This is a genomic window from Rhizobium album (genome assembly GCF_003122325.1).
In the GTDB taxonomy this organism is placed as follows: domain Bacteria; phylum Pseudomonadota; class Alphaproteobacteria; order Rhizobiales; family Rhizobiaceae; genus Metarhizobium; species Metarhizobium album.
This window is the reverse complement of the sequence record NZ_QFBC01000001.1, coordinates 620837-677237: the sequence shown is the minus strand read 5'-3', so window position 1 is coordinate 677237 and position 56401 is coordinate 620837. Positions and strand designations below refer to the sequence as shown.

Below are 56401 nucleotides of genomic sequence, written 5' to 3'. Positions count from 1 at the left end.
AATTTCAGCGACCGGGCAAACAGGTTCATCGTTCCCGCCGGAATGACGCCGAGCGCGATGCCGTTGCGCCAGGCGATCGCCGCGGCCGCCGAGATCGTGCCGTCGCCGCCGCCGGCAATAAAACCGTCGAGATCGCCGCGCTCCGCGGCCTTTTCCATCACCTCGACGATGTCCTTGCCGGACACGACCACACATCCGAAATCGTGCCCCGCCTGCCGGAAGATGTTTTCCGCCATCTCTTCGTAGGCAGCCATGTCGGTTGTCTTGAAGGTCCCGCCATCCCGGTTGAGAATCGCCATCAGCTTCATGTTCGACGTCGGCCTCCGCTGGGAATAAGTGCGCGCTGTAAACGATCCGCTGAACAAATAGTTGCTCGCTTCGATGATTCACAGGAGACCGGCGGGAAAATTTGATGCCATCGACTTATGGTGATGGTGCGGTTTGCACACAGTGTGAAGAAAATCATATTGCAGTGCAAAATTTCGCCCTCGACGGAGGGCGCCGATTATAGGATATATGGGCAGAATTGCTTTGTCAGACTTACTTCTCGATCCCGGCGCCATCGCCCGGTCGATATCGTTGTGCGGCCTCCCAACGCACACCGGTCGGCCTGAACGGATCCCTTGAGGCCAACATGACCGAATTTGCTGCCGCCGAGCGTTCTTCGCCGGAAACCTACATCGATTCATCCGCGTCCGTCGCGCCCGCACAATTGCCCCGTCTTGCCATCATCCTGATCGAACTGGCGCTGGCCGTCGGCGGCTTCGGGATCGGCACCGGCGAGTTTGCGATCATGGGTCTCCTGCCCGATGTCGCCACGACCTTCTCGGTGACGACGCCGCAGGCGGGCTATGTCATCAGCGCCTATGCGCTCGGCGTCGTGGTCGGCGCGCCGGTGATTGCCGTGGCGGCTGCGCGCATGTCGCGGCGCAACCTGCTCCTGATGCTGATGTCGATCTTCGCCATCGGCAACATCCTCAGCGCCATCGCCCCGAACTTCGAATCCTTCACGCTGCTGCGCTTCATCACCGGCCTGCCGCACGGCGCCTATTTCGGCGTCGCCGCCCTCGTTGCGGCCTCGATGGCACCGCTGCACAAGCGGGCGAGTGCCGTCGGGCGCGTCATGCTCGGCTTGACCACGGCAACGCTGATCGGCACGCCGATCGCGACCTTCTTCGGCCAGGCACTGAGCTGGCGCGTTGCCTTCCTCGCCGTCGGCGCCATCGGCGTGCTCACGGTCGCGCTGATCTTCATCTACCTGCCGAAGGACAAGGTTTCCGAAGGCGCCAGCTTTACGCGCGAACTCGGCGCCTTCCGCCGCACGCAGGTCTGGCTGACGCTCGGCATCGCCGCCGTGGGTTACGGCGGCATGTTCGCCGTCTTCAGCTACATCGCCTCGACGGCAACGCAGGTGGCGATGATGCCCGAGAGCATGGTGTCAGTCATCATGGCGCTGTTCGGCGTAGGCATGATCACCGGCAATCTGGTGGGCGGCAAGCTCGGCGAATATTCGCTGATGGGCACGATCGGCGGCTCGATCCTCTACAATATCGTCGTCTTGACGGTGTTCTCACTGACGGCCAGCAACCCGTTCATGCTGTGCCTGTGCGTCTATCTGGTCGGTTGCGGTTTTGCCGCTGGCCCGGCCATCCAGACACGGCTGATGGACGTCGCCGCCGATGCCCAGACGCTTGCCGCGGCGTCCAACCATTCCGCCTTCAACATCGCCAATGCGCTCGGCGCCTGGCTCGGCGGCCTCGTCATCACCTGGGGCTACGGCTTTGCCGCGACCGGCTATGTCGGCGCCTTGCTGTCCGTTGCAGGACTTGGCGTGTTTGCCGTATCCTATCTGCTGGACCGCGGGGCCAGACGCGCCTGACAATCCCGGTTTGTACGATATCGGCCTTGTTCCCGCGGGAACCGGGCCGATGCCGGGCTCTGGTAGAAATGGTGTCGGCACGATCATCCGGCTCCTCCCGAGCCGGGCATCGTGCCTCTCGATTTCGCAACCGGAGAATGAAATGCCGTCCTTTATCGAAACGATCGTTACATCCCGCGCGTTCGGCTATCTCGCCCGAACGGTGCTGACCTTCATCTTCTGGTCGAGCGGGATCGCAAAAATTCTCGATTTCAACGCCGCGACGGCCGAGATGGCGCATTTCGGCCTGACCCCGCCCGCAGCAGTCGCAATCGCCGTCATCTTCGTGCAGCTGATCGGCTCGGCGCTCGTCATCGCCAACCGCTGGACATGGATCGGCGCCGGCATGCTGGCGGTCTTCACCGCCCTGACCATCCCGATCGCCCATACATTCTGGACGATGGAAGAGCCGCTCAGGACGCTGGAATTCTACTTTGTCATGGAACACATCACGGTGATCGGCGCGTTGATGGTCGTCACCTGGAAGTCGGCTCGCTGACTGCTGGACAACGCAATACGCCGCCTGGTTTTGCCGGGCGGCGTCTTCGCATTGTATGTTGCTCTTGCGGATATCTGGCGCGTTTCGTTTCCGGTCGATGCGCGCCCTTACAGCCGTCAGGCCTGTAGCACGACGACCCGGCCGCCGACCTTGACGCGTTCGTAGAGGTCGATCACATCGTGATTGAGCATGCGCACGCAGCCGCTCGAGACAGCCATGCCGATCGACCAAGGCTGATTGGTGCCATGGATGCGGAACATGGTGTCGTTGCCGCCCTGATAGAGATAGATGGCGCGGGCGCCGAGAGGGTTGTTAAGTCCGGGCTCCATGCCGCCGGCAAAACGGCGGTTGCGCGGATCGCGGCGCATCATGTTGCCGGTCGGCGTCCAGGTCGGCCATTCGCCCTTGCGGCCGATATATGCGCTGCCGCGCAGCGCATATCCGTTGCGGCCGACACCGATGCCGTAGCGCATCGCCCTGCCGTCGCCGAGCACGTAATAGAGGCGGCGCGCCGGCGTATCGACCACCACCGTTCCGGCGGGATAACCGGCATCATAGGCGACTTCCTGGCGGCGCAGTTCCGGCTTGACCTTGTCGAGCGGCATCGCCTTCAGCGGGAATTGTTCATCCGGCCGGGAACCGTAGTTGCTGGCGTGGTTCGTACCGTTCGTGGTGCAACCCGCAAGAAATGCGGAGAAACCGAGCAACAGGCCGCGGCGGGAGATCGACATCTGGGCTTTCCTTAAATTCCGGTTGATATGCCGCAACTTAAGGAAAGTATGGTTAACAATGGTTTAAGCCTGAGCCATCGGATTAACCTGTGGCGCTTTTTCAAGGCATTCGAGCCCTGCCCGGCAGCAGTCACCCGTCCGCGCCGCCCCTTTGGAGAACGGCGCGAAGGCGGCGTCACATGTTCGGATAGACCGGCCCTTCACCACCCTGCGGCGGCACCCAGTTGATGTTCTGGTTGGGGTCCTTGATGTCGCAGGTCTTGCAGTGGACGCAGTTCTGCGCATTGATGACGTAAACGTCCTTGCCGTCCTTCTCCACCCATTCGTAGACCCCGGCGGGACAGTAACGCGTCGAGGGACCGGCATAGATGTCGTGTTCGGACGTCTTCTGCAGGTCCGGATTCTTGACCTGCAAATGGATCGGCTGGTCTTCCTCGTGGTTGGTGTTCGACAGGAACACCGAAGACAAACGGTCGAAGGTCAACACGCCGTCCGGCTTCGGATAGTCGATCTTCTTGTGCTTCGAAGCCGGCTCCAGCGACGCCGCATCGGTCTTGCCGTGCTTCAGCGTGCCGAAGAAGGAAAAGCCGAACAGCTGGTTCGTCCACATGTCGAGGCCGCCCAGCGCAATGCCGATGCCGGTGCCGAACTTCGACCACAGCGGCTTGACGTTGCGCACCCGCTTCAGGTCGGTGCCGATCGCCGTTGCGCGCCATTCGTTCTCGATCTCGACGGGCTCGTCATTGGCGCGGCCGCTCGCAATCGCCTCGGCGATCTTGTCGGCGGCGAGCATGCCCGAGAGAACTGCATTGTGGCTGCCCTTGATGCGCGGCACGTTGACGAAACCGGCCGAGCAGCCGATGAGCGCGCCGCCCGGGAAGGAGAGCTTCGGAACCGACTGGTAGCCGCCTTCGGTAATGGCGCGGGCGCCGTAGGAAAGCCGCTTGCCGCCCTCGAACGTATCGCGGATCGCCGGATGCGTCTTGAAGCGCTGGAACTCCTCGAACGGATAGAGGTAGGGATTCTTGTAATTGAGGTGCAGCACGAAACCGACCGCAACGAGATTGTCTTCCAGGTGATACAGGAACGAACCGCCGCCGGTCTTCATGTCGAGCGGCCAGCCGAAGGAGTGCTGCACCAGGCCCGGCTTGTGATGCTCGGGCTTCACCTGCCAGAGTTCCTTGATTCCGATGCCGAATTTTTGCGGCTCGCGATCCTTTTGGAGATCGTATTTGGCGATCAGCTGCTTGGCGATCGAACCGCGCACACCCTCGCCGATCAGCACGTATTTGCCGAGAAGCGCCATGCCGCGGGTATAGTTCGGGCCGGGTTCGCCATTGCGCTCGATGCCCATGTCGCCGGTGGCGACGCCGATCACCGCGCCTTCATCATTGTAGAGCACCTCCGATGCGGCAAAGCCCGGATAGATCTCGACGCCGAGTGCTTCCGCATGGGCGCCGAGCCACCGACAGACGTTTCCGAGCGAGACGATGTAGTTGCCGTGGTTGTTCATCAGCGGCGGCATGGCGAAGTTCGGCAGGCGAATGGAGCCGGCCGGACCGAGGAAGAGGAAATGGTCGGCCGTCACTTCGGTCTTGAACGGATGGTCGGCCTCTTCACGCCAACCGGGCAGCAGCTTGTCGACGCCGATCGGATCGACGACGGCGCCGGACAGGATATGGGCGCCGACTTCCGATCCCTTTTCCAGGACGACGACGGAAAGATCGGGATTGATCTGCTTCAGACGGATCGCCGCCGAGAGGCCCGCCGGCCCGGCACCGACGATGACGACGTCGAACTCCATCGACTCGCGTTCCGGAAGCTCAAACGTCTCGCTCATCAAACTCTCTCCATCTGCCGGGCGTCCCCACGCCCGTTTCTTTATCTCTTGTCAAAACACAGCGCGTTTGTCGAGCATCGATACGATACCTGCGGTCCAATTGTACATCTGCATAACAATTTTTCTTCGCAATGCACAACGAACCCTTGCATGAAAGACCGGCTTGCCTTTCCCGCCCCAGGAGGGATACCGGTATCGGCACGGGACTTCGCGTCCGGACGCGACATGATTACCCTCAGAAAGACGACGATGACATCCTATACACCAACACAACTCTTCGAAACCCTGCGGTCTTTCGACACGGAGATCGGGCTCGTCGGTCCGGACGAACTGGCCAATCGGGATCCCGGTGAACATCCGCAGAATTTTGAGGCTGGGGTTATGGCGTTTCCGGCGACGACGGAAGCGGTTGCGAGGCTGGTCTCCTGGTGCGGCCGCGAAAACGTGGCGATCGTGCCGCAAGGCGGCCGCACGGGGCTTGTCGGCGGCAATATCAGCCGGCCGGGGGAATTGATCATCTCGACGGCGCGGCTTTCGGCCATCGACATGCTGGACCCTGCCGAACGCACCGCCGTGGCGCAGGCCGGCGTAACCTTGCAGGCGCTGCAGGAGGCTGCGGGACGGCATGGGCTGACCACCGGCGTCGACCTGCCGTCGCGCGGCACCGCGACGATCGGTGGCATGGTCTCGACCAATGCCGGCGGCATCCTTGCCTTCCGCAACGGCGTCATGCGCCACCAGGTGCTGGGGCTCGAGGCCGTCATGCCGAACGGCGAGATCTTTCGCGACCTGACGCGGGTGGTGAAGGTCAGCGCCGGGCCGGACCTCAAGCATCTGTTCATCGGCGGCGAAGGCGCCTTCGGCATCGTGACGCGCGTGGCCCTCAAGCTCGAAAGCCGGCGCGCGGCGCGGGCGACGGCTCTGATCGGCGTTGCGAACGCCGAAGCGGCACTTTCCGTGATCGGCCATTTCCGCGACCTGCCGTTTGCGCTGCTGGAGGGTGCCGAACTGATGTGGCAGCGCTTCATCCGCGACAGCGCCGAAACCTTCGGTTTAGACCTCGGCTGGCTGGAGCCGGAGACCGCCGCCGTCCTGTTGATCGAGGTTTCCGCCGAGAGCGTGGCCGTGGCGACCGAGGCGCTCGAAAGCGGACTGGAGGAACTCTGGGGACCGGCCGGTCTGACGGGCGGCATCGTCGCGCAATCGCTCGACCAGGCCCGCCGTTTCTGGCAACTGCGCGAGGAATCGCATTTCATCTACCGTTTCCACCCCGGCGCCCCGTCCTTCGACGTCTCGGTTCCGCCGCGTCATCTCGACGATTATGTCGCCGGCTTGCGGGCGCGACTGAAAACGATCGATCCGGCCTACGACGCCTACGTCTACGGCCATATCGCCGACGGCAACCTGCATCTGTCGATCGCCAATGTCGATACATCGGCAGCCGACCACCTCTTGCCCATCGAAGACGCGGTCTACACAGGCGTAACGGAGACAGGCGGCAGCTTTTCGGCGGAGCATGGCGTCGGCATCGAAAAACGCCATGCCTACCAGACCTTCTGCCATCCGGAAAAACAGGCGCTGGCGCGGCAGCTCAAGGCGCTGCTCGACCCAAAAGGCCTGTTCAATCCGGGCAAGGTTCCTTTCTGACACTTCCAGCGACAGAGGATTTCACCATGAATCTCGGCATCCAGGGCAAACGCGCCGTCGTGCTTGCCTCCTCCCGCGGCCTCGGACGCGGCATCGCCATGGCGCTTGCGCGCGAAGGCGCCCATGTCCTGCTCTGCGGCCGCAACGGCGACCGCCTGGCGGCAAACTGCAAGGAGATCAACCAGTTGGGCCAAGGCAAGGCAGACTGGGTCTGGGCCGATCTCGGTGACACGGAATTCGTGCCGACCATGGAGAAGGCCATCGCAGACAAGCTCGGTGGCGTCGATATCCTGGTCAACAACAGCGGCGGGCCGACGCCCGGCACCACCGAAGACATGAGCGAAGACAAGCTCATCACCTATTTTCATTCGATGGTGCTGCAGATCATCAACCTGACCAACCGGTTGCTGCCGGGCATGAAGGAACAAGGCTGGGGCCGCATCCTCACCGTCGCTTCCTCCGGTGTGATCGAGCCGATCGGCGGGCTGGCGCTCTCCAACACCCTGCGGCCGGCGCTGGCAGGTTGGTCGAAAACATTGTCGACCGAGGTTGCCGGTTACGGTATCACGTCGAACCTGCTCCTGCCGGGCAGCATTCATACCGACCGTCTGGACGAGTTGGACAATGCCGTTGCGAAAAGAACCGGCCGCAGCCTCGAGGACATTCGCAGGTCCTCCGCAAAAGAGATTCCGGCCGGTCGGTATGGCCGTGTCGAGGAATTCGCCGCGGTCGCCGCTTTCCTCTGCAGCGAACCGGCAAGCTACGTCACCGGCAGCATGGTCCGTTGCGACGGGGGCGCAGCGCATTCACTCTGACAACACATGAAAAATCCTGTGCGGAACGAAACCGCGCAGGATTGCTTTTGCGTAGACCTACTTGCGGCGATAGACGAGAACCATGTCATGGCCGCCCAGAAGCCGCAGGCTGTCGTCTTCCATCCAGTTGGCGCTGGTCGGTCCGTTCTTGGCGTCCGGCTTGCCGTCCTTGTCGACGCAGTTCTGGATCTTGATGGCGCCCTGATCGTCGGCTTCCCAACCACACTTGGCCAGGAAAACATCCGGCGATGCCATGAACTGGATAGTGTCCTCGGTGAAATCGACGGTCGATGCCGCGAGCATCTCGACCATCTGCTTCACTTTTTCATCGTCCTTGCCGTTCTCGACGAGAACAGCCAGCGTGGCATCCTTGTCCATCGCCCAATTCCCAACGGGCGATTCCTGAGCCATGGCAACGGACGACAGAAAGCAGGCAGCAGCAGCGATAGCAACAAGCTTCATAACGGTACTCCCAGTATGTGGCTGACGATGCCGCACTTATAATACCGCCATGACAAATAGGGAGACCGTTACTGGATAGGCTTAAAAATAGTTTGGCGTCGATACTTGGGGAGAAAGGACAATCGTTGGACTAAAACGTCTCGGAGATCCGCGGAAGCGCCTTGAGAAACTCGTCGCGGGCCTCCCTGCCGGCATACTCTTCGGTATCTTTCGCATTGACCTCAAGCCGGGCGAAGATCACGCGGCGCTCGTCCCGCATCGCCCAGCCGACGAACCAGCCGATCGGGCGGCTCCTGTCGATCTTGCCGCTTTTGGTCTTCATCCAGCCGCTACCGGTCTTGCCCTGCACATCCCAATCCGCGGCCGCAAAATGCGGCAGGATTGCCTGCGTCATGTCCATCGCATGTTCGGAGACCGGCAGTTCGCCCCTGAGGAAACGCCGCAGGAATGCCACCTGCTCTTCCGGAGAAATTTTTAGCGACGACATCAGCCAGGCATGCGTCAGGCCATTCTTCTTGCCCGCATCGCCGCTGACATCGCGGTTGCCGTAGTTGAAACGCTGCACGTAGTCACCGAACTTGCTTTCGCCGAGACGCCGCGTCAATTCCTGGGAATACCAGACGATCGAATCCTTCTCCCATATGGTCGGATTGGTCGCCTTCTGCTCGCGCTTCGATCCGGCGAATTCGGGCTTGTAGTCCCATAGCGGATTTTGTGCATCGATGAGCACGCCTGCATCGTAACCCATGATGGCCAAAGGCAATTTGAAGCTGGACATCGGGCTGAACGCCTTGTCGCAAATGCCTTCACGATGGAGGACGTCGCCGCTCACCTCGTCGACGATCAATGTGCACTCGATCCTGCCCGGCTCCTTCGCCGCCAGATCGGCTATATTCAGGGCTGACCCGGCAAGGAACAAAGCGGCAAAGAGGCGGAATTTTCTGGTCATGGCGATCTCCGTTCGGTTGGATGACCGGTTTCTAGCGTCTCTTGCCGCGACACGACAAACGATGATATTTTCGGCGAGACATGAATTTAATTTGGGCATTGTCATGGTTCGACCATATTTGCCGCTCAACGCGCTGCGCGCTTTCGAGGCATCGGCGCGGCATCTGAGTTTTACCCGCGCCGCCATCGAGCTTTGCGTCACGCAAGCGGCCGTCAGCCACCAGGTGAAGCTCCTGGAACAACGGCTCGGCACCTTGCTTTTCCGCCGGTTGCCGCGCGGGTTGATGATCACGGACGAAGGCATGGCACTGCTGCCGACGCTGCAGGAGTCCTTCAACCGGATGGCCGACATGCTCGATCGCTTCGAGGGCGGCCACCTGCGCGATGTCCTGACGGTCGGCGCCGTGGGCACGCTGGCAGTCGGCTGGCTGCTGCCGCGGCTTGCCGATTTCCGCGAAAAATACCCGTTCATCGACATCCGGCTTTCGACCAACAACAACCGCGTCGACATCGCCGCCGAAGGACTGGATTATGCCATCCGGTTCGGCAGCGGCGCATGGCACGATACCGATGCGGAGGCCCTGTTCGAAGCGCCGCTTTCGGTGTTGTGCATCCCGGCGCTCGCCGCCCAGTTGCGAACGCCCGAAGACCTGACCCGCCAGACGCTGCTGCGCTCCTATCGTGCCGACGAGTGGCCGAGCTGGTTCGAAGCCGCCCGCATCGAGCCGCCGGCGATCCGCGGCCTGGTTTTCGACTCTTCCGTCATCATGATGGAGGCGGCCTTGCAGGGCGCAGGCGTGGCATTGGCCCCGCCCTTGATGTTTTCCCGGCACCTGGCCGCCGGATGGGTAGAGCAGCCCTTCCCCATATACGTCTCGAAGGGCCGCTACTGGCTCACCCGGCTCAAATCCCGGCATGTGAGCACGGCGATGGAGGCGTTCCGCAGCTGGATCGCCGCCATGGCCGAGCAGACACGCGGGAGCGGCAACGCATTGCCCGGCTGAACAAAGGCAACGCTTGCCATCGCCGCCTCTTCATGCCAAAGACGCCCCCCTCCTCACCCCGGCCCGGCTCATATCCGGCCGGCGCCTCCGGGCCACCACCAACGAAAATGACAGTTTGAAAGGGCGCAGACATGGCTGGCGCACTGGGTCTCGATTTTGGAACGACCAACACAGTTCTGGCGCTTGGCGACGGCGGCTCCGGCACCCGTTCCATGACCTTCACCAGCAGCGCCGGCGTCAGCGACAGCATGCGCACCGCCCTGTCCTTTCTCAAGGACAAGGCGACTGTCGTGAAGACGGAAGCCGGGCGGGCGGCGATCCAGCAATTCATCGACAATCCCGGCGACTGTCGTTTCCTGCAATCGATCAAGACCTTTGCCGCCAGCGCCCTGTTCCAGGGCACGCTCGTCTTCGCCAAACGCTATAGTTTCGAAGACCTGATGGAGGTGTTCCTGCAGCGGCTGAAATCCTATGCCGGGACGGAATGGCGCAGCGATGTCTCCCGCCTCGTCGTCGGCCGCCCGGTGAGTTTTGCCGGCGCCAACCCGGACGAGGCCTTGGCCATGACCCGTTACAACAACGCATTGGTGAGGCTTGGCCTCCCCGAAATCCACTACGTCTACGAACCGGTGGCCGCCGCCTTCTATTTCGCGCAAAACCTCAAGGCCGACGCCACCGTACTGGTCGCCGATTTCGGCGGCGGCACGACGGACTATTCGCTGATCCGCTTCGAAACGCATGCAGGCCGCCTGACCGCCACGCCGGTCGGCCATTCCGGCGTCGGCGTTGCCGGCGACCAGTTCGATTCGCGCATCGTCGACAACATCGTCGCGCCGCGCATCGGCAAGGGCAGCCATTTCAAGAGTTTCGACAAGGTTCTGGAGGTGCCGAGCGGCTATTACGCCAATTTCAGCCGCTGGAACCAGCTTTCGGTGTTCAAGACATCGAAGGAATTCGCCGATCTTAAAAAGCTGGTGCGCTCCAGCCTGGAACCGGAAAAGCTCGAAACCTTCATCGACCTGATCGAGCACGACGAGGGATATCCGCTCTATCAGGGCGTTTCGGCGACCAAGATGGCGCTGTCGCAAAACGAAGAAGCAGAGTTCAATTTCCCGCCGCTCGGCCGGGACGGCAATTCCACGGTGCGGCGGGCCGACTTCGAAAACTGGATCGCCGCCGATCTGGCGCGCATCGAGCAAGCGCTGGACGAGGTGCTGGCCAAGACCGATACCCGGGCCGGCGAGATCGACAAGGTCTTCCTCACCGGCGGCACATCCTTCGTGCCGGCCGTCCGGCGGCTGTTCACCGAACGCTTCGAAGCCAGCCGCATCGAAAGCGGTGGCGAGTTGCTGTCGATCGCCCATGGCCTGGCGCTGATCGGCGAGCGCAGCGATATCGCGCAGTGGACGGCCTGACCGGAGGCGCCCGTCAGCGCATCCCGGCCTTTCCCGGCGGGTCGGGATGCGGTAAACACGGATGATGATCGCTGCCCAAGACCTGACCGCCGCCGAGCTTGCCGCCCTGCTGCATTTCCATGCCGATGCCGGTGTCGACTGGATGCTGGAAGAGCAGGCCGTCGATCGTTTTCAGGAATTCGCGGCTGCCCGGCAAGCGCGCCAAGCGCATGCCCCTGTGTCGCAGACGCCGTCACAGGCCTCCTCCACCAACAGGATGGAGGGCCGCACGACCGCCGCAAGTCGCGACAAAGCGGCCCAGCCTGTCGCCCGGGAGCGCCCGCTCTCGGCCCCGCCGGCTATCCCCGACGACCAGGCCATTGCCCAGGCACGGTTTGCGGCGGAAAGCGCCCAATCGCTGGAAGAGCTGCGCACGGCCCTGGAAAATTTCAACGGCTGCAATCTCAAGAGCACGGCGCGCAGCACGATTTTCGCCAGGGGCGACGCGTCGAACGGCCTTGCCATCGTCGGGCCGATGCCGAATGCCGACGACGATCGCGACGGCGAACCTTTTGCCGGCCGCGCCGGCCAGCTTCTCGATCGCATGCTGGCATCGATCGGGCTGAACAGGGACAAGGTGTTTCTCACCAATATCCTGCCGTGGCGCCCCCCCGGCAACCGCATGCCTTCCCAGCCGGAGATGGACATCTGCCGGCCGTTCATCGAGCAGCAACTTGCGCTAGCCAAGCCTCGCGCCGTGCTTCTGCTCGGCAATTTCAGCGCCCGGTTCTTCTTCGGCGGCAGCGAGACGATCCATGCCGTGCGCGGTCAATGGCGAGAGATTTCAATCGGTTCGCTCATCGTTCCGGCAATTGCCAGCCTGCATCCACAGGAACTGCTGACAGCACCGATCAACAAGCGGCTCGCATGGGCGGATCTTCAGGCATTCCGGGGACGCGCCGGCGAACTGCTTAAATAAATATCAACATTAAAAATATATGAAAAAAGCCATGCAATTCCTGCATGACAGCCGCCCGCTTCGGTGCGTTGCAGAATCATGTTGCATTGCAATATATTACCCATGTCTTGGGAGGAAATTCAGACTAGGAACCAAGGCAATGACTCCGCGTTTTCGTCCCATTCATTCCGGCTTCGAGACTCTTCGTCTCGCCGGTACCTTCGGTCGCTCCAGCCGCGACTACCATCATTTCGGTTCTGCCACGAACGAGCAGCTGACCGCCACGGGCTATCGCCACGTGACGCGACAGACGGCCATTTTCGCAGATTTTCGCGAACGCTGATCGACAGACAGTTTCGCTCGCAGGTGTAACGCATGCCCCGGTCTTTCCCATTCCAGCTTTTGCATGCGGTTTCCGAAAGCTGCGCCTATATCGCGTCCGCGGTTCGTGCCGCCGAAGAATTCGAGCGCTGCTGCCAGGTTTCGGGGGAAATCGCGGGCAAGCAGCGCAAAGATGGCTGCAACGACCCGTCGATGGCTGCCGTTCCGCTTTGAACCTTCAGATCAAACCGCAGGCCTGGAACAGGCTCGTGGCATTTTCCGGCACGGAACTGTTTTCTTCTTCGGCAAACTGCGGTTCGATGGCGGTTCGTGCGGCTTTGAACGCCTGATCGATGGCGGCAAACTTGATTGCCTGCCAGGCGGAATACTCCGTCAGGAAGTCGCTGGAAAACCACATATCCCCGCCACGCCTGGCATCGTACCAGCCGATGCATCCATCGGAAGCCGCCTTCTTCAGCAAGCGCTGCAGATGCGTGCGCGACATCATGAATTTTTCGGCCAGCACGCGCGCATCCACCCGCCCGATATTCATCCGGCCATCGATCTGCCTGGACATGTCGATGCGCGAGACGAGTTCATCCATCACCAGCCCGCCGGCTTCCGTCCACAGGAACATCGCCACACGCTGGGGCGGCTCGCACCATGCCTTATTCTCCAGGCACGTCCGCACGGCGCACCGATGCGTCGGATCGGCGAGGTCACGATCCGCCGCCATCGTCTGCGCCCTGCTCCCGCCATCGAGCTGATCGAGAGCGGCGAGATTGGCCAGCAGCCAGTGAAACATGCCGGCGCGCGCGACGTCTGCAGGTTCCAGCCGGCGGGAACGGCGTCCCTCGTCTTCGGGATAGTAGCGCAGGAAGCGGTAGCTCAGCATTTCCTCGACAAAGGCGAGCACCGTATTGCGGCTGGCGCAGCCGGTCTGAAGGACAAAATCCTTCAAGCGCGCCGACGTCAGGCCGGATCCGGGCTGCGCCGGATCGGCCTCCAGAAACAGCATATAGGCCGCCTGTCCCATCAACCACCGCTGATGGGACACAAGCGTGCGGCAAAGCCTGGGGTTTTCACGATGGAAATCCCCCAGATTGACCGCCAGATGTATAAGCGCGCGGATGAAGTCCGGATTGCGCTTGAGGTCGTCGGATGTAAAAGCCATGCCTTGCCTATGAAAGGGTATTCAGCCGGCTCAAGGCCAACATTCAGGTATTTTACGTCGAAAGCCGTCATGTCCTTTATGGGATCGAAATATACCCTTGGAAATCAAAGGGCAACAGGGGTAAGCCATGCAGCGCCGTTCGCAGTGCTCCCTGTCACATTCGGCACGGCAAGCCTCACAGGGGAGAGACCGAAAGGAAGACCATGCTCGGCAGCCTGATTTCGATCGCCAGCCTGATGTTGTCGACCCTGCTGATGATGATCGGCTTCGGGCTGATGAACTACATGCTTCCCATCCGCGCCATTGCGGAAGGCTGGTCGACGCTCACCATTTCCGTCATCGCCACCGGCTACACGCTCGGCTTCACCCTGTCATGCGTCATTACGCCGATGCTGGTGCGCCGGGTCGGCCATGTGCGTGTCTTCGGCGCGTTGATCACGCTATTGACCGTCGCCATCCTGCTGTGCGCCCTGGTGGTCGAATGGCGTGCCTGGGTGCTCTTTCGCGCCCTTGCCGGCTTTGCCATGGCCGGCAGCTACCTCATCATCGAGAGCTGGCTGAACGAACGCGTCACCAATGACAACCGTGGTACGCTGTTCTCCGTCTACATGATCACCTGCCTCGTCGGATCGATCGGCGGCCAATATCTGGTGCCGCTCGGCGATCCCAAGACGACGGAACTGTTCATCCTGTGCGGCGTGATCTTTTCGCTGGCGCTGCTGCCGACGGCATTGTCCACCGCCCAATCGCCCGCGCCGATCGCCGGGGCAAGCTTCAACCTGACGAAACTCTACAGGCTTTCGCCGATCGCCTTCGTCGGTGCGGTGGTAGCCGGTGCGCTTGCCGGCACCTGGGGCAGCCTCGGCGGCGTCTACGGCCAGAATATCGGCCTCAGCACGGCGGAAGGCGCCACGCTTCTCGCAGCAGTGCTGGCGGGCGGCGCGCTGTCGCAGATGCCGATCGGGCGGATATCCGATCGGGTCGACCGCCGGCTGGTGATGATCGTTTGCGGCGCCATCGGCGTCGTCGCCTGCATCATCATGACGTTCGTCGACGTCACGCATCTCTATCCGCTCTATGTCGCCGCGTTTTTTGTCGGCACCGTTCTTTATCCGATCTATGCGCTGAATTCGGCCCATGCCAACGACCGCGCCGCGCCGCACGAATATGTCATGATCTCGAGCGGGATCATGATCCTCTATGGGTTGGGCACGGTGACCGGACCGGTGATGGGCGGAACGCTGATGGAATATGGCGGGCCGAAGGGCCTGCTGTGGTTTCTGGCCGTGGGTTTTGCCGTCTATAGCGGATACGCTGCCTGGCGCATGAACCGAAGGGGTGCCGACATGGAAGGCAAGACCGATTTCCAATCGAAAGCGCTGCCGATGCAGGGGACGGAGGGTGCCGCGTCGGTAGCCTCTACTGTTGAAGACAACAGCTAAGTCACCCAAAAATGAATGGTCCGCTGCCATCGACAGATTTTTCCTGACAATATATCCAAAAAACAAGGAAACGTATCAGGCGGAAACGGCGTGCAAGAGGACGAGAGCCAGACGATGACCGTGCCTGCGGAAAACCGCAACGGCGGCAACGTGATCTTCCCGGTCATCGTTCAGAACATGCGCGACGGCGTGATCGCGGTCGATGGCACCGGGACGATCATCACCATGAACGGGCCGGCACGCGCCATTCTCTCGCTCGGCGAAACGGACTTCGTCGGTGAAAATTTCGCGGAAGCTCTGCTGCATCGCAGCGATCTTGGCGACGTCATCGATGCCATGCTCGATGCCATCTACGCCCCGAACAACGTTCTTACCCGCGACCTCGTCATCAGGGATGAAACCGGCAGCGAACGTCATTTGACCATTCGCACGAGCATGATGCAGGAAAGCGGTAGCGAAAGCGCCCTGGGTGTCGTGGCCATCATCAGCGACGTCTCGGAAAAGGTGCAGGCCCTGCGCGAGCGCGCCGAATTCGGCCATCTCGCGGTGCTGTTCCTGTCGATGCTCGGCCTCGCCAATATCCTGACGCTGATCGTCGATCAATATCTGGATGTGGACGTCTATTCGCCGGCATTCGCCTGGGCCTATCTGATCATCGTCGCCGGGCCGGTCTTCGTGACGGCCTATTGGCTCCGGCTTCCGGCCGCCTCGATCGGGCTGACGCTCAACAACTGGCGGCAGGCCGTTCGGGAAGGCGTGATTGTTTCGATCCTGGCGCTCGGCGCCCTCGTCGGCTTGTCGTACCTTGTCGGAGACACGCAACCGGTGACCGGAACGGTCGACTACAGCTCGCCGGCCGGTCTGCTGCTGGTCATTCTTCTCTATGCGCCGCACAGTTTCCTGCAGGAGCTTCTGGCTCGTGGCGTGCTCCAGAGCTCGCTTGCGCGCTTGACCAACGATCGCAGCGGCATTCGCTCGGTTCTGGTCGCGTCACTGATTTTCGGGCTCTTCCATGCGCATTTCGGATTGCCCGCCGTCGCGGTGACGGCATTTTCCGGCATGCTGTTCGGCTGGCTTTTCCTGCGCCACGGCAATCTGATCGGTGCGACCATGGTGCATGTGATCGCCGGTACCGCCGCCTTCGCCCTTCATTTCGTATGAGCGGGTCGATGAGGCGCACTACTTCGACGCCGTATCCGCCGATTTATGCGACAGCCCCAGCCGCCGCTCGCGATAGATGATGAAGATGCCGGCAGATACGACGACCGCCGTGCCGATCAGCATGGTCGCCGTCGGCACATCGTCGAACAGAACGAAGGATATGACGATGCCCAGCAGGATCGAGGTATATTCGAACGGCGCGATCGTCGAAACCTCGGCGTAACGATAGCTCGATGTCAGCAGGATCTGGGCCACGCCGCCGCAGAAACCGCACAACAAGAGAAACATGGTTGCCCGAAAGTCCAGCCAATCCCAGCCGAAAGGAAGCGTCGCCAGCGAAAACAGCGAGGCAATCAGCGAGAAATAGAGAACGATGGTGGTCGTCTTCTCCTCCCGCACCAGTTGTCGGACCTGGATCATCGCGGCAGCGCCGAGCCCGGCCGACAACAGCACGGCCAGTGCTCCCGTCGCCGCCTCCGAGCTGAAGCCACCGTCGAGAAATAGGGTCAGATTGGGCCAGCTGATGATCATCACGCCCATGAGGCCGAACAAGACCGCGGTCCAGCGATAGACCCGCACCGTCTCGCCAAGAAAGATCGCCGCAAAGGCGACGGCAAAAAGCGGCATCGCATAACCGATGGCGATCGCTTCCGGCATCGGCAGGTGCACGAGCCCGTAGAAGCCGCATCCCATCGCCAGGATGCCGATGGATCCGCGCTTCAGGTGCCCGACAGGATTGCGGGTGTACAAGGCCTCGCGCAATTGCCCGCGATAGGCCAGGTAGAGAACGATGGGAACGATGGCAAAGGCGGAACGATAGAAGGTGATCTGTCCGGGATTGATGCCAGGCCCCGCCAGCTTGATGAATGTCTGCATGCCGACGAACACCATCACAGAAGCAATCTTCAGGAGAATCCCCTTCAAGGGGTCCACGGCACGGCTGGTCATCGGTCACTCTGGGCGGCAAGGATTTTGGCTTGGCAATGACCGGAGAAGAACACGCATTTCTCAAATCAGCCGGAGAGAAGATACCACTCTATCTCAAAATATCGGCACGGCCAGTCGAAATGGCATCGAACCTTGTGAAACACCATTTCCTTGCAGAGATCCGGCATCTGTCAGAAGTTGTGAAATATGATAAAAACATGAGATAATTTTAATAATCATTCAGATTTTGATGGGAGTATTTCGGTCGAAAATATTATCACGCTCCAAAGCGGTGGCCGTGACGGGGGAGCGCGGCATCGCTTTTATGGGGAAGCTCAATCAGGAAGCATCATGCGAACAGATACAGGCCAGGTGATCAATCTGGCAGACTACCGTCCGACCGATTTCGTGCTCGAACGCGTGGATCTGACATTTGAACTCGACCCGACGGAAACGAAGGTCGAGGCTCGGCTGATATTCCATCGCCGCGAAGGTGCCGATACCACTGCACCCCTCGTGCTCGACGGCGACGAACTGTCACTGTACAGCCTGCTGCTCGACCAGAACGAACTTCCTGCCGAAAAATATACGGTCACCCCGGAAACGCTGACGATCCCCGACCTGCCGGCCTCCGTGCCGTTCGAAATCACCGTCACCACCATCATCAATCCGGAAGCCAACACCCAGTTGATGGGCCTTTACCGCACCGGCGGTATCTATTGCACGCAATGCGAGGCGGAAGGCTTCCGGCGTATCACCTATTTCCCCGACCGTCCCGATGTTTTGGCCGTCTACACCGTCAACATCATCGCCGACAAGGAAGCCAATCCGCTCTTGCTGTCGAACGGCAATTTTCTCGGCGGCGCCGGCTACGGGCCTGGGAAACACTTCGCCGCCTGGTTCGACCCGCATCCGAAGCCGAGCTATCTGTTTGCGCTGGTCGCCGGTGATCTCGGCGTCGTCGAAGATACGTTCGTCACCATGTCCGGCCGAGAGGTCGCGCTGAAGATCTATGTCGAACACGGCAAGGAGCCGCGCGCCGCCTATGCCATGGATGCGCTCAAGCGCTCGATGAAATGGGACGAGGACGTGTTCGGCCGCGAATACGACCTCGACATCTTCATGGTCGTCGCCGTCTCCGATTTCAACATGGGGGCGATGGAAAACAAGGGCCTGAACGTCTTCAACGACAAGTATGTCCTTGCCGACCCGGAGACCGCGACCGATACGGACTATGCCAATATCGAGGCGATCATCGCGCACGAATATTTCCACAACTGGACAGGCAACCGCATCACCTGCCGCGACTGGTTCCAGCTGTGCCTCAAGGAAGGCCTGACGGTCTTCCGCGATCACGAGTTTTCCGCCGACATGCGCTCGCGCGCCGTGCGCCGCATCGCCGAGGTCCGGCACCTCAAGGCGGAACAGTTCCCGGAAGATGCCGGCCCCCTCGCCCATCCCGTCCGTCCGACAAAATATCGCGAGATCAACAACTTCTATACCACGACGGTCTACGAGAAAGGCAGTGAGGTGACGCGCATGATCGCCACCCTGCTCGGCCGCGAGACATTCAAGAAGGGCATGGATCTCTATTTCGAACGGCATGACGGCCAGGCCGCCACCGTCGAGGACTTCGTCACATGCTTCGAGGATGCCAGCGGCCGCGACCTGTCGCAGTTCTCGCTCTGGTATCACCAGGCAGGCACGCCGCTCGTTACCGCCTCGGGCAGCTACGATCCCGCCAACGCCACCTTCACGCTGTCGCTGGAGCAGATGGTTCCGGCCACACCCGGCCAGGCAGCAAAGGAGCCGATGCATATTCCGCTAAGGCTCGGCCTCATCCTCGACAACGGATCGGAAGTCGAGCCGACCGCGGTCACCGGTGCGGAACTCACCGGTGACGTGCTGCACCTCACGGATCGCGCCCACACCGTCACTTTCGAAGGCGTCTCGTCCCGGCCGGTGCTTTCGCTCAACCGCGACTTCTCGGCGCCGATCAACCTGCATTTCAACCAGAGCCCCGCAGACCTCGCCCACGTTGCCCGTCATGAGACGGATCTCTTCGCCCGCTGGCAGGCGCTGACCGATCTGGCACTGCCCAACCTGACGCAGGCGGCCCGCGACGCCCGGGAAGGCAAGCCCGTCACTTGCGATCCGGTCCTCATCGACGCCCTGCTGTGGGCCGCCGCGGACCACAATCTCGAGCCGGCCTTCCGGGCGCAGGCCCTGACCTTGCCGAGCGAAGCCGACATCGCCCGCGAGCTCGGCAACAACAACGACCCGGATGCGATCCATGCCGGACGCCAGGCCATTCTGACGCAAATCGCCCAGGCCGGCGTCGAAACCTTCGCAGCACTCTACGAGGCGATGCTTCCGTCGGGCACCTTCAGCCCGGATGCCGCAAGCGCCGGCAAGCGTGCGCTGCGCAACACCGCGCTCACCTATCTCTCCTACGCTGAAAACACGCCGGACCGTGCTGCCGCGGCTTTCGCCGCTGCCGACAACATGACAGACCTCAGCTACGCGCTGACGATTCTCGCCCATCGCTTTCCCGAGGCTCCGGAAACAACCAAGGCACTGGCGGACTTCGAACAGCGCTTCCGCGACAATGCCCTGGTCATCGACAAGTGGCTTGCCATCCAGGCGACGATTCCCGGCGCCGCCGCGCTCGACAGGGTGAAGGAACTGCAGCGCAGCCCGCTGTTCAACGCCAAGAACCCGAACCGGGTCAGGGCGCTGGTCGGAACATTCGCCTTTTCCAACCCGACCGGCTTCAGCCGGGCCGATGGCGCCGGTTATGCATTCCTGGCAAACGAGATCCTCGATATCGACAAGCGCAATCCGCAACTCGCCGCCCGCATCCTGACCGCGATGCGGTCCTGGCGGCTGCTGGAGCCCGTCAGGGCAGATCTGGCGCGCGAAGCGCTCCTGCAGATCGAGCGCGCTTCCGGCCTTTCCACCGACGTCCGCGATATCGTCGAACGGATGCTGAAGGCCTGACATCGACACGGTGCCGGATCGCCCCCGGCACCTATCCCCGCAAACAGGTTAAGGTCTTTTAACTTTTCCGCTGGACAAGGCGAATCACCTTTGATTCATTAGGGTAGATTCGGGCGAGCGGCGCCTCGAATCACACGAGGGATCAGCGGATACGATGACGGACGCGCGGCGGGCAACCGCAGCCGATGGGCGGTTGCGACTACAATTTCCGAGGCAGGAAAGCTGGGACGACGGCCTCACGAATCGCAGCAGGCTGTTTGCCGAACCGATCGCCCGCAAGCTTTCCCGGATCGAGCCCTTCCTGAAGCGCTCCATTCCCATCCTGATCGTCGCCTTTCTGGCGGTGGTGGCAATCGCCCGCATCGCCGGTATGCTTTCGGAACAGGCAAGGCTGCAGGAAGCGGCACGGCAATCGGTTTCGCTGTCGGCCGCCGCCGCAGCGGCAGCATTCTTCACCGACTTCACCGGCTTTGCCAACGATGACCGCCTGGCGTCCGAGAACCGGCTGGCGAAGGCGCTGCCGCAGGATCGCCTGGCGCCCGGAAACTTCGTCCTGCTCGTTCGCGCCGACGGCAAGGTCATCGGCGCCTCGGCGGCCGGCGCCGCCTATGTCGGCAGCGAACTCGCCGGCATCCTGCCCGAGGTCGCCACCCTGCAGCGCTTCGGCAACCGCGCCGGCGTCATCGAGACCGCGCTCAACGACATTCCGCACTATGCCTCCCTGATGCTGGTCGGCAACCAGGGCGACCTTGTACTGGCCGTGGGTTCGCAATATCGCATCAACGCGCTCTGGCGCGAAGAAATCGCCCTCAACGTCACGCTGTTTGCGGGAATTTCGTCGATCCTTCTCGTGGTGCTCTACGCCTACTACAACCAGGTCAAACGCGCCCGCGATGCCGACGAGATCTTCCTTGAATCGAACGTGCGGGTCGAGACGGCGCTGTCACGCGGCCGATGCGGCCTGTGGGATTTCGACTTCAACAACCGCCGCCTCTACTGGTCGCGCTCGATGTACGAAATGCTCGGCATGCCGCCATCCGACAACTACCTGTCCTTCGCCGAGGCGGCACGGATGATGCATCCGGCCGACGGCAACCTCTATTCGCTCGCCCGTTCGGTCGCCAGGGGCCAGTCGCGCCAGGTCGACCAGGTGTTCCGCATGCGCCATGCGGACGGCCACTATGTCTGGATGCGTGCCCGCGCCCAGGTCATCCGCATATCCTCCGGCCGCGTGCACATGATCGGCATCGCCATGGACGTGACCGAGCAGCATCGCCTGGCGCAACGGTATGCCGAGGCGGACCAGCGCCTTGCGGACGCCATCGAATCCACCTCGGAAGCCTTCGTGCTCTGGGACAAGAACGACCGGCTGGTGATGTGCAATGCCCACTACCAGCAGGCCTATGGCCTTCCGGATCGTGTTCTCGTACCCGGCACCGAGCGTCTCTCCGTCAATTCCGCCGCAGCCCGCCCCGTCATCGAACGGCGCATCGCCGACCCTGACCGCTCCGGCCATTCGCAGACCACGGAAGTCCAGCTCGCCGACGAACGCTGGCTGCAGATCAACGAACGGCGCACGCGCGACGGCGGCATGGTCTCGGTCGGCACCGATATCACCCTGTTGAAGCGCAACCAGGAGCGCCTGCGCGAATCCGAGCGCCGGCTGATGGCCACCATCAACGACCTCTCGGCGTCACGCCAGACGCTGGAGCGCCAGAAGGCGGAGCTTTCGACGGCCAATGCCAATTACCAGGCAGAAAAGGAACGGGCCGAGGCCGCCAACAAGGCAAAATCCGAGTTCCTGGCCAATATGAGCCACGAGTTGCGCACGCCGCTCAACGCCATCCTGGGCTTTTCCGAGATCCTGCTCAACCAGATGTTCGGCCCGGTCGGCTCGCCGAAATATGGCGAATACGCCAAGGACATTCACGAAAGCGGCAAGCACCTGCTCAACGTCATCAACGACATCCTCGACATGTCGAAGATCGAAGCCGGCCACATGAAGCTGCAATGCGAGATGATCGATCTCGTGCCGCTGATCGAGGAAAGCCTGCGTTTTACCGCCATTCCCGCCGCGCAGAAGAACATCACCATCGACCAGCGTTTCTCAGCCGGCCTGACGATGCCTGCCGATCGCCGCGCGATGAAGCAGATCCTGCTCAATATCCTCTCCAACGCGGTCAAATTTACCGACGAAGGCGGTCGCGTCGCCGTCCGCGCCCGGCGCCTGCCCGGTTGCGTCAGACTCACCATCGCCGATACCGGCATCGGTATCCCCAGGACAGCCCTCACCAAGATCGGCCAGCCCTTCGAGCAGGTTCAAAGCCAATATGCCAAAAGCAAGGGCGGCTCGGGACTTGGCCTGGCGATCTCCCGCTCCCTCACCCTGCTGCATGGCGGCAGCATGACCATCCGCTCGCGTGAAAACGTCGGCACAGTGATTTCGCTGCAAATTCCCGACCGCCGGGCCTGATCGACCTCACGCGGAGTTTTTCACCGTCGCCTGGAATACCTTGCGCACGTCCTTGGAAAGCCGCTTGATCTCGCCTTCCAGCGTCTTGATGTCGGGGCAGTCGCCGGCCCGGCAGACGAGATCGACAAGCCCGGACGGTGCCTCCTTGGGGTCGAAGGCGCCGTCGATGCACAGGCGCACGATCTGCGAAATCTCGGTGAAGAGCGTCAGTGCCTCGAGGCACAGATCGACATCGTTGGCATCCATCCTGCCCGGGCTGTAAGCCTTCAGCCCCTCGAACGTGCTTTTGCCCGAAGCGGCATCGCTCGCCCCCGCCGGGGCGGTCAGGGCCAGATATTGTTCGATGAACTCGATATCCACCAGCCCGCCGGCGATCATCTTGAAGTCCCAGATATCCTGTGCCGGCTTTTCCTGTTCGATCAGCGCCCGCATCTCCGCGACATCCTTGGCAATCTTGCCGGGGTCGCGTTTCGTCCGCAACACCTGCGAAACGATCGCTTCAGCCCGTCCTATCAGTTCGTCGTCGCCGCAGATAAGCCGGGCGCGCGACAGCGCCATGTGTTCCCAGGTCCAGGCCTCTTCCTTCTGGTACTTTTCAAAAGCCGTGATCCGCGTCGCAACCGGCCCCTTGTTGCCGGAAGGACGCAGCCGCATATCCACCTCGAAGAGAACCCCTTCGGCCGTGGGCGCCGAAAGCGCTGCGATCAGCCGCTGGGTCACACGGGTAAAATAACGGACCGGATCGAGCGGTTTCGGCCCATCCGATTCCCCCGTATCCTCGTCATAGTCGTAGAGCAGGATCAGATCGACGTCCGAACCAGCCGTCAGCTCGAAACTGCCGAGCTTGCCGAGGCCAAGCACGGCAATACGGCCGGCGGGAAAACGACCGTGCACGCCGATAATCTCCGCCATGACCGCGTCGAGCGCCGCGCTGATCACCAGATCGGCCAGGTGGGTGAACGCGCGCCCGGCAACCACCCCGGAAATCGCTCCGGTCAGGAGACGGATGCCGATGAGGAAACGCTGCTCCGCCGCGAAGATGCGCAGCCGGTCCAGTATCTCCTCATAGTGCCGCGCCGAACTCAGGAACTGCCGGATCCGCCCTTCGAGGTAGTCGCGGGTCGGCAGTTCGGCAAGCAGGCCCGGATCGAGCATGCCGTCGAAGACATGTGGCCGGGCCGCAATGATATCCGCCAGGCGCGGCGCCGAAGACATGATGTTGACGATCAACGACAGAAGGGCAGGATTGTTGCCGAGCAGCGAGAAAAGCTGGATGCCCGCGGGCAGTCCGGCAATAAAGGCATCGAAACGCAGGAACGCCTCGTCCGCCCGCTTGTTCTCGCCGAAAACCCGCAGCAGCTCCGGCATCAGTTCGGTCAGCCGCTCCCGCGCCTCGACCGATTGCGTCGCCTTGTAGCGCCCGTAATGCCAGGTCCGGACGGTGCGGGAAATATCCGCCGGCCGCTCGAAACCAAGCTTGGCCAGCGTCTTCAGCGTATCGGGATCGTCGTTCTGTCCGGTGAACACCAGGTTGCCGGTCTCGGTCGACAGCTTGGTTTCCTGCTCGAACAGCTTCGCATACCGGCTCTCGACCGTTTTCAGCGTTACCGAAAGTTTTTCGGTGAAATCGGCGAGGTCGGGAGAACCGTTCATGTAGGCGATGCGTTTCAGCTCGACGTCGGTTTCCGGCAACAGATGAGTCTGCTCGTCCCGTACCATCTGGATGCGGTGCTCGACATTGCGCAGGAACCAGTAGCATTCCGTCAGTTCGTCGCAGGTCGCCTGGTCGATCCACTTCGCTGCAGTCAGCTCCCGCAATGTCTCTTCCGTGGATTTGCAGCGCAGCGACGGCATGCGCCCGCCAGCGATCAGTTGTTGCGTCTGCACGAAAAACTCGATTTCGCGGATACCGCCCCGCCCCAGCTTGACGTTGTGTCCTTTGACGGCAATCGCCCCATGCCCCTTGTGGGCATGGATCTGCCGCTTGATCGAATGAATGTCGGCGATCGCCGCATAATCGAGATATTTGCGGAACACGAAGGGCGTCAGCTCGCGCATAAAAGCCTCGCCGGCGACGATATCCCCGCCCACCGGCCGCGCCTTGATGTAGGCGGCGCGCTCCCAGTTCTGCCCCCGCCCCTCGTAGTAGATCATCGCCGCCTCGACCGGGATGGCCAGCGGCGTCGAGCCCGGGTCCGGTCGCAAGCGCAGATCGGTTCGGAAAACATAACCGTCGGCCGTGCGCTCCTGCAGGATGCGCACCAGCCGGCGCATCATGCGTGCAAACGTATCCGTCGCATCATCCGCATCGCGAACGATGCCGGCGGCGATGTCGAAGAACACGACAAGGTCGATATCGGAAGAATAGTTGAGCTCCCGCGCCCCGAGCTTGCCCATGCCGAGCACGATCAGTCCAGAACCCTTGCTCGGTTCCTCGACGGAATGCAGCGCGACTTTTCCCGAGTGATGGGCGGCAAGCAGCAGGTGATCGACGGCCGCCATCACCGCCGCCTCGGCAAGCCGGCTCAGCCACGCCGTCGTCTGCCGGCCATCGAAGATCCGCGCAAGATCGGCCAGCGCGGTCAGGAAGGCGGCTTTGCGCTTGGCGATCCTGAGCCGCGTCATCACCTCCGCTTCGCTCGGAACCGCTCCGTCGCCATCCGGGCGCCAGGCCGTGCGCGCATCCGAAATCGCCGCTTCCAGCTGTGGCTGAATGCCGCCCTCGATTGCTGCGGCAAGCAGGTCGGGATGGGCGCTGACGGTGTCGCGCAGATAAGGAGAAAGGCTCAGTGCCGCCGCCAGAAAATCCTTGAGGGCATCGTTACCGGCCAGCTTCGCTGCCAGCGCCGGTTCGCCTTTGCCGATCTCCTTCAACTCCGCCAGGACGGATTTCAGCTCGGTCTGGTTCAGCGGGCGCAGGACGCCGGCGGTTACCTCCGAAAAACCATGCGCTCCCGTTTCGGCCATCTTCCGCTCGTCTCCCCGCTGATTGCCTTGCCTTTCAGATCTATCTCACTGTTCTGGCGCAGGAAAGACCATCGTCGCGGTCAGTCCGCGCGCGACGGCATTGTCAGGATCGGTATCGGAAAGCTCCAGCCGGCCGTTATGCAGTTCCATCACCGCCTCCACCAGCGAAAGGCCGAGCCCCGTACCCGGTTTCGACCGGCTTTCGTCGAGACGGACGAAACGTTTCGTCACCTCGTCCCGCCGGTCGGCCGGCACGCCGGGGCCGTTGTCCGCAACGCAGATCCGGATGCCGCCCTCCTCCTTGACGAGGCGCATGCGGATACGGGCGCCGGCATCCGCGCCGACCCCGTATTTGATGGCATTGTCGATGAGATTGAAGATCGCCTGGCCGATCAGTTCGCGGTTTCCCTGCACCCCGACATCCGGCTGGATATCAGCGACCAGCGACAGCCCCGCCTCCTCCGCCACCGGCTCGTAAAGCTCGACGCTGTCCGCGACGATGGCGGAAAGATCGACGAACGACATCTCCGCGGCCACGGAGCCGGCCTCCACCCGCGAAATCATCAGCAAGGCATCGAAGGTGCGGATCAACTGGTCGGATTCGGCGATGATGCCTTCCAGAGCGGCGCGGCGTCCGTCCTCGTCCTTGCGGCCGATCGCATCCGCCGCCTTGTTGCGCAGGCGGGTCAGCGGTGTCTTGAGATCGTGGGCGATGTTGTCGGAGACCTGGCGAAGCCCCTCGTTCAGCTTCTCGATGCGCCCCAGCATGGCGTTCAGCGATTCCGACATGCGGTCGAACTCATCGCCCGAACCGCCGACCGGCAAGCGTTGCGACAGGTCGCCGGCCATGATCTTCGTGCTCGCCGCCGACATCCGGTCGATGCGTTTCAAGGCATTGCGCCCGATGCCGAACCAGATCACCAGTGCCCCCAGCCCCATGACGCCAAGCGCCACCATCAGGGCGCGCCGCACCAGGAAGCGGAGTTTCTGCGGCTCGCCCAGATCCCGGCCGACAAGAATGCGCAAGCCGTTGTCGAGCACGAAGACGTGGCCGTTGGCCTGGTGCTTGTCCGTGGTCGCGCCGCCTTCGGAATAGCGTTCATAGCGAAAAGGAATCAGCGTCCACCCTTCCGTCTCGAACACGCCCGGTTCGACGGAGGCAACGTTGCCCGTCAGGATCTCACCCGTCGGGCTGGCGATGATGTAAAGATTGGCGCCTGGCTGCCTGGCGCGGCGTTCCATCATCCGCAGCATGGCGTTCATGCCACCGCGGCCATAGGCGCGCTGTATGTCGCTCACTTCCTGCTGCAGCGTATCCTGTGTCTGCTGTCCGAGGATGCGTTCGGAGAGCGCCGTCACATAGAACACCAGAAAGGCGGCGCAGATGGCGAAGAGAACGATATAGAGCGCCGACAGCCGCACGGCCGTCGACTTGTAGAGAACACGAAACGTCGTCATGCCAGCGGAGCTAGACAGCTTAGCCCTCATCTTTGATCATGTAGCCGGCGCCGCGAACGGTCTTCAGCAGCGGCTGGTCGAAATCCTTCTCGATCTTCGACCGCAACCGCGAGACATGCACGTCGATCACATTCGTCTGCGGATCGAAATGATAGTCCCAGACGTTTTCCAAAAGCATGGTCCGGGTCACCACCTGGCCAGCATTGCGCATGAGATATTCGAGCAGGCGGAATTCCCGCGGCTGCAGCAGGATCTCCTTGCCGCCGCGGCGCACTTCATGCGACAGGCGGTCGAGTTCCAGGTCGGCGACCCGGTAGACCATGTCCTGCTCCGGCGTGCCCTTGCGCCGCCCCAGCACCTCGACGCGGGCCAGAAGCTCGCTGAAGGCATAAGGTTTCGGCAGATAGTCGTCGCCGCCAGCACGCAGGCCCGTCACCCGGTCGTCCACCTGCCCCAGCGCCGAGAGGATCAGCACGGGCGTATGCACGCCCTTGCGCCGCAATTCGCTGATGACAGACAAACCGTCGCGGCGCGGCAGCATGCGGTCGATGATCATCACATCGTAGCTGTTTTCGCTGCCCATGAAGAGGCCGCTCTCGCCGTCGCTGGCATGATCGACGACTATCCCGGCCTCGCGGAAGGCCTTGGTCAGGTAGGCCGCGGCCTCCAGGTCGTCTTCGATCAGCAGAATCTTCATGGAGGCGACCATACCGTCCCGCATGCTCGGCGAACAACCGGAATCCGCGCCGCCGGCGGTTTGATCAACATGGTTCATGGTGCCGCTCCCTGGATACTGGACAAACAAAAGCTGCGCGACCTCGCGACCGCGCAGCCTTCTCTTTCATAGACAGGGCCTGTCGCGCAGGTCAGCCCTGATCGATCGACAACGCCGTGAAGCGGTTGCCGTTCTGGGTCTCGATCTGGAACAGCGCCTTCTTGCGTCCGTCCTTGGCGGCCTGGTTGATGATCTTCGTCACGTCATCGGCGGAGGTAACCTCCTTGTTGTTAACGGAGGTGATCTTCTCGCCCTGCTTCAGGCCCTTGTCGGCGGCGTCGGAGTCGGGATCGACGGAAACGATCGTCACACCCTTGCCGTCGTCCGCCGGTGCAACCGTCAGGCCGAGCGCCGCCAGCGATTTCTCAGCCGAGGTGGTGTCGTCCGCCGGCTTCTGCGCGTCCTCGGCGGAAGCCTGCTTCTGGTCGCTCGGCAGGCTGCCGAGTTCGACGGTGACCGACTGTGCCTTGCCTTCGCGCCACAACGAGACTTCCACCTTGGAGCCCGGTGCGATGGCGCCGATACGGCGGGCGAGATCACGCGGATCCTTGACGGTCTCGCCGTTGACGGCGGTGATCACGTCACCCTTCTGGATGCCTGCCTTCAGGCCCGGAGAGTCTTCCTGCGGCCGGGTCACGAGGGCACCGCTTGCCTCGGAAAGACCGAGGGATTCGGCGATATCCTTGTTGACCGGCTGGATTTCGACGCCGAGCCAGCCGCGGCTCACCTGACCATCCTTCATCAGGTCGGCGACAACATCCTTGGCGACCGATGCCGGGATGGCGAAGGCAATGCCGACGTTGCCGCCGGAGGGCGAGAAGATCGCCGTGTTGATGCCGACGACTTCGCCGTTAAGGTTGAAGGTCGGGCCGCCGGAATTGCCGCGATTCACCGCCGCATCCACCTGCAGGTAATCGTCGTAGGGGCCGGAGCCGATATCGCGACCACGCGCCGAAATGATGCCGGCCGTCACCGTGCCGCCGAGGCCGAAGGGATTGCCGACGGCAACGACCCAGTCACCGACCCGCACCTTGCTGTCATCGGCAAATTGCACATAGGTGAACTTGCGATTGCCGGCATCGACCTTCAGAACGGCGAGGTCCGTACGGCTGTCCTTGCCGACCAGCTTCGCATCCAGTTCGGTGCCGTCGTTCATGACGACCGTAAAAGCTTCGCCGTCGGAAACGACATGATTGTTGGTGACGAGGTAGCCGTCTTCGGAAATGAAGAAGCCGGAGCCCTGGGCCGTCGGGCGCAGGTGATGCTTGCCGCCCGGACCGCGACGGAAGCGCTCGCCGCGGCGTTCGCCATCGGGACCACCGAACTCGCGGAAGAAACGCTTCAGCGGATGATCGTCCGGAAGCTCGTCGAAACCGCGACCGCCGAAGTTGAAGCTGAAGTTGCTGTCATCATTCGCCGTGTCCTGGACATTGGACTGCACGCTGACCGAAACCACAGCCGGCGAAACGGCATCCACCACGTTGGCGAAGCTCGCCACCTGCGGCGCGTCGATCTTCACGGCCTCGGCGAATGAGTTGTGAACGTAGGAGGGAATACCGGTCGAGAGCATGACTGCCGCCAGACCGGCAACCGTCGTCGCTTTCAGAGCGGTTTTGTAGGAGAGGATCTTGCCTTTGAGCATGCGCTGAAACCTTCTGTTCATCTGGCTGACCACCCGTCGTGGCCATGAGTTGATGACGAAGATATAGGTGCGCGCACCTTACTAGGAACTGTCCGGCGAATGAAATTTTCGTAATATTCGCCGCTTATCGCGACAGTTACTTTCCAAGCAGCCGGTCGAGTGCCGCCTGTTCTTCCGCGGACAGTTTCCGCCCGGTCGGCTTTGCCGTCCGCCCCCGGGCATAAACCACCATCGCCGTCGCGCCGAGCGCCAGCAGTATCAAGGGAGTCGCCCAGAGAATATAGGTCTTGGCGCTGAAGCGCGGTTTCAGCAGCACGAATTCCCCGTAACGCGAAACGACGTAGTCGATCACCTGCTCGTCGCTATCGCCGTCACGAATGCGCTGGCGCACCAGAAGCCGCAGGTCGCGCGCCAGCTCGGCATTGGAATCGTCGATGGACTGGTTCTGGCAGACCATGCAGCGCAGTTGCGCCGAAAGGTTCCGCGCCCGCAACTCCAAGGCCGGATCGGCGAGGATCTCGTCCGGGTTCACGGCAAAAGCCGGAACTGCGGAAAGAAAGAGCAAAACAGCCAGCAATGTCCGCCGCAAGGCCGGAAGAACGATTCTCACTCGCCCGCCTCCAGCGCCGCCTTCACCGGCTTTGCCCGCCGGCTCGGCGCCCCGACGCGCAGCCGCCGGTCGCTCAGCGACACGAAACCGCCAAACATCATCACCAGCGCACCGCCCCAGATGCACAGAATGTAGGGCTTCCACCAGATGCGGACGACGATGCCGCCATCGGCCATCGGATCGCCCAGCGAGACATAAAGCTGGCTGAGCCCGAAGGTCAGGATGCCCGCCTCCGTCGTCGGCATCCGCCGCGCGGTGTAAAGCCGCTTCGAAGACCAGACGTCGGCAACCGTTGCGCCACCGCGGCTAACGGTGAAATGGCCGCGATCCTCGGTGTAATTCGGCCCCACCGCCGACCGCATCCCGTCGAAAGCGAGCGTATAGCCACCCGCCTCCGCCGTCATGCCCGGCTTCATTTCCACCACATGTTCGGTCTCGAAGGTCGTCACGGCGACGATGCCGAGCACGGTGATGCCAAGCCCCATATGGGCGAGCGCCGTACCGAAGGCTGATCGCGGCAGGCCGACCAGGCGGCGCCAGGCGACACCCATCGCCTGTTTGCCGATGCCGGCGCGAAACCAGAGATCGCTCACCGCCCCGAACACCAGGAAAAGCCCGGCCGCAAGGCCCAGCACGGCCATCACCGGCCCGCCATTTTCGACGTAATAAAAAACCAGCGCCACGAAAAATGCCAGCCCGGCCGCCACATAGAGCCGCTGCAGGGCGCCGAGAAGATCGCCGCGCTTCCACGCCAGCAGCGGTCCGAACGGCACGGCCAGCAAAAGCGGGATCATCAGCAGCCCGAAGGTCATGTTGAAGAATGGCGGACCGACCGAGATCTTCTCCCCGGTCAGCGATTCCAGCAGAAGCGGATAAAGCGTGCCGATCAGCACGGTCGCCGTCGATACCGTCAGGATCAGGTTGTTCAGCACCAGCGCACCCTCGCGCGAGATCGGGGCGAACAGGCCGCCGGAATTGAGTTGCGGCGCTCGGAAGGCAAACAACGCCAGCGCCCCGCCGATGAACAGCACGAGAATGCAGAGGATGAAGATGCCGCGGCTGGGATCAGTGGCAAAGGCATGCACCGAGGTCAGCACCCCGGAGCGAACCAGGAATGTCCCCAGCAACGAAAGAGAAAACGTCAGGATCGCCAGCAGGATCGTCCAGATCTTCAATGCCTCGCGCTTCTCCATGACGATGGCGGAATGCAGGAGCGCAGTGCCGGCAAGCCACGGCATGAAGGACGCGTTCTCCACCGGATCCCAGAACCACCAGCCACCCCAGCCAAGTTCGTAATAGGCCCAGTAGGAGCCCATGGCGATGCCCGCGGTCAGGAAGGTCCATGCCGCCAGCGTCCACGGCCGCACCCACCGTGCCCAGGCGGCATCGATACGGCCCTCCATCAGCGCCGCAATAGCGAAGGAGAAGCAGACGGAAAAGCCGACATAACCGAGATAAAGCAGCGGCGGATGAATGGCGAGGCCGACATCCTGCAGCACCGGATTGAGGTCCTGCCCCTCCGGCGGCGCCGGGTTCAGCCTGGCAAAAGGATTGGAGGTCAACAGGATGAACAGCGTGAAAGCCGTGGCGACCCAGGCCTGCACCGCCAGCACATTGGCCCGCAGCGTATCCGGCAGGTTTCGGCCGAAAATCGCCACCAGTGCGCTGAAGAACACCAGGATCAGCAGCCACAAAAGCATCGAGCCTTCGTGATTGCCCCAGACGCCGGAAAACTTGAAGATGAACGGCACCAGCGAATGGGAATTCTCCCAGACGTTCTTCACCGAAAAATCTGATGCAAGATGCGCCTGCGTCAGCACGGCGAAGGCGAAGGCGACGAGACCGAAGAGCGCCAGCGATCCCGATGTCGCCAGTTCCATCAGCGGCCGGTCGCCGCGCCACGCGCCCCAGATCGGCAGGATGGAGAGGACGATCGCCGTGGCAAGCGCCAGCACCAGTGCGTAATGACCAAGCTCGACACTCATTGGGTCTGCTCCTGCCCCTCCCAGACGCCCTGTTCCTTCAGGCGATCGGCAACCTCTTTCGGCATGTAATTCTCGTCATGCTTGGCAAGCACGCTGTCGGCGACGAAGACGTCGCTGCCGGCGATGAACTTGCCCTCGGTGACGACACCCTGCCCCTCGCGGAAAAGATCCGGCAGAATGCCCGTATACGTCACCTTGACGGTATTCTCGTTGTCGGTCACGGCAAAACTGACCGTCGACCCTTCGCCGCGCGCCACCGAACCCTTCTCGACGAGGCCCCCTAGCCGGATGCGTGTTTCCGGCGGCACCGACGTCTTGGCAAGATCCGCCGGCATGTAGAAATAGGCGATGGACTGGCCGAAGGCGAACATCACCAGCAGCGCCGCTGCCAGGATAAAACTCATGCCGCCGCCGATGATCGCCAGCCGTTTCTGCTTTCGGGTCATTGCTCGTTACCTTCCGTCGCGATGCCCATGCCTTGCGCCAGGGCCAGCATCTGCTTGCCCTCCGCACTATCGGCCGGGAACACCGCAAGGCCGCGCTTCAGCGCGTCCGCCGCCTTGTCCGGCTGCTTGAGCACGCCATAAGAACGGATCAGCCGCATCCATCCTTCGATATTTTTCGGATCTTCCCGCAATTTGGCATCAAGGCTCGCCACCATGCCCTCGATCATCTGCTGGCGATCGCCCGCTTCCAGGTTCTCGGCAGCGGCGACATCCTCGGCCGTCGGGTTGCCGAGGGGCTTTTCGGCACCGGCAGTCGCCAGCGGCGCGCCGCCGTTTTTGGCGATGTGTTCGTTGACGAGCGGGATCCATGGCGCATCGGCGGGGGATTCCTTCGCCAGCGTCTCGAAGGCTGCTTTTGCCTCCGCCTGCTTGCCGGTCTGCTCCAGCGCCAGCGCCAGGTAGAATTTCGTCCGGAAATTGCTGCCGTCGAGCTTCAGCGCCTCTTCGAAGGCCGCCCGTGCATCGTCTGTGACGATACCGTCGGCGGCAGCGATCAGCGTCTCGCCCAAACCGTTCCAGCGCTCGGCATTGCCGCCGAGCAGGCGGATGGCATTGCGATAGGCGAGTTCGGCATCGCCGAGACGAAGGCTTCGGTAATAGATCGGCGCCAGCAGATCCCAACCCTGCCCGTCCTCCGGATTCTGCGCCAAATGGCGCTCGGCCTTGGTGACGAGGATGCCCATGTCGTTGCCGGGATTGGCAAGCCGCGCCTCGAGCGGCTGCGACGGCAACTCCGGGCTGCCGGTTATGGAGTAAAGACAGAGCCCCACGGCGGGCAACGTCACGACGACGACGATTTCCGCCAGCCGGATGCGCCGCAGGCCGGAGCCGCGCGCCACCTGCTTTTCCATCCCGGAACTGACGGCGATCAATCGCCGCCCGACCTCGGCCCTGGCATATTCGGCTTCATCGGGTGTGATCAGGCCCTGCGCCTGGTCGCGCTCCAGTTCTTTCAACTGGTCACGATAGACTGCCGCTTCCCCGGCGCGATCGGATAGTCTTTCCTTCGCCCCGCGCAGCAGCGGCAGGAGCAAGACAATGGCGACGGCCGCCGTCAGTATAGCCACGATGATCCAGAACAACATAGCGACCAATTACGTCAAGCAGCCGGATATTCCAACAGTCAAACGGATCACAACGGCGTTTTGAGGCTTTTAGCCGCAAGACGTCAGGAACTTGACACAAATCAATGCCGATTGCGTCACGTCAGCGGCGACCAGCTGCCGTTGGTGTTGCGGCACGCCGCGCCGCGCGCCACCGATTGCGTGCCGCCGACGGTCACCGTATGCGTGTACTGGCGGCAGTTCTGCGATCCCACCTGATAGGGTGCCGCTGCGACCACCTGTCCGCTGATGCCGCGTCCGCTCCAGGCAACCGGCTGACCGCCCGGGGCCGCCTCGAGCGCCCGGTACTCGGCTTCGAGCGCACGCTGGCGATCGGCGCTGCCGATCTCGACGCCGCTGCGACTGACGATACCGCCCTGAAGCGCTGAAATATAGGGTGCCGAAGTCGACGACCTGTTCGACGACAGCAGTCCTCCCGTCGAGGTGCCGCCGGTGGTGCTGCAGCCTGCCACCAGGGCACTGAGGGACAATACGGCCGGAATGGTCAGGCGGCAGGCATAAAAATACATGGAATCAAACCAGTTTTTGCCAGAGGCATTCTTCAATCATTATGTCCTCGCACCAGTGAAAGTTCCTTGGGGCATCATTATGACCGTATGTCATTTTTGACATCCCCTGCCGCCTCATGCAACCTCCTTTACCACGCCGGGCAGGATCAGTCGCGCTTTAAGCCCGCCCTGCTCGCCGCGGGAGAGATCGAGGAGGCCCTGATACTCGGATGTGATCTCGCGCACGATCGAAAGACCGAGGCCGGTGCCCGGCTTGCTCTCGTCCAGCCGCTTGCCGCGCTTCATCGCCTCGCGGATCTGGTCGGCGTCGAGCCCGGGGCCGTCGTCCTCGACCACCAGTTCCAGCCAGAAGCGCCGCAAAGGGTCGCCGCCGCGGATATCAGCAGGCGCCGGCGCCACCGACACCTTGACGCGATGTTCGGCAAAGCGCGCCGCATTCTCCAGCAGGTTGCCGACGGTCTCCTCGACATCCTGTTGCTCCATGGCGAAAACCAGGTTGGCGGGCAGGATGGTGAGCTCGAATTCCTTCTCGCCGTTCAGCCGGCGCATGACGCGCAGCAGCCGCTCCAGCGCCGGCTCCGCCTCGGTGCGCGACAGCACCGAATCACGCTGGGCGGCGATGCGGGCGCGGTTGAGGTAGGATTGCACCTGTCCCTGCATGACTTCGGCCTGGTTGCGCACCAGCTCGCCCTGCTGCTTTTCCAACAGCCGCGCCTCGTTGAGCAGCACGGCAATCGGCGTCTTCAGCGAATGCGCCAGATTGCCGACCTGCATGCGCGCCCGCTCGACGATGCGCTGGTTGCTGTCGATCAGCGCATTGATTTCGCTCGCCAGAGGCTGGATCTCGCGAGGGAAGTCCCCCTGCAACCGCTCCGCCTCGCCGGCCCGGATCTTTTCCAGCGCGCCGCGTGCATGGTCGAGCGGCTTCAAGCCGTAAAGAATGGCGAGCGCGTTGACGATCAGGCTGCCGACGCCGAACACGGCGAGCGCCAGGTAGAGACTGTTGGAAAAGGCCCGCACGTCGGTCTCGACCACCGCGAGGTTGCCGCTGACGCGAAACCGCGCCGCACGCCCTTCTTGGTCGAGCACCACTTCCGTCTCCGCCACCTGGATCTTGTTGCCGCTGCCGTCGTCCAGCACGTAGAAACGCTCGTAGTTGGTATCGAATGGCACATCGGCCACCGAAGGCACCGCCAGATTGGACAAGCCGAGCGACGACGACACCAGGGGTCCTGCCGCAAACGTGCCCAGCGGCTCGACGATCCAGTACCAGCCGCTCTTCGGCTGCGCGAACCGCAGGTCGCCCAGCGCCGGATTGCCGGCGATCGTGTTGTTTTCGCCGATCGAGATCGAATTGATGACGTTGTAGAGCTGCGCCCGCAACAGATCCTGGAAACCGCGATCAGCGCTTTCCCGGTAGAGGGTGGAGATGACCACGGCGATGGCCACAAGCGCCGCCGCCGACCACAAGGTGGCCAGAAGCAAAACGCGGGCGGTCAACGATTTCGGGCCGAAGGACATCAAGGCAAAGGCCCCTTCTCGCGAGAACTTTACTTGGCGCTTTCCGGCGCCTGCATGCGGTAGCCGAGCCCGCGTACCGTCTCGATCATGTCGACGCCCATCTTCTTGCGAAGGCGCCCGACGAACACTTCGATCGTATTGGAATCGCGATCGAAATCCTGGTCGTACATATGCTCGACCAGCTCGGTGCGCGACACGACCTCACCCATGTGATGCATCAGGTAGGACAACAGGCGGAATTCGTGCGAGGTCAGCTTCAGCTGCGCGCCGTTGACGCTCGCCTTGGAGCTCTTGGTATCGAGCCGCACCGGCCCGCAGACGATTTCCGACGAGGCATGCCCGGCCGCCCGGCGAATCAGCGCCCGGATGCGCGCCAGAACTTCCTCGACGTGAAACGGCTTGGCGACATAGTCGTCCGCGCCGGCATCGATGCCGGCCACCTTGTCGCTCCAGCGGTCGCGGGCCGTCAGGATCAGCACCGGCATCGTCTTGCGGTTGGCCCGCCATTTTTCCAGCACGGTGATGCCGTCCATCTCCGGCAGGCCGATGTCGAGGATGACGGCGTCATAGGGCTCGGCATCACCGAGATAATGGCCCTCTTCGCCATCGAACGCCTGGTCGACGACGTAACCGGCCTCCTTCAACGCATCCGACAGCTGCCGATTGAGATTGATGTCGTCCTCGACCACCAGAATGCGCATCGTGCCGTTTATCCCCTGTTGCTTTCGATTGAATGTCCGGTCCGTCGCGGCGCCTTACGCCTTCGGCCCTACATCGGCACCTTGACGCGGACCTTGCGCGGCCGTTCGCTGCCGTTGCCCTGGACGAGCACGGTGATGACGCAGGAATCGCCGGAAGGCTGTGCGGAAAGCAGCTGGCCGCCGGTTTCGGCAACGACCTGGGCAACGGCGGCGGCGCAATCCCCATCGGAAAGCACGAGTTGATCGTTCCCGCCCACACCAGGAGCGGAAACCGTCAGGCCGGCCACCAAGGTCGCCAAGATCGCCGGAGATGCCATCCTCATACTTCCATCAATAAACGCACTCTAGGCTATATATTTAACCCAACCCGCCTGAATGGCAAATGAATGGGTGCCTCGTCTTAACCGGAGTTTTACCAAGGCACCCGCCAGACCTCAACGCTTGCCGATCGTGTTGCGCGCCGAAAGCCGCCCGTAGAGCGCCAGCAACCCGCCCAAGGCGCCCGCCAGCGTCACCAGCGTATCGGCCAGCGCCTGCTGGTCTTCGGCCCCAAGCTCGATACCAAGGAACTGCGCCAGCGACGCGAAGATGGCGATCAACGCACCCCACACCGCCTTCGAACGGTACCATTCCTTCAGATCCGTCATGCCGTTTTCTCCTTCAAATTAAAGTGAAACATAAGCCGTCGCCGCCAGCCCCTGCGCGACCTTGCGGCCCATCTGCCGGACACGGATGAAAAAGCCGGACTGGGCGGCGCCGAAATCAGCCATCTCCGCCGCCGCGGCGTAAAGATAGGCCGCATCCGTCGTCGCCACCTGCCGCACCACCGTGCCGCCGGAGAGGATGTCCAGCCGGTACCGCTCCTCCGGCTCATCGAGAGGGATATCGGTCGCCTGCCAGTCGTCGGCATCGATCCGCCCGCGCCGCACCCAGCCGAACCGCACGTCGCCGTCGCCCGTCCGTCGTGCTTTCAGGTGCACCGGCGCCAAAGGCGTTTCCGCCCGCAGTCCCCCCGAAAAGGCAACCGGCGCCAATCCACCGCTCGCTCCGCCGACCGGGTCGACGATCCAGTTGAGCACCAGTCCCGCCTCGTCAGCCGACAACCCGACCGGCTTCACCGCCCCGTCCAGCATCACCGCCCGCGCACCGATCCCGGCACCCGCCGCCATCGCATCCTCGCTCCCCGCCAATCCGCGCAAAAGGCTCGTCAGCCGCCACCGGCCGGCCGATACTTCTTCCGCATTGCAGAAGGCGACGATTTCCCAGGCCCCGTTGGCGCAAGACACCGCCAGCCGGTTTTCCCCATTGAGCACCGCCGCCACCGGCCGGGATTCCAGCCCGCCATAAGCCAGGTCGATCTCGATGGCGTTCGCCCGGTCAAAACGCCCGCAAACGCCGGGCGCCAGCGGCGCGGCGAGCACACCGATCCGCGCCGGCCGCTCGAACACCGTGCGCAGCTGATATCCCTCCAGCGTCGCCGAAGACGACAGTGCCGTGCGCCGGAAGGGTCGCGACAGCATCGCGCCGCGGGCGAAACTCGGCCCCGCGCCGCCCTCATAGCGCGGCAAGTCCATCAGCAACACCACCGGCGCGAAGGCGGCCGTGGCACCGTCATCCGGCACCGGCGCCGCGCTCATGGCCGGCGGACGCACCCCGGCAGCGGGCGAGACGGCTCGCGCCTCGATCCGCCGCGCCGCGCCATCGGTGATCCGCGACACGAGAAAACCGCCCTCCGGCCCGTCCGGCAGCGCAATCACATCGCCCGGCTGCAGATCGAGGTCGAAGGGCGGCAGCGACAGGGTCACCGACCGCCGCGACACCAGATGATCCCGCAACAGGCCTTCCGCGGCAATCAGCGCCGTCTCCTCCGGCAGCACCGCTGCCAGGTCGTAACGCAACACCCGGTCGTTGGCGGCCGCCACACGCCGCGAGCGGGCACTTGCCTGCTCGTAATCGAGGAACGGATTGTAGAATCCGACGATCGCCTCGCCGGCGTAGTCGCTGTCGTGGCCGCGCTCCTCCACCCACAGGGGCTCGCCGTCGAAATCGGCCAGCACGCTGCGCGGCGAAGCCGGCCGGCTCGCCCGGGCGCGCGAACGGAAACGCAGTATCGCGCCATCCTCGACCGCATCCACCTGAAAAACGGACAGCAGCGGCTCCAGCAGCCCCCGTGCCGAAATGATCTCGCCCTGCACATATCCCGGCAGGTCGCCACTCACCTCGGAAACATCGAAATCCGCAAACCCGTGATCCAGGAGGATCGCCGCAATCACCTCCGCCAGCGTCCCCGCCCCGAGCCTCCCGGTCAGCCAGTGCCCGGTCTGCCAGTTCGGCCCGTCGCTCCAGATCCTGAGATCCTTCGGAAAGGCAGGAAACGGCCGGGCATCCCAGGTCCACAGAAATATATGCGCCGGATCGACCATGCCGTCCGGCGCGGCCGGCCCCGACCACCAGTCGTGATGCGCCTCCAGAAACCGCCGCTGCATGCTGTCGGCCCGCGTGCGGTTGGAAAAATAGGGTGCTGCCGATTCCGACGATTTCGGATCGACGAAGACATTCGGCTGGTTGGCCCCCTTGTCGATCGCCGGGCAGCCGAGCTCGGTAAACCAGATCGGCTTCATCCTCGCCGTCCAGGCCGTCGGCACCGCAAGCTCCGCCCCGCCGATACGCTCGTGGTGCCGCCGCGACCACCAGTTCTCGATATCCTTGTAGCGAAAAACCCAGGGCTTGCCGGCCAGCCCGTCGGTGATCGGCGACCGCAGCCGCGACCGGCGATCGGCATCACTGGCATAATACCAGTCGTAACCCTCGCCGCCCGTTATCGCCGCCATCATGCCGGCATGGTCGTCCGGCGTCAGGAACCTATCGGGGTTTTCCGCCGAAAGGTCCTCATCGCGCCAGTCGGAGAGCGGCATGTAATTGTCGATGCCCACCGCGTCGATATCGGGCGAAGCCCACAAAGGATCGAGGTGGAAATAGACGTCACCCGAGCCGTCCTGCGGATGATAGCCGAAATATTCGCTCCAGTCGGCGCCGTAAGTGATCTTCGTTCCAACCCCCAGCACCTCGCGCACGTCGCCGGCAATCTCCACCAGTTTTCCGACAAAAGGAAAGGCGCCCGTCTCATCGCGCAGTTGCGTCAACCCGCGCAATTCCGAACCGATGATAAACCCGTCGACACCCCCCGCCACGGCGGCCAGATGGGCATAATGCAGCACCAGGCGCCGATATCCCTCATCCTCCTCACCGGCATACACCACCGTGTTGCCATCGATGACAAAATCCCCCACCGCCGCCGCACCGCAAAAGGCATCGATCGCCGCCCGCGCCGCCGCCGCCCGGTCGGGACTGCCCGCCCGCCCCGGGGCCGGATGGCAGGTGATCCGCCCGCGCCAGGGATAGACCGCCTGCTCCGCCCCGCCATGCGGGTCCGGCAGGCCGTTGCCGGCAGGCACGTCCATCATCAGGAACGGATAGAGAAAAACCTTCAGCCCCCGCGCCTTCAGGTCGGCGATCGCCGCCACCACGCCGGCATCGTTCGGCGTGCCGCCATAGGCCGGGCCGCCATTGCTGGTGCTGATCAGGTGCGCATCCGCCCGTGGAATGCCGGAAACGACCCACGGCACGCTTTCCTCCTCGCGCCCCAGCGTTTCGACACCGGGCACGATCCGGCATTCCCCGGCCCTGAGATCCGTACCGAACCAGGACACGACCAGCGCCACGCTTTCGAGGTTCGGGCACACCGCCGTCAGTTCATCGATCGAAGCCGCCCAGTCGGTGCCGTGCGACAGCACATGCCGGTTCATGATCCGCGCGCTGCCTTCACCGATCTTTTCCGTCACCGGCACCGTGCTGTAGCCGTGCTCCGTCGAGCCGGGGATCACCGTCACCGCCCGCACCTGCGCCTCCAGCCGTCCGACGGTGCGTAGCACCTCGAACTGCAGGAGCGGAATACGGTTGCCGAAATCGTCGAGCGGCAGCCGTTCGAACACCACATAGGCCAGCCCGCGATAGGCCGGCGCATTGCCGGTCCCCTGCTTCGCCTCGATCAGCGGATCGGGCATCTGCGTCGCCGTGCCGGGATAGACGCGCATCTCGATCTGCGTCAGGTCGATTTCCCGGCCATCGGCCCAGACCCGGCGCACACCCGCAATCGGCCCCTCGCACAGTCCCACGGCCAGATTGCCGAAATAGCTGAAGGTCTCGACCTTCGGCCCGCTCGCCTTGCCGCCGGCCCGCTCGACGGTGACGTCCTCCTCGAAGCGCGTCGCCCAGATCAGCGTGCCGCCGATGCGTGCCGTGCCGTAAAGCCGATTGATCGCCGTCCCGTCGTCCGCACCCGGAATCCGCGCCGTCGACAGCCGCGCGCCGGCAATCGTCCGCGTCCCGTTGATCAGCGCCCGGTCGACGACATTGCCCGCCAGCGCTCCCGCCGCCCGGCCGATGACCGCGCCGACCGGCCCGAACACCCCGCCCAAGGCCGCCCCCGCCGCCTGAAACAAGATCGTCGCCATCACCCACCCCGCTTTTTTCCGAAATCACCCGGCGAAAACCGCCATCCTCAACCCGCCCCGGCCGACCCACCCACCGCCGGAAACCGAAACGCCGCCACCACCTTCCGCCGCCACGCCGGCACCAGCGGCGAACGGATCACCGCCGCCTGCTCATAGGCATGGATGAACCGCCCGCCGCCGCACAGGATGCCGATATGTTTCGCCGCACAGCCGGCCCGCCAGCGGAACACCAGCACATCCCCCGGCAAGGCAGCATCCACCGAACCCACCGGCAGAAAATGCCGCCCGGCTGCGGACAAGAGCCGCTCCTCGCTGCCACGCTCCGCCCAATCGGGCGCATAGGCCGGCGGCGCCTCCGGTTCATCGCCATAGATCTCCCGCCAGACGCCGCGGACCAGCCCGAGACAATCGCAGCCGACGCCCTTCAGCGACGCCTGGTGCCGATAAGGCGTACCGATCCATCCTTCGGCAGCAGCGACAACCCGCTCCCCGATCGCGGCCGTCATTCGAACAACGCCCTTCCGTCATGCACCGTCTCGCCATCCGCATAGGAATAGGCAAAGTCCGAGCCGGGAATATGCGGAAACCCCTGAAAATTGATGGTGTTCGAAAACTTCGCCCTGCAGGTCGAAAACGCCTTGTCGCAACCGGCCACGATGGCAAAGGCATCCCCCGCCTCCGGCGACCGCGCCATCGGCAACCAGAGCACGAGATCCACCGCAGACCCATCCACCACATGCCCGTCAATATCGACGGTCATCCCGGCATGCCTGCCGCTGGTAAACGTCAGCACCCCATAGCGAAAAAACCCCGCCGCAAAACCGGAAAGCCCACCGACGCGCAGATGCGTCGCATCCGCGACCGAAAGGATTTCGCCGGTCCCGCGATAGGCACCCGAGGCAAGGTTGACGCCGCAGCGCCCATCCCCCAGCGTCGCATCGCAGCGCCGCCCGAAAAGCCGCCCCTGGTCACGCCCGAGCCGATGGGTGAAACTGCGCAATTCGGCACGGAAATCGCCGGCCGTGCGCGTCACCTCGCCGATCTCCTGCACCCTCAGGAGCATATGCTCGTCCACCGCCGCCCAATTGACGAGGAACACCTCCACCCGCGCACCGTCGTAGCGCCCGTCGATCAGGTCCTCTTCGCGAATGGCCGCGCTGGAAAAACCACCCGCGACATCGCTCGCCTCCACCGAAAGCCCGGCCGCCTGCTGCGTCTCGCTGGCGGCAAAACCGGTCGCCGCGGCAAAAAGCGTACCCCCGAAAACAAGATCGTGATCGTGCTCGGTAAAACCGAGTACCGTCCCGTCGCGCCGCGTCACCCGCCACGCATGGCAGACGGTCGTCGCGCCGCTGTCGAGATGCGCCTTCAGTCCGGCTGGAATCGTCCTCATGGCATCACCTCGATCAGCGGAATCGTCGGGATCCGGCCGGCATCGAAGGCCTGCAGGTTGATGTCGATCCGGTCGGTGGCAAAGCGCACCGGCACGTCGAAGGAAAACCCTGCCGTCACCACCGCCCCGCTTCCCGGCACGAAACCGGGTGCAAATGTCACGATCCCCGTCACCGGATCGCATGTCGCCCCATCGGCCGCGACCCCGTCGACCGCGACCAGCACGCTGCCGGCCACTGGCTTGGCAATCACCCGGCGAAAACTGCCGCCGGCATCGCCATAGGTCTTGGCAAGCTGAAACGCCGCCGTCGTCCCGTCGCCAGTGCCGATCACCTGGTCCAGCGCCCCCGCCGCCTCGCCCGGCTGCCCCGAGCCATGATCGAACGGATCGCGAAAACGAAACCCGTTCAACTCCCCGCCCCGCGCCTCGAAAAAGGCCAGCACCTCGTAGAGATCGGCGATCGATCGCACGCCCGAACCGGCATCGTAGCTGCGCCGCGCTTCCCGCCAGCGGCGGTTGCGGCTCTCGCGCCCGTTGGACAGATTGACGATATCGGTCCGCCGCACCGGCCCGCCGCTGGTCGTCAGCGACAGCCGCAACGGAAACCGCACCTCATGAAACCCCATGGCCATGACCTTGCTCCAAATAAACCGCACGCACGGAAAAACGCCAAACATTCCGGCCGCTCCATCTCCGACCCACAGGACGATCGGACATGAAACGACAGGGTGCCGCTTCCCCTTTTCCCCTGCGGGAAGAAGGGTCCGAAGCACGCAGGCGGATGAGGGGGGTCTGCCACAATGGTAACCCTACCCGTTTCGGCCACCCTCAAAGCCCGCGCTGCCCGCGCCCCACCGTCCGCGCCAGCATCGCCGAAAGCTGCCCCTCGCTCTTGCGAAAGCTCGCCGCATCCGGCGTCGTCACGTTGAACACCACCTGCGGCGCCGCAGGCCGGCCCTGCATCGCCACGCCCAAAGCACCGTCGCTGCCACGCTTCAGCGGCAGGATCGCCTCGGCCCCCGCCTCGCCCATCAGCCCGCGCCCGCTGCCCATGGCGAAATAGGTCGGCTCCGCTACCACCCCGCCATCGGCAAACGCCGTAACCCGCCCGGGCACTCCGCCGTCGGCAAAGGCGAAAACCGAACCCAGCTGCCCTGCCAGCCCGCCCACCGCCTGGCCGATCAGCCCTTCCAGCGGCTTCATTCCGACGGAAAGGGCGATATCGGCCAGCCGCGTGCCCACCGTGCGCAACACGTCCTCCAGGCTGCGGCTGCCGCTTGCGGCAGACCGCAAGGCGCCCGTCAGCACCGAGCCGAAGGATCGCGACCGCCCCTCGAGATCGGTCAGCACCTCCTTCAGCGCCGCCGCCTGCTCCGTCATGCCGGCCAGGGTGTCTTCATTCTCGTCCATGATCCCGCCTTTCAACGTCTATCTCGCTGCCGTCACGGCTATCCGGAAACGCCCGCATCAGCGCCTCCAGACTTTCCCGCCGCAGGCTCTGTCCCTGCCCGCGCAAACCGCCGATGGCGGCATGGAATTCGCGCGGCGTCATCGCCCAGAAAACCCGCGGCTCCAGCCGCAACAGGCAAAGCCCGGCATGCAGCGCCTCGTCCCAGGGAAAGGGACGCACCGCCGCGCCGGGGCTCACGCCTGCTGCGGCGCCGGAGGGCGCGTTTCGCCCTCGCCCCCCAGAAAGGTCGCCGCCAGCAAATCGCGAACGATCGCCGCCGAACCGGCGATGCCGCCCTCGATGCCGGCGCCGGCCACGTCCTCGTCGGAAAACACATTGCCGCCGCCGCGCAGGCCAGCCCCGATGATGCGGATCATGTCCGCCGCCCTGAGCCGCCCATTGGCAAACCGCGCGCCCAGCGCTCCGAGATCGTCGGCGGCAAACGCCGTTTCCAGTTCCGCCAGCGCCCCCAGCGTCAGGCAGAGAATGCGCCGCTCCCCGTCGATGACAGCCTCGACCTCGCCGCGATGGCGGTTCGCCCGCCCGTCCGTGCCGCGCCCTGCCATCACACGGCCCCGAAAGCGAGCGCGCCGGCCGATTCCAGCGCCAGTTCGAACTGCACTTCGCCATTGTGCTGGCCGGCATATTCCAGCGCGGCGATCTGGAAAGGCCCGGTCACCGTGCCGAAATCGGGAATGACCACCTGCCAGGTCAGGATGGCGCCGTCGAAAAACGCCGTCCGCACCACCGCATCCGATGCCTGGTCCTTGAAAATCCCGCCGCCGGACAACGAGGCCCGCTGCACGCCCGCCCCGGCCAGCAGCTCCCGCCAGCGCCCGGCACTTTCCGCGTCGGTGATGTCGACCGTCTCCGCATTAAAACCCAGCCGCTTCGACCGCAGCCCGGCGACCGTCACATAACCGCTGCCGTTGTGGACCTTCAAAAGCAGGTCCTTGCCCTTCTGTGCCACCATCTTCCGCTCCTTGCGCAAATTCCCGTCGCGACACGGGCAAATCGCCCGGCCGCGCATTTCCCCAAGCACGCAATCCATGGTAGGAGCGCCGGTCAGCCCTCCTCGAACCGTTCCCCATGCCGACATCCGAAACCCGCCGCGCGGCAAAAACCGTCGCCGTCCTCGCCGTCACCCAGCTTGTCGGCTGGGGCACGACGTTCGACATGCTCGGCGTGCTTGGGCGCGTCATCGCCCCCGAACTCGGGCTGGCCAACGAAATCGTCTTTCTCGGCCTGTCGATCATGATGCTGATCAGCGCGCTCGCCGGCCCGAAGACCGGCCGCCTGCTCGACCGCTACGGCGCTTCGAAAGTCCTCGCCGCCGGCTCGGTGATCTTTGCCGCCGGCCTGCTGCTGCTCGCCGCATCCCACGGACTGGTTCTCTATATCGCGGCCTGGTGCGTCATCGGCCTCGGCGGTGCGCTCGGACTGTCGGCGCCGGCATTCACCGCCGTCGTCGAGCGCGAAGGCCAACGCTCCGGCCGCATCATCGCCATCCTCATGCTGTTTACTGGCTTGTCGAGCGCGACATTCTGGCCGCTGCTCGACTGGCTGCAATCGCTGATCGGCTGGCGCCTCACCTTCGTGCTGACGGCATCCGTCCATCTGCTGGTGTGCCTGCCGCTGCATCTATTCGCCTTGCCGCGCCCGGTCGCTTCCGCCGGACGCACCGAGACCACCGAACGCGCGCCGCTGGTCCTGACGCCGCTTGGGCGGATCTACGCCTTTTTCCTGATCGCCGCCTCGACCATGCTCGCCACTCTGGTCACCTACGGCCTGTCGCCGTCGCTGCTGCAGATCTTCGCCCTGTCGGGCGCGGCACCGGCGCTCGCGCTGCAACTCGGCTCGCTGCGCGGCGTCATGGGCATCTCCGCCCGCTTCGTCGATATGCTGCTTGGCCCGCGCGGCAGCCCGCTGATCAGCGCCACGCTCGGCATCGGCCTGATCCTTGCAAGCTTCATGCTGCTGCTGGTCGCCAACGGCTCGGCATCGCTGCTTATCGCCTTCGTCGTGCTGTATGGCTTCGGTTCCGGCGTCGTCACTGTCGCCCGCGCGCTCCTCCCGCTTGCCGTGTTCAGCCCGCGCGATTTCGGCCTGCAATCGGCCCGCCTGTCTCTACCGCAGAATCTCGCCAGCGCCGCCGCACCGGTGATCTTCACCGGCATCCTCGACCGCGCCGGCCTGCCCGCCCTGCTCGTCACCGCCTCCGTATTGGCAGCGCTGTCCCTTTTCTTCGTGATCCTGCTCGCCCTTTTCATCCGCGGACGCAGAGCCTGAGCTTCACTCGGTCACCGCCCGAAACACCATCTCGATCCCATGCGTCCGGGTCTTCGGCATCCTTCTGGCCCGGCTCGAGCGATGCAGAAGGCTCACCAGCACCACCCCGTCCAGCGAAAGTTCCGCATCGTGCAACAGCCGATGCACATGGCCCGCTATCACCTGCGCCTGCCGCTGCCCCTGCCCGGACGACCAGATTTCCAGCGTCAGGAGATGCTCTTCACCGGCCTCCGTCGAGGTTGAAAAATCGTCACTCTGCAATGCGGCGATCATCAGGTAAGGCATCGCCGTGCGCATCAGCAGCCGGTCATGGATGCCGTCCGCACCGATCAGCGCCACCATTTCCGCATCGCCGAGAAGCCGCGCCGTCACCGCCTGCAGCAAGGCATTGGCCGCCGTCATGGTCCTTCCTCCTCGCAATGGCAGACGAGATAACGTTGCGTCTCGTCGGGATCGATCACCGCCCTGACGGCAAACAGCCGCGCGCCCTTGCGCAGCCGCATGCCGGCAGAGATATCAGTGCGAAAACGCACCCAGATACGATGCGTCAGCGTCGCTGTCTCCGCACCCGCCGCTTCCCGCACTGCATGGCCCGCAGGCTCGACCATCGCCCAGAAAGCCGCCACGCCTTCATAACGTACGTCCGCGCCGCCCTGTCCGTCCGGCACCGCCACCGGCGCCTCCAGCTCCAGCCGCGCCGTGAATTGCCCCGGATCGATAAAACTCACCGGCATGGTCAGAGCCTCCGCAGCAGATACGGCGCCACCAGGAGCTCATAACCCGCCGACACCGAAGCCGGCTGGCTGTCCGGCGGCACGACGCCACGATAGGAAAACATATGCGCCACATGCAGCAGCATCGCCCGCCGCAAGGTATCCGGTACATCCACCGCCGCATCGCCGAAACCGGCGACGAAATCGATCTCGATGCCGTTCACCGCCCGCGCCGTCTTCACAAGCTGCTTCAACACAAGCCGCGCCGGCCGCCCGGCACCATCCAGCACATGCCCATCGAGCGACACATCCACTGCCGCCCCGCCTTCATCATAAACCACAACGGTTTCAACCGATTGCACCGGCCACCTGGCAATCTGAATCACCCCGCTGGCCGGCCAGTCATCGCGATAAAGCCGCCAGGTCTGGCTCAGCATCGAAAGCCCGGTGCACCGCTCCAGATGTTCGCGCGCCACTTTAACCAGCGCCACCAGCAACACATCCTCGTCATCACCATCAAGACGCAGATGCGCCTTCACCTCGGCAAGCGTTACCGGCTCCGCCACCGGCGGAGCAATCAGGGCATAGGTCATCAATATCTCCAATCGACGGGGTGATTTTCCCGGTGAGCGCCCTTCTCCCTGCTGGGGAGAAGGGCAAGGCAGCCCCCCTCAGCTCACCGCAACCTTCATCAGCTTGATCGCCTCGAAATTCTGCACTCCGCCGCCGACGCGTTTGGTGGTGTAGAACAGCACGTAGGGTTTCGCCGAATAGGGATCACGCAGCACCCGCACCCCCATCCGGTCGACCACCAGATAGCCCGCCCGGAAATCGCCGAAAGCAATCGAGAGCGAATTCGCCCCGATATCCGGCATGTCTTCGGCCTCCGCGATCGGGAACCCCATCAGCGAAGCCGACTGGCCGGCCGATGCCGGCGGGCGCCAGAGGTAGTTGCCGTCGGCATCCTTGAACTTGCGGATCTCGCCCTGCGTCTTGCGGTTCATCAGGAAGTGGGCGTTCTGCCGGTGTCCCGCCTTTACCGCATAGATCGTGTCGATCAGCGCATCGGACGGTCCGGTGGACTTGAAGGCGCCCGCCGCCCCGGAGGCGATGTAGCCGATATTTCCCCACGTCCAGCTCGCATCGGCAACCGTCGTATAGGACAGGATACCCTTCGGCTTGTTGGTGCCGTCGCCGCTGGTGAACGCCGTGCCCTCCTGCTCGGCGAAGACGATGTCCACCTCGCCCGAGATCCACGCCTCGATGTCGACCGCCGCATCGTCGAGCAGTGCCTGCGTCGCCGCCGGCATCGCATAGAGTTCCATGGTCGGGAAGGAGAGTTCGGAAAGCTGCGGCGTCGCCGTCTGCGGCCGCGAGGCCGTCTCCGCCACCCAGCCCGCGGTCAGCCCGGTCGGCGAAAACGGCTTCTTCAGCACCGCGCCGGAGACCTGCCGCACCGTCGCCAGCGCCCGGATCGGCGAAACGGCGGAAAGCCTGCGGCCGATCTCCGTATCGGTTTCCGGCGGCACCAGGTAACCGCCATCGGCGCCCGTGCCGGCGGAAAACGCCTTGGACTCCAGGTCGCGCAGGCCCGCCTCGTCGCCGCGACGGATATAGGCGTCGAAAGCCGCCTTGTGTTCGGCCGCCTCCGGCGAAGGTCCGTCCAGGCGCCCCAGCGCCGGCCGCACCTTCTTCAGCACCAGCTGGCCGAGCGCTTTCTTCTGCTCGTCCATCGCGCGGTTGATGCGGTCCATCTTGTCGCGCGTCACCACGTCGGCAGTCAGCTTGCGCTCGATCTCGTCGAGGCGCCGGTCGTTGACGTCCTTGAAGGCCTCGAACGCCTGCATGAAATCGTCGAAGGCGGCGTCGAGGTTTTCGGGCACCGCCTTGATTTCCGGCGCTGCGGTCTGTGCCATGTCTGTCATGAACCCATCCTTGTCTTGCTTTGAACGTTGAACATCATCCGGGCCGCCCGCCGCATGCTGCGGACGAGTTCCGTTTCCTTGTCGCGGAACCACCGCGCATTCTTCACGTTCGACACCCGCGCCGATGGCAGCATCGGAAAGGTGACGACCGAGATTTCCCAGAGGTCGGCTTCGAGGATGCGGCGCACGCCGGTCTTGGCGTCGGTCCGCGCCTTCACCGTCTGGAAGCCGATCGACAGCCCGTCGAGCGCGCCGTTCTTCATCAGCTGGTGCACCTCGCGGGCGCGGGCGACACCACCCGACAACACACCCTCGACATAAAGCCCCCGCGCATCCTCGCGGATCGTTGTCCACGTGCCGATCGGCTCGGCCGGATCGTGCTGGAACAGCATGCGCACGCCACTCGCGCCACGCTCGACGAGCGAACGGGCAAAAGCGCCACGCTCTATGGAATCCTTGCCGAGATCGATCTCGCCGAAGACGCTGGCATAACCGGAAAAGGTACCGTCGCCGGTCACGCCCTTGAGCGCCAGGTTGGCGAAACGGGTCGTCACGGGCCGCAGCCCGCGGTAAGCGTTCCTCATGGAAGTCTCCTGAATGATCGGATGTTTTGGCCGGCGCACGCCGGGCCGGATGCACCTCACCGCCGGCGAGGTCGGCCCGTCACCGCTGCCGCGGCGGCGCGCCGTACCGCTCCGCCAGCCGCGCCAGAATGCCGAGCGCCCACCAGGCCGTCAGGCTGGCCGCCGCCGAACCCGCCAGCATCGTCTCGAAGGCCGAAAGGCTCGCCGACATCTCCAGCCGCCCGGCAAGCCAGACACCCGCCGGCCCGCCGAAGATCAGCCCGCAGGCCAGCCCGGTGAAGAAACGCCCCGCCGCCTCGCGCCGGCTCTTCGGCAAAAGATAGACGAGCGACACCGCCGCCCCCGCAGACGCCCCGACGGCACGCGCCGCCCAGAGCCCCGGATCGTTCCCGAACTCAGCCATTTGTTAAGCACTTTCGGATAGAGTTAGGGAAATCCGGCCCGCAGCCGGCACACGGGAAAAACCCGGCATCTTCTCAAACCACTTGAAGAACGCCGTTTTCCGGAATCTTCCGAATCCCTTGCGGGAAAATCCTCGCAGGTTGAATCAACGACTTCACAAGTTGAGTCGGTTTGCTCACGTCCTGGTTCAGGATGTACCCGCAAGCCAAAGCATTGCTGGGCCAACAGCCTATTCATAGCTGTCGTCATCATCCTTCTCCAGCTCTGCAGGTCCTTGCCGCGCATGCTGTACGGAAACGACAAAGACCGTGTCATCCTCGATGACATAGTCAAAATGATAGGGCGGCGAAACCAGCCGCCGCACGCCTTTCACGGGTGCGACGGCGGAGCCGGCAAATGGATAGTCGGCCAGCAATCGAAGTGTCTTGCGGACCTGTGCCGTAAAGGCCAGGGAAGCGCGGGGATTGAGTAGCGAAAGATAGTCCTTCTCCTTTCGGATATAGCGCACTGCCTCATCCGAAATGCGGACCTTTTTCAAGCGGCGTCCTCGCGGTCGCGGTCCATAAGCTCAGCCATCAGTTCTTCCGCATCCACGCTGCGGCCAGCTTCAATATCCTCCTCACCGCGCCGGATGCTTAGAACCTCGGCCCCCTCCGCCATCAGATAATACTTCAACGCCCGCACGATCACCCAGCTGCGCGTCCGTTCGCTCGCCTCGGCGATCGTTTCGATATCGGCGAGAATATCCATCGGCAGCCGCAGCGTGATCGGATAGGACAGAACGGGTTTGGACATGACGGAACTCCTTCTTTGTAATACATGGTATTACAAACCGCATCCCGCCTCAATATCCCACCGCCTGCCGCTTCTCCTCCTCGGTCAGGAAAGTCGCCGCCCCGATCCGGCTCCACAAAGCATCCCGCTCGGCCGAAAGCCCGGCAATCCGGTCGAGGTCCGGCTCGAAACGCAGACCGTCGCCAAAGACGTGTGCCAACCAGCCGGAAAAACTCGCCGCCGTGCGCTGGATCAGCGGCAGCACCGTCAGCCGATAGAAGGCCCGGTTGGCTTCTTGGTAATTGGCATAGGTATTGTCGCCGGGAATGCCCACCAGCATCGGCGGCACACCGAAGGCGAGCGCGATATCGCGCGCCGCACCATTGCGCGCTTCGATAAAATCCATGTCCTTCGGCGAAAGCCCCATCGATTTCCAGTCAAGCCCGCCTTCCAGCAGCATCGGCCGGCCCGCCCGCACCGCGCCCGTGTACCCCTCCTCCAGTTCCAGCTTCAGCCGCTCGTACTGATCGGATGAAAGATTGCCACCCTCCTTCGGCTGGTAGACCAGCGCCCCGGAAGGCCGGGCGGAATTGTCGAGCAGCGCCTTGTTCCAGGTCGCCGCCGCATTGTGCAGGTCGAGCGCCACCTGCGCCGCCGCCAGCGGCGGAAAACCGAGATGGTCGTCGAGCGGATGAAACAGTTTCAGGTGCAGCAGCGACACGCCCTCGCCGTCGACGGCAAACCGCCGCCCGCGCCCACCGGCCCGGTAATCGTAAGCCAAGGGCCAGCCATCCGCCCCCTCGACAAGGCTTACCCGGTCCGGCCGCAACAGATGCAGTTCCCGCACCGCCTCCCCCACGACAGAGGGCGCCACATAGGCATTGCCGGACAAGAGGAGATGCCCATAGAGCGCCTCGAAAAAATCAGGCCCGGCCATCCGCCCGTTCGGCCGCGCGACAAGATCGAGCATCGGATGTCCCAAAACCTCCGCCTCGCCCTCGTACAACAGCCAGGGCACGGCCGCCGCCGCCTCGGCGATCATCCGCACCGCCCGATGCGCCACCGGGTTCTTCATGAACCCCTCGCGCGCCAGCGCGCCATAGGACCGCCCCGTCCACTGCGCCCGCCCCTCGGCCGCAAACGCCGCCAATGCCGTCGCCTTGCTTTCACCCACGCGTTCACGACCCGCCGGGCGCCGCCACGGCAGGAAAGATCGGATGTTCATGTCGGATATCCAGTTCGGTTAAACGTCTATTGGCAGGGAACGCCCCGAAAGACGGTCACGCTGCCGTTCAGTAACGAGTGACCATCAACCGATCACCCGCCGCACCGCCTTGTCGGCATCATAATCCGCCGCCATGCGCAGTTCGCGGATCGGCCGCACCCGGTCGATGGAAATCTGATAATTCGGATGCGCCTTGTAGGCCGCCAGTGCCGCCTCGTCGGCGAATTCTCCGTAGACGACGAAGTCCACCTCGTTGCCGAGCTGGTCCTTCTTCACATTGGTGCCGACCTCCAGCGTCAGCGCATGCGGAATGACCGTCAGCAGCGAAAGCCCCGCCTCTATCGCCGCGCGGTCTTCGTCGCTGCGAGCGGTGAAGAAGACGATGTGACGGATCATGGCAAGCTCCTGACGATGTTATGCCGCCGCGGTTAGCATGCCCGCGCCCGCCATTCAACGCGTCGCACTGCCTCATCCCCGTCCTCGATCACCGCGCAACGCCGCATGAAACAGCCTGCCATATCCGCCGATCTGCTCCGCCCTGTCCATGCCGTTGACGATTTTTCGAGCCCCGGCCCAATCCTCCGTCGACGCGTTGAAATAATCCGCAAGCTTGTGCCCTGTGAAGGAGCCGCGCCGCATGCCTTCGAACAGGATGCTCAGCGCCGTCTCCGTCTCCATCGCCCGTTCCGGCGCGGCCACGAGGTCGATGCCGGTGATGTCGCTCATCGCCGCATAGTTTCGCCGATGGGTCAGCTGCACGAAACCGCGCCCGAGCCAGCTCTTGCCGTCCTCATCCGGCCGCCAGTACGGCGTCTTCACCCAGGAAAGCCGCCCCTTGGCAAATGCCTCCTCCAGGATCGCCACCGCTCGTTCGTCGCTGTCGGCCAGCGTCTCGCGCACCGGCTGCATCGTCCGCGCCGTCTCGTGGTAGACGGTCGCCAGCACGTAAGCCAGCCAGCGCTCGTCTTGCGCCGCCATCGTCCGTTCCCAGCGGTCGAGAATCGCGGACATGCCGTCCACCTGCGGCTGTTTCAGCATCCCGCCAAACGGTGCCGCACGAATGTGGTCGAAGAAAAAACGCCGGTCGATCGCCATCCCGATACCCCTCCTTGCCAGGGTCGCCAAAGCTTCTGTGAAATTCAATCGATTTTAGAAAACTAAATCGTTTTAACCAGTTAGAGGGGTAATTTACTTTTCGTGAACCCTGTGGAACCAAGAGCCGCAGACGGCGTTGTTACCGCGCCAAAGCAATTCCAGCAAAAGCGCCTGGCGGTTTTGCCTGCTGAATTGCGAAAACCCGAATTGCAGAAACAATGGAGCATTTTCGCGATTTGGGAAGCGGACATGCTCTTTTGCCACGAGGAGATCAGACATCATGCAGACACCCGCCCCGATCAGCAAGGCCCCGCAGCCCATCCCTCAGCATGTGCTCGACCGTCTCGAATCCGAATGGCGGCAGATGCGCGACAATGCGCCCCAGCCGACCGGCAATCGCTGATTTCATTCTCTCCCCTCAAACAGGGCGGACCCTTGGCTCGCCCTGTCCTTCCAGCATCAAGGCCGTCAACGCCCAGACCAGCGCATCCAGCCGGTCGGGCGAACGGCCGGAAGACAGCCCTTCCGGACCGAAATCGCACATCTGGTCCTCCAGCGCCGGAAATCGCCCGGCATGGGCAACCCGCCCCTGTTCATACAGTGCCGCCACCGGCTCCGCCCGCAAGAACTTGCCGCGTGTCGCCCGGACGGACGTCACCGGCAGGCCGGCATCGATGCTTTTCAGCATCGCCGCCACCATGTCGCCGCCCTGGTTGATTTCCGCCACCACCCGGTCGGCGTCGAAGCGGCGATAGGCTTTCACCACCGCCTGCGCCCAGCCCGCCGGGCTTGCCCCCTCCACCGAACAATCCGCCAGCACCACCGCACGCCCCGAAGCATCCAGTCCCGCGACGACGATGCCGCAACAGGATTGCGGCCCCGCCGAAGCCGGCGGGTCCACCGCCACGACGATGCGCCGCAACACCCCGGCAAACCGGATCGTCACCGCCTCGATCGCCTCGCGTTTCCACAAGCCGTCCTCGCGGTCCTCGATCAGCTCGCCGTCGAGCTCCTGCCTTCCGAGCCGCGTGCCGCCGTAGCGGCTTTCCAGCGCCTGCATGAACCCCGGCGCCAGGTTGTCGCGGTTGGCCAGCGTGCTCATCCGCGTCAGCACCGTCTCCGCATCGCCCATCAGTGCCTTCAGCAGCGGCACCGGCCGCGGCGTCGTGGTGATCAGCTGCCGCGGCCGGTCGCCCAGCCTGAGGCCGAACTGCAGCATGTCCCAGGTCTCCTGCCCGTATTTCCATTTCGCCAGCTCGTTAGACGTTATGAAAAACATATAACTGCAAAGATCTGTTAACGCGTTGGAGTCTAAAAGGCTTTTGGGATAGCGGGGCATGAAAATGGAAAAGCCGAGGGCATATTCTTATATTCGCATTTCATCAAAAGGGCAGCTTCAAGGTTCTGGAATCTCCCGTCAAATTGACCAAGCCCGAGCATATGCAACAGAACATAACCTCGATCTGGACGAAACCTTGCAGGATATTGGGAAATCCGGGTTTCATGGTGAGCACGTGAAATCCGGAGCGCTTGGCTCCTTCCTGAACCTGATCAGAAATGGCCAAATCCCAGAGAGTTCTTACCTGCTAGTCGAGAGTTTTGATCGCCTTTCCCGGGAGAATGTTCTAACGGCCTCTTCCCAATTTACGGATATTTTGAAGGCTGGGATTTACGTAGTTACTTTGAGCGATGGCGCAGTTTATCATCGCGATAAAGATTACACGCAGTTGATAATCTCGCTCACCTATATGAGTCGCGCAAACAATGAATCAGCAGAAAAATCAAAAAGAATTAAAGCGGCGATTAAGAAGCGGAAAACGGAAACAGCAGCAGGGAAACCGAGATACAATCACCATTTGGTTGGATGGATAGATCAAAATCCAGTTCCGGGTTCAAAGGAATACAAATTTAAGTTGAACGACAAAGCTCGTTCCGTTCAAAAAATATTCGAATTGGCCGATCAAGGAATTGGAGCACATACGATTGCGCGATTGCTAAATGACGAAAATTACCCGGTTCTGCGAGATTCAACGAACAGGACAATGCGTTGGAAAGATGCCAGTGTTTGGGGTGTCATAAAGAACGAAATTGTGATTGGAACTCATCAAGTATTCGACACCGTAGAAGGGAAAAAGGTCCCAATCGGGAGTCCGATAGAAAACTACTATCCTGCTGCCGTCGATGCTGAATTATTCTGGCGTGTCCAGCGTAAGCGGTTAGCAAAGTCAACAAAGGAAACAGGGGCGAAAGGACGACGTTTTTCCAATCTTTTTGCTCGCTCGACAGCCTGCACTCATTGCAGACAACCTCTGCGGTTCAGTCGTGGCGGAACGTCAAATAAGCCCCTATTTTACCTTTCCTGCTCCGACAAGATCACAAATTCAAAAAGCACCTGTCCGCGTCAGTTTTATCGGTACGAAGTTTTAGAATCCGCCGTTCTAGCCTGCCTACCTGATTTCCACCATGCAGCACTGGATTTGCACTCAGCAAACCGACTTTCCAAGACTTCAATCGAACGCGAAATAGACTCCCGTAAAGCAGCGATTGAGAAGCACGAGACAGAGCGCAAAAACACACTTTCTATGGCCCCCATGCTCGAAAGCATCGAAGATCGACAAGCTATAGCTGATCAAGCCAATCAGTTAAGAGGAAAAATTGAAGAGAACAGATCTATAATATCTCGCCTCGAGAACGAAAGTCGAGAGCTATCTAGCGATGGAAAGCACTTCTCCGATCTTATCGAAAATATCTTTATAGAACGAAAAAATTGGGAAACCTGCTCTGACGATAACAAAGTTTTTCAATCCCGTGCTCGCGTTTCTGAAATGCTCTCTCAATACATTTCACTCGTTCAGATAGACTTTTCTGAACTTGAAGCAACGGTTTGGATCGCGGGCTTCACAAAAGCTTATAGATTTGACCGAAAAGGAAAATTAATAGGTAGCGTCAATCTAGTGGACGCATTCCGAAATCTTGGTCGCAGACCATTCGCTATCAAAAACTCTGATGGAACAGTGAAAATGGTGAAGCCCAATCGCGACATCACGCCGACTTTCAATCGAGAGAGGTTTGTTTCCATCCTTCGTGAAATGGGACTGTCGGCTCAAAAAATTGATCTGGCAATTGAAGCCAACAAGAAACTCGTTGAAGCTGCTGAGCGGCAAGATCATCGCTTCTATACGTCGTTCACAGCAAGACGCCTTCAGCCTGTACGTTCGCGCTGAAGCACTGACGTGCCTATCCCCTCCGGAGGCGCCGTTGGAGTGCATGAAGCTTGATCTGGGACTCGCGCAGTAGAACGGATGGGGCATTGTCGTTTTCTGCTGCAGACACGATTTTGTCCGCGTTGAATTTTGCAGCACGGTCACGTCTTTCAGCATTCGAAAGCGTCGTCATTTCGCTTCTCGCCAATGGGAAGCATTCAATACCGTCAATGCCGATCCGTTTGCGATCAACTGATTTGATGACGTATTCGGCTGCTCGTTCTGGTGTTTCCGTTACCTCAACAGCATGGATTCTTTCGAT

At 62.7% G+C, this 56401-nt stretch carries 57 protein-coding genes and 1 pseudogene (2 of these 58 cut by a window edge); 16 read left to right on the top strand and 42 right to left on the bottom strand.

What is annotated here, in order from left to right:
* Positions 1-308 carry the beginning of a diacylglycerol/lipid kinase family protein gene (locus tag DEM27_RS03330; RefSeq protein WP_109456739.1) on the bottom strand. Its footprint begins 655 nt before the window's first position, so only the first 308 of its 963 coding nucleotides appear in the window; the start codon lies at positions 306-308; its stop codon lies off the left edge, out of view.
* Positions 309-634: 326 nt separating this feature from the next.
* Between DEM27_RS03330 and DEM27_RS03325 the strand changes: the two genes are divergently transcribed.
* Positions 635-1879: an MFS transporter gene (locus DEM27_RS03325; RefSeq protein WP_109456738.1), complete on the top strand. Its 1245-nt coding sequence runs from the start codon at positions 635-637 to the stop codon at positions 1877-1879.
* Between the two features lie 142 nt (positions 1880-2021).
* Positions 2022-2417 (top strand): DoxX family protein, encoded by a 396-nt coding sequence (locus DEM27_RS03320; protein WP_109456737.1) that lies wholly within the window; start codon positions 2022-2024, stop codon positions 2415-2417.
* Between the two features lie 116 nt (positions 2418-2533).
* On the opposite strand, the gene DEM27_RS03315 is transcribed toward DEM27_RS03320, so the two are convergent.
* A complete protein-coding gene (locus DEM27_RS03315; RefSeq protein ID WP_109456736.1) occupies positions 2534-3148 on the bottom strand; it encodes a L,D-transpeptidase in 615 nt (204 codons plus the stop codon).
* Positions 3149-3323: 175 nt separating this feature from the next.
* Positions 3324-4988: an electron transfer flavoprotein-ubiquinone oxidoreductase gene (locus DEM27_RS03310; protein ID WP_109456735.1), complete on the bottom strand. Its 1665-nt coding sequence runs from the start codon at positions 4986-4988 to the stop codon at positions 3324-3326.
* A 225-nt stretch (positions 4989-5213) separates the two neighbouring features.
* On the opposite strand from DEM27_RS03310, the gene DEM27_RS03305 reads away from it, so the two are divergent.
* Together DEM27_RS03305 and DEM27_RS03300 are read left to right on the top strand one after the other, a co-directional pair.
* The gene (locus DEM27_RS03305) at positions 5214-6635 is read left to right on the top strand and encodes an FAD-binding oxidoreductase (protein ID WP_245445626.1); all 1422 of its coding nucleotides are present in this window, start codon (positions 5214-5216) and stop codon (positions 6633-6635) included.
* 26 nt (positions 6636-6661) lie between these two features.
* Positions 6662-7450, top strand: coding sequence for an SDR family oxidoreductase (locus DEM27_RS03300; protein ID WP_109456733.1), 789 nt, complete (start codon positions 6662-6664; stop codon positions 7448-7450).
* A gap of 57 nt (positions 7451-7507) precedes the next feature.
* Here the strand turns inward: DEM27_RS03300 and DEM27_RS03295 are convergent, their stop codons facing one another.
* A complete protein-coding gene (locus tag DEM27_RS03295) occupies positions 7508-7912 on the bottom strand; it encodes a hypothetical protein (protein ID WP_109456732.1) in 405 nt (134 codons plus the stop codon).
* Between the two features lie 130 nt (positions 7913-8042).
* Positions 8043-8861, bottom strand: a complete 819-nt coding sequence (gene blaOXA / locus DEM27_RS03290; RefSeq protein WP_109456731.1) for a class D beta-lactamase — start codon at positions 8859-8861, stop codon at positions 8043-8045.
* Positions 8862-8964: 103 nt separating this feature from the next.
* Between blaOXA and DEM27_RS03285 the strand changes: the two genes are divergently transcribed.
* From DEM27_RS03285 to DEM27_RS03265, 5 genes are all read left to right on the top strand, one after another.
* On the top strand, positions 8965-9864 hold the full coding sequence (locus DEM27_RS03285) for a LysR family transcriptional regulator (RefSeq protein ID WP_109456730.1): 900 nt from the start codon (positions 8965-8967) through the stop codon (positions 9862-9864).
* 131 nt (positions 9865-9995) lie between these two features.
* A complete protein-coding gene (locus tag DEM27_RS03280; RefSeq protein WP_109456729.1) occupies positions 9996-11279 on the top strand; it encodes an Hsp70 family protein in 1284 nt (427 codons plus the stop codon).
* Between the two features lie 64 nt (positions 11280-11343).
* Positions 11344-12237, top strand: coding sequence for a uracil-DNA glycosylase (locus DEM27_RS03275; protein ID WP_109456931.1), 894 nt, complete (start codon positions 11344-11346; stop codon positions 12235-12237).
* A 139-nt stretch (positions 12238-12376) separates the two neighbouring features.
* Positions 12377-12559: a hypothetical protein gene (locus tag DEM27_RS03270; RefSeq protein ID WP_109456728.1), complete on the top strand. Its 183-nt coding sequence runs from the start codon at positions 12377-12379 to the stop codon at positions 12557-12559.
* Between the two features lie 32 nt (positions 12560-12591).
* On the top strand, positions 12592-12771 hold the full coding sequence (locus tag DEM27_RS03265; protein WP_109456727.1) for a hypothetical protein: 180 nt from the start codon (positions 12592-12594) through the stop codon (positions 12769-12771).
* 4 nt (positions 12772-12775) lie between these two features.
* Here the strand turns inward: DEM27_RS03265 and DEM27_RS03260 are convergent, their stop codons facing one another.
* Complete coding sequence (locus DEM27_RS03260) at positions 12776-13711, bottom strand: hypothetical protein (RefSeq protein WP_205908857.1); 936 nt, start codon at positions 13709-13711, stop codon at positions 12776-12778.
* 203 nt (positions 13712-13914) lie between these two features.
* Between DEM27_RS03260 and DEM27_RS03255 the strand changes: the two genes are divergently transcribed.
* Positions 13915-15153, top strand: coding sequence for an MFS transporter (locus DEM27_RS03255; RefSeq protein WP_109456726.1), 1239 nt, complete (start codon positions 13915-13917; stop codon positions 15151-15153).
* Between the two features lie 90 nt (positions 15154-15243).
* Entirely contained in the window at positions 15244-16314 is a 1071-nt protein-coding gene (locus DEM27_RS03250; protein ID WP_165823331.1) for a CPBP family intramembrane glutamic endopeptidase, read from the top strand.
* A gap of 18 nt (positions 16315-16332) precedes the next feature.
* Here the strand turns inward: DEM27_RS03250 and DEM27_RS03245 are convergent, their stop codons facing one another.
* Positions 16333-17262: a DMT family transporter gene (locus DEM27_RS03245; RefSeq protein WP_109456724.1), complete on the bottom strand. Its 930-nt coding sequence runs from the start codon at positions 17260-17262 to the stop codon at positions 16333-16335.
* Positions 17263-17592: 330 nt separating this feature from the next.
* On the opposite strand from DEM27_RS03245, the gene pepN reads away from it, so the two are divergent.
* Positions 17593-20241, top strand: a complete 2649-nt coding sequence (pepN, locus tag DEM27_RS03240; RefSeq protein WP_109456723.1) for an aminopeptidase N — start codon at positions 17593-17595, stop codon at positions 20239-20241.
* Between the two features lie 154 nt (positions 20242-20395).
* Positions 20396-22714 (top strand): PAS domain-containing sensor histidine kinase, encoded by a 2319-nt coding sequence (locus tag DEM27_RS03235; protein WP_109456722.1) that lies wholly within the window; start codon positions 20396-20398, stop codon positions 22712-22714.
* 6 nt (positions 22715-22720) lie between these two features.
* Here the strand turns inward: DEM27_RS03235 and DEM27_RS03230 are convergent, their stop codons facing one another.
* From DEM27_RS03230 to DEM27_RS03135, 21 genes are all read right to left on the bottom strand, one after another.
* Positions 22721-25681, bottom strand: a complete 2961-nt coding sequence (locus tag DEM27_RS03230; RefSeq protein ID WP_109456721.1) for a bifunctional [glutamine synthetase] adenylyltransferase/[glutamine synthetase]-adenylyl-L-tyrosine phosphorylase — start codon at positions 25679-25681, stop codon at positions 22721-22723.
* Between the two features lie 45 nt (positions 25682-25726).
* Positions 25727-27139: a sensor histidine kinase gene (locus DEM27_RS03225; protein WP_109456720.1), complete on the bottom strand. Its 1413-nt coding sequence runs from the start codon at positions 27137-27139 to the stop codon at positions 25727-25729.
* 19 nt (positions 27140-27158) lie between these two features.
* Positions 27159-27860, bottom strand: a complete 702-nt coding sequence (locus DEM27_RS03220; RefSeq protein ID WP_109456930.1) for a response regulator transcription factor — start codon at positions 27858-27860, stop codon at positions 27159-27161.
* A 145-nt stretch (positions 27861-28005) separates the two neighbouring features.
* Positions 28006-29577: a Do family serine endopeptidase gene (locus DEM27_RS03215; RefSeq protein WP_420028791.1), complete on the bottom strand. Its 1572-nt coding sequence runs from the start codon at positions 29575-29577 to the stop codon at positions 28006-28008.
* Between the two features lie 115 nt (positions 29578-29692).
* Complete coding sequence (locus DEM27_RS03210; protein ID WP_245445625.1) at positions 29693-30166, bottom strand: cytochrome c-type biogenesis protein; 474 nt, start codon at positions 30164-30166, stop codon at positions 29693-29695.
* A complete protein-coding gene (locus DEM27_RS03205) occupies positions 30163-32151 on the bottom strand; it encodes a heme lyase CcmF/NrfE family subunit (RefSeq protein WP_109456718.1) in 1989 nt (662 codons plus the stop codon). Before DEM27_RS03205 ends, DEM27_RS03210 begins: the two co-directional genes overlap by 4 nt.
* On the bottom strand, positions 32148-32597 hold the full coding sequence (ccmE, locus tag DEM27_RS03200; protein WP_109456717.1) for a cytochrome c maturation protein CcmE: 450 nt from the start codon (positions 32595-32597) through the stop codon (positions 32148-32150). Before ccmE ends, DEM27_RS03205 begins: the two co-directional genes overlap by 4 nt.
* A complete protein-coding gene (gene ccmI / locus DEM27_RS03195; protein WP_109456716.1) occupies positions 32594-33742 on the bottom strand; it encodes a c-type cytochrome biogenesis protein CcmI in 1149 nt (382 codons plus the stop codon). The genes ccmE and ccmI overlap by 4 nt, the downstream gene beginning before the upstream one ends.
* A gap of 116 nt (positions 33743-33858) precedes the next feature.
* Positions 33859-34290, bottom strand: a complete 432-nt coding sequence (locus DEM27_RS03190; RefSeq protein ID WP_109456715.1) for a hypothetical protein — start codon at positions 34288-34290, stop codon at positions 33859-33861.
* A 114-nt stretch (positions 34291-34404) separates the two neighbouring features.
* Positions 34405-35811 carry a sensor histidine kinase gene (locus DEM27_RS03185; protein ID WP_109456714.1) on the bottom strand — a complete coding sequence of 469 codons (1407 nt, stop codon included), beginning with the start codon at positions 35809-35811 and terminating at the stop codon, positions 34405-34407.
* 29 nt (positions 35812-35840) lie between these two features.
* Complete coding sequence (locus DEM27_RS03180) at positions 35841-36512, bottom strand: response regulator transcription factor (protein WP_109456713.1); 672 nt, start codon at positions 36510-36512, stop codon at positions 35841-35843.
* Positions 36513-36580: 68 nt separating this feature from the next.
* Positions 36581-36829 carry a hypothetical protein gene (locus DEM27_RS03175; RefSeq protein ID WP_109456712.1) on the bottom strand — a complete coding sequence of 83 codons (249 nt, stop codon included), beginning with the start codon at positions 36827-36829 and terminating at the stop codon, positions 36581-36583.
* Positions 36830-36946: 117 nt separating this feature from the next.
* Positions 36947-37159, bottom strand: coding sequence for a hypothetical protein (locus DEM27_RS03170; protein WP_109456711.1), 213 nt, complete (start codon positions 37157-37159; stop codon positions 36947-36949).
* 18 nt (positions 37160-37177) lie between these two features.
* Positions 37178-41026 (bottom strand): baseplate multidomain protein megatron, encoded by a 3849-nt coding sequence (locus DEM27_RS03165; RefSeq protein WP_109456710.1) that lies wholly within the window; start codon positions 41024-41026, stop codon positions 37178-37180.
* A gap of 47 nt (positions 41027-41073) precedes the next feature.
* Positions 41074-41532 carry an NlpC/P60 family protein gene (locus DEM27_RS03160; protein ID WP_109456709.1) on the bottom strand — a complete coding sequence of 153 codons (459 nt, stop codon included), beginning with the start codon at positions 41530-41532 and terminating at the stop codon, positions 41074-41076.
* Positions 41529-42419 (bottom strand): DUF2163 domain-containing protein, encoded by an 891-nt coding sequence (locus DEM27_RS03155; protein WP_109456708.1) that lies wholly within the window; start codon positions 42417-42419, stop codon positions 41529-41531. Before DEM27_RS03155 ends, DEM27_RS03160 begins: the two co-directional genes overlap by 4 nt.
* Entirely contained in the window at positions 42416-43051 is a 636-nt protein-coding gene (locus DEM27_RS03150; protein WP_109456707.1) for a TIGR02217 family protein, read from the bottom strand. The genes DEM27_RS03155 and DEM27_RS03150 overlap by 4 nt, the downstream gene beginning before the upstream one ends.
* A 196-nt stretch (positions 43052-43247) precedes the next feature.
* On the bottom strand, positions 43248-43829 hold the full coding sequence (locus DEM27_RS03145) for a phage tail tape measure protein (RefSeq protein ID WP_109456706.1): 582 nt from the start codon (positions 43827-43829) through the stop codon (positions 43248-43250).
* Complete coding sequence (locus DEM27_RS34535) at positions 43816-44067, bottom strand: rcc01693 family protein (RefSeq protein WP_337250462.1); 252 nt, start codon at positions 44065-44067, stop codon at positions 43816-43818. The genes DEM27_RS03145 and DEM27_RS34535 overlap by 14 nt, the downstream gene beginning before the upstream one ends.
* Positions 44064-44435: a gene transfer agent family protein gene (locus DEM27_RS34530; RefSeq protein WP_245445624.1), complete on the bottom strand. Its 372-nt coding sequence runs from the start codon at positions 44433-44435 to the stop codon at positions 44064-44066. The genes DEM27_RS34535 and DEM27_RS34530 overlap by 4 nt, the downstream gene beginning before the upstream one ends.
* The gene (locus DEM27_RS03135) at positions 44435-44842 is read right to left on the bottom strand and encodes a phage major tail protein, TP901-1 family (protein WP_109456704.1); all 408 of its coding nucleotides are present in this window, start codon (positions 44840-44842) and stop codon (positions 44435-44437) included. Before DEM27_RS03135 ends, DEM27_RS34530 begins: the two co-directional genes overlap by 1 nt.
* A 116-nt stretch (positions 44843-44958) precedes the next feature.
* On the opposite strand from DEM27_RS03135, the gene DEM27_RS03130 reads away from it, so the two are divergent.
* Entirely contained in the window at positions 44959-46158 is a 1200-nt protein-coding gene (locus DEM27_RS03130; RefSeq protein WP_109456703.1) for an MFS transporter, read from the top strand.
* Positions 46159-46161: 3 nt separating this feature from the next.
* Here DEM27_RS03130 and DEM27_RS03125 read toward each other — a convergent pair whose 3' ends face one another.
* From DEM27_RS03125 to DEM27_RS03070, 12 genes are all read right to left on the bottom strand, one after another.
* The gene (locus tag DEM27_RS03125; RefSeq protein WP_109456702.1) at positions 46162-46560 is read right to left on the bottom strand and encodes a DUF3168 domain-containing protein; all 399 of its coding nucleotides are present in this window, start codon (positions 46558-46560) and stop codon (positions 46162-46164) included.
* On the bottom strand, positions 46557-46892 hold the full coding sequence (locus tag DEM27_RS03120; protein ID WP_109456701.1) for a phage head closure protein: 336 nt from the start codon (positions 46890-46892) through the stop codon (positions 46557-46559). The genes DEM27_RS03125 and DEM27_RS03120 overlap by 4 nt, the downstream gene beginning before the upstream one ends.
* 2 nt (positions 46893-46894) lie before the next feature.
* Positions 46895-47464, bottom strand: a complete 570-nt coding sequence (locus DEM27_RS03115) for a head-tail connector protein (RefSeq protein ID WP_109456700.1) — start codon at positions 47462-47464, stop codon at positions 46895-46897.
* A 78-nt stretch (positions 47465-47542) separates the two neighbouring features.
* Positions 47543-48796, bottom strand: a complete 1254-nt coding sequence (locus DEM27_RS03110; RefSeq protein WP_109456699.1) for a phage major capsid protein — start codon at positions 48794-48796, stop codon at positions 47543-47545.
* Positions 48793-49380: an HK97 family phage prohead protease gene (locus DEM27_RS03105; RefSeq protein WP_109456698.1), complete on the bottom strand. Its 588-nt coding sequence runs from the start codon at positions 49378-49380 to the stop codon at positions 48793-48795. The genes DEM27_RS03110 and DEM27_RS03105 overlap by 4 nt, the downstream gene beginning before the upstream one ends.
* 79 nt (positions 49381-49459) lie before the next feature.
* On the bottom strand, positions 49460-49783 hold the full coding sequence (locus DEM27_RS03100) for a DUF6107 family protein (RefSeq protein WP_109456697.1): 324 nt from the start codon (positions 49781-49783) through the stop codon (positions 49460-49462).
* A 228-nt stretch (positions 49784-50011) separates the two neighbouring features.
* Positions 50012-50320, bottom strand: a complete 309-nt coding sequence (locus DEM27_RS03095; protein WP_109456696.1) for a type II toxin-antitoxin system RelE/ParE family toxin — start codon at positions 50318-50320, stop codon at positions 50012-50014.
* Positions 50317-50577 carry a CopG family ribbon-helix-helix protein gene (locus DEM27_RS03090; RefSeq protein ID WP_109456695.1) on the bottom strand — a complete coding sequence of 87 codons (261 nt, stop codon included), beginning with the start codon at positions 50575-50577 and terminating at the stop codon, positions 50317-50319. The genes DEM27_RS03095 and DEM27_RS03090 overlap by 4 nt, the downstream gene beginning before the upstream one ends.
* A gap of 49 nt (positions 50578-50626) precedes the next feature.
* Positions 50627-51781, bottom strand: coding sequence for a phage portal protein (locus DEM27_RS03085; RefSeq protein ID WP_109456694.1), 1155 nt, complete (start codon positions 51779-51781; stop codon positions 50627-50629).
* Between the two features lie 84 nt (positions 51782-51865).
* On the bottom strand, positions 51866-52177 hold the full coding sequence (locus tag DEM27_RS03080) for a Dabb family protein (RefSeq protein ID WP_109456693.1): 312 nt from the start codon (positions 52175-52177) through the stop codon (positions 51866-51868).
* Between the two features lie 72 nt (positions 52178-52249).
* Positions 52250-52876: a hypothetical protein gene (locus DEM27_RS03075; protein ID WP_420028790.1), complete on the bottom strand. Its 627-nt coding sequence runs from the start codon at positions 52874-52876 to the stop codon at positions 52250-52252.
* A gap of 93 nt (positions 52877-52969) precedes the next feature.
* Positions 52970-53158, bottom strand: coding sequence for a hypothetical protein (locus tag DEM27_RS03070; RefSeq protein ID WP_109456692.1), 189 nt, complete (start codon positions 53156-53158; stop codon positions 52970-52972).
* Between DEM27_RS03070 and DEM27_RS34935 the strand changes: the two genes are divergently transcribed.
* Positions 53157-53279: a hypothetical protein gene (locus DEM27_RS34935; protein ID WP_280954505.1), complete on the top strand. Its 123-nt coding sequence runs from the start codon at positions 53157-53159 to the stop codon at positions 53277-53279. The genes DEM27_RS03070 and DEM27_RS34935 overlap by 2 nt on opposite strands.
* A gap of 15 nt (positions 53280-53294) precedes the next feature.
* On the opposite strand, the pseudogene DEM27_RS03065 reads toward DEM27_RS34935, so the two are convergent.
* Positions 53295-54140: pseudogene (locus DEM27_RS03065) on the bottom strand (phage terminase large subunit family protein); the annotation flags it as partial.
* 73 nt (positions 54141-54213) lie between these two features.
* On the opposite strand from DEM27_RS03065, the gene DEM27_RS03060 reads away from it, so the two are divergent.
* Positions 54214-56100, top strand: a complete 1887-nt coding sequence (locus DEM27_RS03060) for a recombinase family protein (protein ID WP_109456691.1) — start codon at positions 54214-54216, stop codon at positions 56098-56100.
* 13 nt (positions 56101-56113) lie between these two features.
* On the opposite strand, the gene DEM27_RS33465 is transcribed toward DEM27_RS03060, so the two are convergent.
* A protein-coding gene (locus tag DEM27_RS33465; RefSeq protein WP_128755428.1) for a hypothetical protein crosses the window boundary here: on the bottom strand, positions 56114-56401 show its final stretch. Its footprint extends 411 nt past the window's final position; only the last 288 of its 699 coding nucleotides appear in the window; the start codon falls outside the window, past its right edge; it ends in the stop codon at positions 56114-56116.

Coding starts and splice junctions, on each gene's coding strand:
- DEM27_RS03325 (WP_109456738.1), top strand. CDS start 635: ATGACCGAATTTGCTGCCGCCGAGCGTTCTTCGCCGGAAACCTACATC.
- DEM27_RS03320 (WP_109456737.1), top strand. CDS start 2,022: ATGCCGTCCTTTATCGAAACGATCGTTACATCCCGCGCGTTCGGCTAT.
- DEM27_RS03315 (WP_109456736.1), bottom strand. CDS start 3,148: ATGTCGATCTCCCGCCGCGGCCTGTTGCTCGGTTTCTCCGCATTTCTT.
- DEM27_RS03310 (WP_109456735.1), bottom strand. CDS start 4,988: ATGAGCGAGACGTTTGAGCTTCCGGAACGCGAGTCGATGGAGTTCGAC.
- DEM27_RS03305 (WP_245445626.1), top strand. CDS start 5,214: ATGATTACCCTCAGAAAGACGACGATGACATCCTATACACCAACACAA.
- DEM27_RS03300 (WP_109456733.1), top strand. CDS start 6,662: ATGAATCTCGGCATCCAGGGCAAACGCGCCGTCGTGCTTGCCTCCTCC.
- DEM27_RS03295 (WP_109456732.1), bottom strand. CDS start 7,912: ATGAAGCTTGTTGCTATCGCTGCTGCTGCCTGCTTTCTGTCGTCCGTT.
- blaOXA (WP_109456731.1), bottom strand. CDS start 8,861: ATGACCAGAAAATTCCGCCTCTTTGCCGCTTTGTTCCTTGCCGGGTCA.
- DEM27_RS03285 (WP_109456730.1), top strand. CDS start 8,965: ATGGTTCGACCATATTTGCCGCTCAACGCGCTGCGCGCTTTCGAGGCA.
- DEM27_RS03280 (WP_109456729.1), top strand. CDS start 9,996: ATGGCTGGCGCACTGGGTCTCGATTTTGGAACGACCAACACAGTTCTG.
- DEM27_RS03275 (WP_109456931.1), top strand. CDS start 11,344: ATGATCGCTGCCCAAGACCTGACCGCCGCCGAGCTTGCCGCCCTGCTG.
- DEM27_RS03270 (WP_109456728.1), top strand. CDS start 12,377: ATGACTCCGCGTTTTCGTCCCATTCATTCCGGCTTCGAGACTCTTCGT.
- DEM27_RS03265 (WP_109456727.1), top strand. CDS start 12,592: ATGCCCCGGTCTTTCCCATTCCAGCTTTTGCATGCGGTTTCCGAAAGC.
- DEM27_RS03260 (WP_205908857.1), bottom strand. CDS start 13,711: ATGGCTTTTACATCCGACGACCTCAAGCGCAATCCGGACTTCATCCGC.
- DEM27_RS03255 (WP_109456726.1), top strand. CDS start 13,915: ATGCTCGGCAGCCTGATTTCGATCGCCAGCCTGATGTTGTCGACCCTG.
- DEM27_RS03245 (WP_109456724.1), bottom strand. CDS start 17,262: ATGACCAGCCGTGCCGTGGACCCCTTGAAGGGGATTCTCCTGAAGATT.
- pepN (WP_109456723.1), top strand. CDS start 17,593: ATGCGAACAGATACAGGCCAGGTGATCAATCTGGCAGACTACCGTCCG.
- DEM27_RS03235 (WP_109456722.1), top strand. CDS start 20,396: ATGACGGACGCGCGGCGGGCAACCGCAGCCGATGGGCGGTTGCGACTA.
- DEM27_RS03230 (WP_109456721.1), bottom strand. CDS start 25,681: ATGGCCGAAACGGGAGCGCATGGTTTTTCGGAGGTAACCGCCGGCGTC.
- DEM27_RS03225 (WP_109456720.1), bottom strand. CDS start 27,139: ATGACGACGTTTCGTGTTCTCTACAAGTCGACGGCCGTGCGGCTGTCG.
- DEM27_RS03220 (WP_109456930.1), bottom strand. CDS start 27,860: ATGCGGGACGGTATGGTCGCCTCCATGAAGATTCTGCTGATCGAAGAC.
- DEM27_RS03215 (WP_420028791.1), bottom strand. CDS start 29,577: ATGAACAGAAGGTTTCAGCGCATGCTCAAAGGCAAGATCCTCTCCTAC.
- DEM27_RS03205 (WP_109456718.1), bottom strand. CDS start 32,151: ATGAGTGTCGAGCTTGGTCATTACGCACTGGTGCTGGCGCTTGCCACG.
- ccmE (WP_109456717.1), bottom strand. CDS start 32,597: ATGACCCGAAAGCAGAAACGGCTGGCGATCATCGGCGGCGGCATGAGT.
- ccmI (WP_109456716.1), bottom strand. CDS start 33,742: ATGTTGTTCTGGATCATCGTGGCTATACTGACGGCGGCCGTCGCCATT.
- DEM27_RS03190 (WP_109456715.1), bottom strand. CDS start 34,290: ATGTATTTTTATGCCTGCCGCCTGACCATTCCGGCCGTATTGTCCCTC.
- DEM27_RS03185 (WP_109456714.1), bottom strand. CDS start 35,811: ATGTCCTTCGGCCCGAAATCGTTGACCGCCCGCGTTTTGCTTCTGGCC.
- DEM27_RS03180 (WP_109456713.1), bottom strand. CDS start 36,512: ATGCGCATTCTGGTGGTCGAGGACGACATCAATCTCAATCGGCAGCTG.
- DEM27_RS03175 (WP_109456712.1), bottom strand. CDS start 36,829: ATGGCATCTCCGGCGATCTTGGCGACCTTGGTGGCCGGCCTGACGGTT.
- DEM27_RS03170 (WP_109456711.1), bottom strand. CDS start 37,159: ATGACGGATCTGAAGGAATGGTACCGTTCGAAGGCGGTGTGGGGTGCG.
- DEM27_RS03165 (WP_109456710.1), bottom strand. CDS start 41,026: ATGGCGACGATCTTGTTTCAGGCGGCGGGGGCGGCCTTGGGCGGGGTG.
- DEM27_RS03160 (WP_109456709.1), bottom strand. CDS start 41,532: ATGACGGCCGCGATCGGGGAGCGGGTTGTCGCTGCTGCCGAAGGATGG.
- DEM27_RS03155 (WP_109456708.1), bottom strand. CDS start 42,419: ATGAGGACGATTCCAGCCGGACTGAAGGCGCATCTCGACAGCGGCGCG.
- DEM27_RS03150 (WP_109456707.1), bottom strand. CDS start 43,051: ATGGCCATGGGGTTTCATGAGGTGCGGTTTCCGTTGCGGCTGTCGCTG.
- DEM27_RS03145 (WP_109456706.1), bottom strand. CDS start 43,829: ATGGACGAGAATGAAGACACCCTGGCCGGCATGACGGAGCAGGCGGCG.
- DEM27_RS34530 (WP_245445624.1), bottom strand. CDS start 44,435: ATGGCAGGGCGCGGCACGGACGGGCGGGCGAACCGCCATCGCGGCGAG.
- DEM27_RS03135 (WP_109456704.1), bottom strand. CDS start 44,842: ATGGTGGCACAGAAGGGCAAGGACCTGCTTTTGAAGGTCCACAACGGC.
- DEM27_RS03130 (WP_109456703.1), top strand. CDS start 44,959: ATGCCGACATCCGAAACCCGCCGCGCGGCAAAAACCGTCGCCGTCCTC.
- DEM27_RS03125 (WP_109456702.1), bottom strand. CDS start 46,560: ATGACGGCGGCCAATGCCTTGCTGCAGGCGGTGACGGCGCGGCTTCTC.
- DEM27_RS03120 (WP_109456701.1), bottom strand. CDS start 46,892: ATGCCGGTGAGTTTTATCGATCCGGGGCAATTCACGGCGCGGCTGGAG.
- DEM27_RS03115 (WP_109456700.1), bottom strand. CDS start 47,464: ATGACCTATGCCCTGATTGCTCCGCCGGTGGCGGAGCCGGTAACGCTT.
- DEM27_RS03110 (WP_109456699.1), bottom strand. CDS start 48,796: ATGACAGACATGGCACAGACCGCAGCGCCGGAAATCAAGGCGGTGCCC.
- DEM27_RS03105 (WP_109456698.1), bottom strand. CDS start 49,380: ATGAGGAACGCTTACCGCGGGCTGCGGCCCGTGACGACCCGTTTCGCC.
- DEM27_RS03100 (WP_109456697.1), bottom strand. CDS start 49,783: ATGGCTGAGTTCGGGAACGATCCGGGGCTCTGGGCGGCGCGTGCCGTC.
- DEM27_RS03090 (WP_109456695.1), bottom strand. CDS start 50,577: ATGTCCAAACCCGTTCTGTCCTATCCGATCACGCTGCGGCTGCCGATG.
- DEM27_RS03085 (WP_109456694.1), bottom strand. CDS start 51,781: ATGAACATCCGATCTTTCCTGCCGTGGCGGCGCCCGGCGGGTCGTGAA.
- DEM27_RS03080 (WP_109456693.1), bottom strand. CDS start 52,177: ATGATCCGTCACATCGTCTTCTTCACCGCTCGCAGCGACGAAGACCGC.
- DEM27_RS03075 (WP_420028790.1), bottom strand. CDS start 52,876: ATGGCGATCGACCGGCGTTTTTTCTTCGACCACATTCGTGCGGCACCG.
- DEM27_RS34935 (WP_280954505.1), top strand. CDS start 53,157: ATGCAGACACCCGCCCCGATCAGCAAGGCCCCGCAGCCCATCCCTCAG.
- DEM27_RS03070 (WP_109456692.1), bottom strand. CDS start 53,158: ATGATGTCTGATCTCCTCGTGGCAAAAGAGCATGTCCGCTTCCCAAAT.
- DEM27_RS03060 (WP_109456691.1), top strand. CDS start 54,214: ATGAAAATGGAAAAGCCGAGGGCATATTCTTATATTCGCATTTCATCA.